At 67.6% G+C, this 56,535-nt stretch carries 54 protein-coding genes and 1 tRNA gene (1 of these 55 only partly in view); 30 read left to right on the top strand and 25 right to left on the bottom strand.

Features of this window, described 5'->3' with window-relative positions; all coding sequences use genetic code 11:
• The 4 genes in view from QZ258_RS02840 to QZ258_RS02825 are tightly spaced (at most 9 nt apart) and all read left to right on the top strand, a layout consistent with a single transcriptional unit that may run on beyond the window.
• Nucleotides 1–832, top strand: the 3' portion of a protein-coding gene (locus tag QZ258_RS02840; RefSeq protein WP_294178847.1) for an MFS transporter. It extends 380 nt beyond the left edge of the window; 832 of the gene's 1,212 nt are visible here — the last part of the coding sequence; the start codon falls outside the window, past its left edge; it ends in the stop codon at nt 830–832.
• Between the two features lie 9 nt (nt 833–841).
• Complete coding sequence (gene nucS, locus QZ258_RS02835) at nt 842–1,537, top strand: endonuclease NucS (RefSeq protein WP_294178845.1); 696 nt, start codon at nt 842–844, stop codon at nt 1,535–1,537.
• A gap of 4 nt (nt 1,538–1,541) precedes the next feature.
• The gene (locus tag QZ258_RS02830) at nt 1,542–2,891 is read left to right on the top strand and encodes an MATE family efflux transporter (RefSeq protein ID WP_294178843.1); all 1,350 of its coding nucleotides are present in this window, start codon (nt 1,542–1,544) and stop codon (nt 2,889–2,891) included.
• A 9-nt stretch (nt 2,892–2,900) separates the two neighbouring features.
• The gene (locus tag QZ258_RS02825) at nt 2,901–3,590 is read left to right on the top strand and encodes an HAD hydrolase-like protein (protein WP_294178841.1); all 690 of its coding nucleotides are present in this window, start codon (nt 2,901–2,903) and stop codon (nt 3,588–3,590) included.
• A gap of 24 nt (nt 3,591–3,614) precedes the next feature.
• Here the strand turns inward: QZ258_RS02825 and QZ258_RS02820 are convergent, their stop codons facing one another.
• The 8 genes from QZ258_RS02820 to QZ258_RS02785 form a co-directional block, all read right to left on the bottom strand.
• On the bottom strand, nt 3,615–4,658 hold the full coding sequence (locus QZ258_RS02820) for an NAD(P)/FAD-dependent oxidoreductase (RefSeq protein ID WP_294178840.1): 1,044 nt from the start codon (nt 4,656–4,658) through the stop codon (nt 3,615–3,617).
• A complete protein-coding gene (locus QZ258_RS02815) occupies nt 4,655–5,194 on the bottom strand; it encodes an isoprenylcysteine carboxyl methyltransferase family protein (protein WP_294178877.1) in 540 nt (179 codons plus the stop codon). Before QZ258_RS02815 ends, QZ258_RS02820 begins: the two co-directional genes overlap by 4 nt.
• The gene (locus QZ258_RS02810) at nt 5,194–6,255 is read right to left on the bottom strand and encodes a type III polyketide synthase (protein ID WP_294178838.1); all 1,062 of its coding nucleotides are present in this window, start codon (nt 6,253–6,255) and stop codon (nt 5,194–5,196) included. Before QZ258_RS02810 ends, QZ258_RS02815 begins: the two co-directional genes overlap by 1 nt.
• A gap of 32 nt (nt 6,256–6,287) precedes the next feature.
• Complete coding sequence (locus QZ258_RS02805) at nt 6,288–7,394, bottom strand: bifunctional 2-methylcitrate synthase/citrate synthase (RefSeq protein ID WP_294178836.1); 1,107 nt, start codon at nt 7,392–7,394, stop codon at nt 6,288–6,290.
• A 1-nt stretch (nt 7,395) separates the two neighbouring features.
• A complete protein-coding gene (gene prpB, locus QZ258_RS02800; RefSeq protein ID WP_294178834.1) occupies nt 7,396–8,304 on the bottom strand; it encodes a methylisocitrate lyase in 909 nt (302 codons plus the stop codon).
• Entirely contained in the window at nt 8,304–9,809 is a 1,506-nt protein-coding gene (locus tag QZ258_RS02795) for an MmgE/PrpD family protein (RefSeq protein ID WP_294178833.1), read from the bottom strand. The genes prpB and QZ258_RS02795 overlap by 1 nt, the downstream gene beginning before the upstream one ends.
• The gene (locus tag QZ258_RS02790; RefSeq protein WP_294178832.1) at nt 9,806–10,462 is read right to left on the bottom strand and encodes a GntR family transcriptional regulator; all 657 of its coding nucleotides are present in this window, start codon (nt 10,460–10,462) and stop codon (nt 9,806–9,808) included. Before QZ258_RS02790 ends, QZ258_RS02795 begins: the two co-directional genes overlap by 4 nt.
• Nucleotides 10,463–10,578: 116 nt before the next feature.
• Nucleotides 10,579–11,028 carry a rhodanese-like domain-containing protein gene (locus tag QZ258_RS02785; protein WP_294178830.1) on the bottom strand — a complete coding sequence of 150 codons (450 nt, stop codon included), beginning with the start codon at nt 11,026–11,028 and terminating at the stop codon, nt 10,579–10,581.
• Nucleotides 11,029–11,155: 127 nt separating this feature from the next.
• Here QZ258_RS02785 and QZ258_RS02780 point away from each other — a divergent pair, with 127 nt between their 5' ends.
• A complete protein-coding gene (locus QZ258_RS02780) occupies nt 11,156–12,724 on the top strand; it encodes a molybdopterin-dependent oxidoreductase (RefSeq protein WP_294178828.1) in 1,569 nt (522 codons plus the stop codon).
• Between the two features lie 28 nt (nt 12,725–12,752).
• On the opposite strand, the gene QZ258_RS02775 is transcribed toward QZ258_RS02780, so the two are convergent.
• Nucleotides 12,753–13,394 (bottom strand): LysE family translocator, encoded by a 642-nt coding sequence (locus QZ258_RS02775; RefSeq protein ID WP_294178827.1) that lies wholly within the window; start codon nt 13,392–13,394, stop codon nt 12,753–12,755.
• 68 nt (nt 13,395–13,462) lie between these two features.
• Between QZ258_RS02775 and QZ258_RS02770 the strand changes: the two genes are divergently transcribed.
• Both QZ258_RS02770 and QZ258_RS02765 read left to right on the top strand, forming a co-directional pair.
• A complete protein-coding gene (locus QZ258_RS02770) occupies nt 13,463–14,398 on the top strand; it encodes an aldo/keto reductase (RefSeq protein ID WP_294178826.1) in 936 nt (311 codons plus the stop codon).
• Nucleotides 14,399–14,432: 34 nt separating this feature from the next.
• Nucleotides 14,433–15,320 (top strand): bile acid:sodium symporter family protein, encoded by an 888-nt coding sequence (locus tag QZ258_RS02765; RefSeq protein ID WP_294178825.1) that lies wholly within the window; start codon nt 14,433–14,435, stop codon nt 15,318–15,320.
• A 21-nt stretch (nt 15,321–15,341) separates the two neighbouring features.
• Here QZ258_RS02765 and QZ258_RS02760 read toward each other — a convergent pair whose 3' ends face one another.
• On the bottom strand, nt 15,342–15,695 hold the full coding sequence (locus QZ258_RS02760) for a helix-turn-helix domain-containing protein (RefSeq protein WP_294178824.1): 354 nt from the start codon (nt 15,693–15,695) through the stop codon (nt 15,342–15,344).
• A gap of 93 nt (nt 15,696–15,788) precedes the next feature.
• On the opposite strand from QZ258_RS02760, the gene QZ258_RS02755 reads away from it, so the two are divergent.
• Nucleotides 15,789–16,409: an NADPH-dependent F420 reductase gene (locus tag QZ258_RS02755; protein WP_294178823.1), complete on the top strand. Its 621-nt coding sequence runs from the start codon at nt 15,789–15,791 to the stop codon at nt 16,407–16,409.
• Between the two features lie 27 nt (nt 16,410–16,436).
• On the opposite strand, the gene QZ258_RS02750 is transcribed toward QZ258_RS02755, so the two are convergent.
• Both QZ258_RS02750 and QZ258_RS02745 read right to left on the bottom strand, forming a co-directional pair.
• Nucleotides 16,437–17,135 carry an RraA family protein gene (locus QZ258_RS02750; protein WP_294178822.1) on the bottom strand — a complete coding sequence of 233 codons (699 nt, stop codon included), beginning with the start codon at nt 17,133–17,135 and terminating at the stop codon, nt 16,437–16,439.
• An 84-nt stretch (nt 17,136–17,219) separates the two neighbouring features.
• A tRNA-Leu gene (locus QZ258_RS02745) sits at nt 17,220–17,305 on the bottom strand.
• A 261-nt stretch (nt 17,306–17,566) separates the two neighbouring features.
• On the opposite strand from QZ258_RS02745, the gene QZ258_RS02740 reads away from it, so the two are divergent.
• Genes QZ258_RS02740 through pknB form a run of 7 tightly spaced genes read left to right on the top strand, consistent with a single transcriptional unit; the run spans nt 17,567 to nt 26,382 of the window.
• Nucleotides 17,567–18,265 carry a DUF3662 and FHA domain-containing protein gene (locus tag QZ258_RS02740; protein ID WP_294178821.1) on the top strand — a complete coding sequence of 233 codons (699 nt, stop codon included), beginning with the start codon at nt 17,567–17,569 and terminating at the stop codon, nt 18,263–18,265.
• A gap of 31 nt (nt 18,266–18,296) precedes the next feature.
• Nucleotides 18,297–18,827 carry an FHA domain-containing protein gene (locus tag QZ258_RS02735; RefSeq protein WP_294178820.1) on the top strand — a complete coding sequence of 177 codons (531 nt, stop codon included), beginning with the start codon at nt 18,297–18,299 and terminating at the stop codon, nt 18,825–18,827.
• Between the two features lie 3 nt (nt 18,828–18,830).
• The gene (locus QZ258_RS02730; protein WP_294178819.1) at nt 18,831–20,072 is read left to right on the top strand and encodes a PP2C family serine/threonine-protein phosphatase; all 1,242 of its coding nucleotides are present in this window, start codon (nt 18,831–18,833) and stop codon (nt 20,070–20,072) included.
• A 1-nt stretch (nt 20,073) separates the two neighbouring features.
• The gene (locus QZ258_RS02725; protein WP_294178818.1) at nt 20,074–21,462 is read left to right on the top strand and encodes an FtsW/RodA/SpoVE family cell cycle protein; all 1,389 of its coding nucleotides are present in this window, start codon (nt 20,074–20,076) and stop codon (nt 21,460–21,462) included.
• Entirely contained in the window at nt 21,459–22,916 is a 1,458-nt protein-coding gene (locus QZ258_RS02720) for a penicillin-binding protein 2 (protein WP_294178817.1), read from the top strand. Before QZ258_RS02725 ends, QZ258_RS02720 begins: the two co-directional genes overlap by 4 nt.
• Nucleotides 22,913–24,586: a protein kinase gene (locus QZ258_RS02715; protein ID WP_294178816.1), complete on the top strand. Its 1,674-nt coding sequence runs from the start codon at nt 22,913–22,915 to the stop codon at nt 24,584–24,586. The genes QZ258_RS02720 and QZ258_RS02715 overlap by 4 nt, the downstream gene beginning before the upstream one ends.
• A 56-nt stretch (nt 24,587–24,642) precedes the next feature.
• Nucleotides 24,643–26,382 (top strand): Stk1 family PASTA domain-containing Ser/Thr kinase, encoded by a 1,740-nt coding sequence (gene pknB, locus QZ258_RS02710; RefSeq protein WP_294178815.1) that lies wholly within the window; start codon nt 24,643–24,645, stop codon nt 26,380–26,382.
• 30 nt (nt 26,383–26,412) lie between these two features.
• Here pknB and QZ258_RS02705 read toward each other — a convergent pair whose 3' ends face one another.
• From QZ258_RS02705 to QZ258_RS02695, 3 genes are read right to left on the bottom strand one after another with little or no spacing between them, the layout of a single operon-like run.
• Nucleotides 26,413–27,051, bottom strand: a complete 639-nt coding sequence (locus tag QZ258_RS02705) for an aminodeoxychorismate/anthranilate synthase component II (protein WP_294178814.1) — start codon at nt 27,049–27,051, stop codon at nt 26,413–26,415.
• The gene (locus QZ258_RS02700) at nt 27,048–27,245 is read right to left on the bottom strand and encodes a hypothetical protein (protein WP_294178813.1); all 198 of its coding nucleotides are present in this window, start codon (nt 27,243–27,245) and stop codon (nt 27,048–27,050) included. The genes QZ258_RS02705 and QZ258_RS02700 overlap by 4 nt, the downstream gene beginning before the upstream one ends.
• Nucleotides 27,246–27,264: 19 nt before the next feature.
• On the bottom strand, nt 27,265–28,029 hold the full coding sequence (locus QZ258_RS02695; RefSeq protein WP_294178812.1) for a class E sortase: 765 nt from the start codon (nt 28,027–28,029) through the stop codon (nt 27,265–27,267).
• A gap of 84 nt (nt 28,030–28,113) precedes the next feature.
• Between QZ258_RS02695 and QZ258_RS02690 the strand changes: the two genes are divergently transcribed.
• Nucleotides 28,114–28,356 carry a cell division protein CrgA gene (locus tag QZ258_RS02690; protein ID WP_294178811.1) on the top strand — a complete coding sequence of 81 codons (243 nt, stop codon included), beginning with the start codon at nt 28,114–28,116 and terminating at the stop codon, nt 28,354–28,356.
• A 64-nt stretch (nt 28,357–28,420) separates the two neighbouring features.
• Here QZ258_RS02690 and QZ258_RS02685 read toward each other — a convergent pair whose 3' ends face one another.
• Nucleotides 28,421–29,125 carry a rhomboid family intramembrane serine protease gene (locus QZ258_RS02685; protein ID WP_294178810.1) on the bottom strand — a complete coding sequence of 235 codons (705 nt, stop codon included), beginning with the start codon at nt 29,123–29,125 and terminating at the stop codon, nt 28,421–28,423.
• Nucleotides 29,126–29,325: 200 nt separating this feature from the next.
• Nucleotides 29,326–29,865, bottom strand: a complete 540-nt coding sequence (locus QZ258_RS02680; RefSeq protein ID WP_294178809.1) for a peptidylprolyl isomerase — start codon at nt 29,863–29,865, stop codon at nt 29,326–29,328.
• A 136-nt stretch (nt 29,866–30,001) separates the two neighbouring features.
• Here QZ258_RS02680 and QZ258_RS02675 point away from each other — a divergent pair, with 136 nt between their 5' ends.
• From QZ258_RS02675 to QZ258_RS02650, 6 genes are all read left to right on the top strand, one after another.
• On the top strand, nt 30,002–30,574 hold the full coding sequence (locus QZ258_RS02675; protein WP_294178808.1) for a hypothetical protein: 573 nt from the start codon (nt 30,002–30,004) through the stop codon (nt 30,572–30,574).
• A 152-nt stretch (nt 30,575–30,726) separates the two neighbouring features.
• Nucleotides 30,727–33,267 (top strand): LuxR C-terminal-related transcriptional regulator, encoded by a 2,541-nt coding sequence (locus QZ258_RS02670; protein ID WP_294178807.1) that lies wholly within the window; start codon nt 30,727–30,729, stop codon nt 33,265–33,267.
• Between the two features lie 337 nt (nt 33,268–33,604).
• On the top strand, nt 33,605–33,790 hold the full coding sequence (locus QZ258_RS02665; protein ID WP_294178805.1) for an excisionase family DNA-binding protein: 186 nt from the start codon (nt 33,605–33,607) through the stop codon (nt 33,788–33,790).
• A 137-nt stretch (nt 33,791–33,927) separates the two neighbouring features.
• A complete protein-coding gene (locus tag QZ258_RS02660; RefSeq protein ID WP_294178803.1) occupies nt 33,928–34,743 on the top strand; it encodes a TIGR04255 family protein in 816 nt (271 codons plus the stop codon).
• On the top strand, nt 34,740–35,378 hold the full coding sequence (locus QZ258_RS02655; protein WP_294178802.1) for a helix-turn-helix domain-containing protein: 639 nt from the start codon (nt 34,740–34,742) through the stop codon (nt 35,376–35,378). The genes QZ258_RS02660 and QZ258_RS02655 overlap by 4 nt, the downstream gene beginning before the upstream one ends.
• Nucleotides 35,379–35,387: 9 nt before the next feature.
• A complete protein-coding gene (locus tag QZ258_RS02650) occupies nt 35,388–36,068 on the top strand; it encodes a hypothetical protein (RefSeq protein WP_294178801.1) in 681 nt (226 codons plus the stop codon).
• Nucleotides 36,069–36,400: 332 nt separating this feature from the next.
• On the opposite strand, the gene QZ258_RS02645 is transcribed toward QZ258_RS02650, so the two are convergent.
• Entirely contained in the window at nt 36,401–38,245 is a 1,845-nt protein-coding gene (locus QZ258_RS02645) for a DUF4209 domain-containing protein (RefSeq protein WP_294178800.1), read from the bottom strand.
• Nucleotides 38,246–38,618: 373 nt separating this feature from the next.
• Between QZ258_RS02645 and QZ258_RS02640 the strand changes: the two genes are divergently transcribed.
• The gene (locus QZ258_RS02640; RefSeq protein ID WP_294178799.1) at nt 38,619–38,795 is read left to right on the top strand and encodes a hypothetical protein; all 177 of its coding nucleotides are present in this window, start codon (nt 38,619–38,621) and stop codon (nt 38,793–38,795) included.
• A 513-nt stretch (nt 38,796–39,308) separates the two neighbouring features.
• Here the strand turns inward: QZ258_RS02640 and QZ258_RS02635 are convergent.
• From QZ258_RS02635 to QZ258_RS02620, 4 genes are all read right to left on the bottom strand, one after another.
• Nucleotides 39,309–40,493, bottom strand: a complete 1,185-nt coding sequence (locus tag QZ258_RS02635) for a helix-turn-helix domain-containing protein (RefSeq protein WP_294178798.1) — start codon at nt 40,491–40,493, stop codon at nt 39,309–39,311.
• 44 nt (nt 40,494–40,537) lie between these two features.
• Nucleotides 40,538–43,186 carry a TrlF family AAA-like ATPase gene (locus tag QZ258_RS02630; RefSeq protein ID WP_294178797.1) on the bottom strand — a complete coding sequence of 883 codons (2,649 nt, stop codon included), beginning with the start codon at nt 43,184–43,186 and terminating at the stop codon, nt 40,538–40,540.
• Between the two features lie 174 nt (nt 43,187–43,360).
• On the bottom strand, nt 43,361–46,912 hold the full coding sequence (gene mobF, locus QZ258_RS02625) for a MobF family relaxase (RefSeq protein ID WP_294178876.1): 3,552 nt from the start codon (nt 46,910–46,912) through the stop codon (nt 43,361–43,363).
• Nucleotides 46,913–47,109: 197 nt separating this feature from the next.
• Nucleotides 47,110–47,490, bottom strand: coding sequence for a MerR family DNA-binding transcriptional regulator (locus QZ258_RS02620; RefSeq protein WP_294178796.1), 381 nt, complete (start codon nt 47,488–47,490; stop codon nt 47,110–47,112).
• Between the two features lie 52 nt (nt 47,491–47,542).
• On the opposite strand from QZ258_RS02620, the gene QZ258_RS02615 reads away from it, so the two are divergent.
• Nucleotides 47,543–49,093 (top strand): MFS transporter, encoded by a 1,551-nt coding sequence (locus QZ258_RS02615; RefSeq protein WP_294178795.1) that lies wholly within the window; start codon nt 47,543–47,545, stop codon nt 49,091–49,093.
• Between the two features lie 28 nt (nt 49,094–49,121).
• Here the strand turns inward: QZ258_RS02615 and QZ258_RS02610 are convergent, their stop codons facing one another.
• The gene (locus QZ258_RS02610) at nt 49,122–49,682 is read right to left on the bottom strand and encodes a TetR/AcrR family transcriptional regulator (protein WP_294178794.1); all 561 of its coding nucleotides are present in this window, start codon (nt 49,680–49,682) and stop codon (nt 49,122–49,124) included.
• Between the two features lie 88 nt (nt 49,683–49,770).
• Here QZ258_RS02610 and QZ258_RS02605 point away from each other — a divergent pair, with 88 nt between their 5' ends.
• The 5 genes from QZ258_RS02605 to QZ258_RS02585 all read left to right on the top strand — a co-directional run bounded on the left by QZ258_RS02605 (nt 49,771) and on the right by QZ258_RS02585 (nt 53,591).
• Nucleotides 49,771–50,232, top strand: coding sequence for a nuclear transport factor 2 family protein (locus QZ258_RS02605; protein ID WP_069599233.1), 462 nt, complete (start codon nt 49,771–49,773; stop codon nt 50,230–50,232).
• A 277-nt stretch (nt 50,233–50,509) separates the two neighbouring features.
• Nucleotides 50,510–50,719, top strand: coding sequence for a hypothetical protein (locus QZ258_RS02600; protein WP_294178759.1), 210 nt, complete (start codon nt 50,510–50,512; stop codon nt 50,717–50,719).
• Nucleotides 50,720–50,743: 24 nt separating this feature from the next.
• Complete coding sequence (locus QZ258_RS02595; RefSeq protein ID WP_294178758.1) at nt 50,744–51,637, top strand: tyrosine-type recombinase/integrase; 894 nt, start codon at nt 50,744–50,746, stop codon at nt 51,635–51,637.
• Between the two features lie 128 nt (nt 51,638–51,765).
• Nucleotides 51,766–52,119, top strand: coding sequence for a helix-turn-helix transcriptional regulator (locus tag QZ258_RS02590; protein WP_294178757.1), 354 nt, complete (start codon nt 51,766–51,768; stop codon nt 52,117–52,119).
• Nucleotides 52,120–52,121: 2 nt separating this feature from the next.
• The gene (locus QZ258_RS02585; RefSeq protein ID WP_294178755.1) at nt 52,122–53,591 is read left to right on the top strand and encodes a Fis family transcriptional regulator; all 1,470 of its coding nucleotides are present in this window, start codon (nt 52,122–52,124) and stop codon (nt 53,589–53,591) included.
• A 52-nt stretch (nt 53,592–53,643) separates the two neighbouring features.
• Here QZ258_RS02585 and QZ258_RS02580 read toward each other — a convergent pair whose 3' ends face one another.
• Nucleotides 53,644–54,384 carry a class I SAM-dependent methyltransferase gene (locus QZ258_RS02580; protein WP_294178753.1) on the bottom strand — a complete coding sequence of 247 codons (741 nt, stop codon included), beginning with the start codon at nt 54,382–54,384 and terminating at the stop codon, nt 53,644–53,646.
• Between the two features lie 105 nt (nt 54,385–54,489).
• Nucleotides 54,490–55,341, bottom strand: coding sequence for an aminoglycoside phosphotransferase family protein (locus QZ258_RS02575; RefSeq protein WP_294178751.1), 852 nt, complete (start codon nt 55,339–55,341; stop codon nt 54,490–54,492).
• A 95-nt stretch (nt 55,342–55,436) separates the two neighbouring features.
• Between QZ258_RS02575 and QZ258_RS02570 the strand changes: the two genes are divergently transcribed.
• Nucleotides 55,437–56,438, top strand: coding sequence for an IS481 family transposase (locus QZ258_RS02570; RefSeq protein ID WP_294178875.1), 1,002 nt, complete (start codon nt 55,437–55,439; stop codon nt 56,436–56,438).
• Nucleotides 56,439–56,535 lie beyond the last annotated feature (97 nt).

Here is a 56,535-nt window from a genome sequence, read left to right as displayed (position 1 = left end):
CGCGGGCGCGGAGCGGGCGCTTCGCCGCAACATCATGCCCTGGTATCACGCGAGTTGGAGCCTGGGCACCGTCGCGGGGGCCGGCATCGGCTCGGCGGCGGCGTTCGCCGGGGTGCCCGTGCTCGTGCACTTCGGGCTGATGGGCGTTCTTCTGGCGGTCGCCGCGGTCATCGTGCCGCGCTGGCTGCCCGCGCACATCACCGAGGAGGAGGGCCAGGAGCCCCGCCCCGACTTCCGCGAGCGGATGGCGATCTGGACCGACCCGCGCACCCTGCTGATCGGCCTGATCGTGCTCGGCATGGCCTTCACCGAGGGCAGCGCGAACGACTGGCTCGCGCTCGCGTTGATCGATGCGCACGAGCTGGAGAACGGAACGGGCGCGCTGCTGTTCGGCGTCTTCGCCGCCGCGATGACGATCGGACGCATCGTCGGGGTTCCGATCCTCGACCGCTTCGGCCGGGTGCCGGTGCTGCGCGCCTCGGCATTGACCGCGGCGGTCGGGCTCGCGATCGTCATCCTGGTGCCGATCCCCGCGCTCTACGTCGTCGGCATCGTGCTCTGGGGGCTCGGGGCCTCGCTCGGCTTCCCGGTGGGCATGTCGGCGGCCGCCGACGACGCCCGCACCGCCGCCGCCCGCGTGAGCGCGGTGGCGACGGTCGGCTACTTCGCCTTCCTCGTCGGTCCCCCGCTGATCGGATTCGTGGGTGAACAGATCGGTCTGCTCAACGCGCTGTTCATCGTGCTCGCGCTCATCGTGCTCTCCGCCGTCATGTCGCCCGCCGCGCGCGAGCAGACGCCGACGCCGGACGCCGAGCCGGTCGACGCCTCGTAGGATCAACGCGTGCGTCTTGTCATTGCCCGCTGCTCCGTCGACTACGCGGGGCGACTGAGCGCGCACCTGCCGCTCGCGACGCGACTGCTGCTGGTGAAGGCCGACGGCAGCGTCCTCGTGCACTCGGATTCACTCAGCTACAAGCCTCTCAACTGGATGAGCCCGCCCTGCACCTTCACCGTCGATGAGGTCGACGAGGAGCGCGCCTCGGCCGGCGTCGTCGAGCTCTGGCGCGTCACCCACGCGAAGACCGCCGACCTGCTCGTGATCTCGATCCACGAGATCCTGCACGACACCTCGCACGAGCTCGGCATCGACCCGGGGCTGCAGAAGGACGGCGTCGAGGCCGAGCTGCAGCGCCTGCTCGCCGAGCAGATCGACCTGCTGGGGGAGGGGCACGAACTGGTGCGCCGCGAGTACATGACCGCGATCGGTCCGGTCGACATCCTGGCGCGGGATGCGAGCGGCGCCTCGGTCGCCGTCGAGATCAAGCGCCGCGGCGACATCGACGGGGTCGAGCAGCTCACCCGCTACCTCGAGCTGATGAACCGCGACCCCTTGCTCGCACCCGTCGCGGGCGTGTTCGCGGCGCAGGAGATCAAGCCGCAGGCCCGCACGCTCGCGGAGGACCGGGGCATCCGCTGCCTGGTGCTCGACTACGACGCCATGCGCGGACTCGAGACCGGCCACTCCCGGCTGTTCTGACGCCGTGACCACCGCTCGAGCCGAACGCCGCGCGCTCGATCGCGAGATCCTGCGCCTCGCCGTTCCGGCGCTCGGCGCGCTCGTCGCCGAGCCGCTGTTCCTGCTCACCGACACCGCGCTGGTCGGGCACCTCGGCGCCGTGTCGCTGGCGGGGCTCGGCATCGCCGGCACGATCCTGCAGACCGCGATCGGGCTGCTGATCTTCCTCGCCTACGCGACCACCCCCACGGTGGCGCGGCGCCTCGGGGCGGGCGACCGGGCGGGGGCGATCCGCGCGGGCATCGACGGCATGTGGCTCGCCCTGGCGCTGGGTGCGCTTCTCGCCGTGGTCGGCGCCCTCACCGCGCGCCCGCTCGCCGCCGCCTTCGGTGCGGCCCCGGCGGTGACCGACGCCGCGGTCGAGTACCTGGCGATCGCCGTCTGGGGGATGCCCGGGATGCTGCTCGTGATCGCCGCGACCGGGCTGCTGCGCGGCCTGAAGGACACCCGCACCCCGCTCGTCGTCGCGATCGCCGGCTTCACCGCCAACGCGGCGCTCAACGCCGTCTTCATCTACGGCCTGGGCTGGGGGATCGCGGGATCGGCCGCCGGCACCGTCGTCGCCCAGTACGGCATGGCCGCCGTCTATGTCGTGATGTCGGTGCGTGCCGCACGCCCGCACGGCGTCGCCCTCCGCCCGGGGCTCGCGGGGGTGAGCGCCTCGGCCGCGGCGGGCGGCTGGCTGCTGCTGCGCACCGCGTCGCTGCGCCTCGGCATGGTCGCCTTCACGGTCGTCGGCGCGGCGATCGGCACCGAGGAGCTCGCGGCGCTGCAGGTCTCGATGGCCGTGCTCTCGCTCGTCGCGTTCGTGCTCGACGCGGAGGCGATCGCCGCGCAGGCGATGGTCGGGCACGCGCTCGGCGCGGGCGACCACGGCCGGGTCCGCACGGTCGTGCGCCGACTGATCCAGCACACCGTGCTCGCCGGGCTCGGCAGCGGCCTGATCCTCGCGGCGCTCGCCCCCGTCGCCGGGCGGGTGTTCACCTCCGACCCGGCGGTGCTGGCGATGCTCCCCGGGCTGCTGCTCGTGCTGGCGGTGACCGCCCCGTTGGCCGGCTACGTGTTCGTGCTCGACGGCATCCTGATCGGCGCGGGCGATGCCCGCTATCTGGCGCTCACCGGCCTTGCCAACGTGGTCGTCTACCTGCCCGCTCTGCTGCTGGCCCTGCTTCCGCCCGAGGGCGGACTCGCCGCCGTGCTGCTCGCGCAGGGCGCCTGGTCGCTCGTGTATCTGGCGGCGCGCGCGCTCACTCTGGGGCTTCGGGCGCGGGGGGACCGCTGGATGACGACCGGCGCCGCACGCGCCGCGTCCTAGGCTGGTCGGGTGTCCGCCGCATCCGTCGCTCCGCCGTTCAGCTCGATCCTGTTCGATCTGGACGGCACGATCGTGGACTCCGCGCCGGGCATCACCTCGAGCCTCGCGCACACCTACGAGGCACTGGGGATGCCGGTTCCCACCCCCGCTGAGCTGCTGCGCTGGGTCGGCCCGCCGATCCTCGACTCCTTCCGCGACCTCGCGGGGCTGAACGAGGCGGAATCCGCTCGCGCGCTCGAGGTGTACCGCAAGCACTACGTCTCGACCGGCGTCTTCGACGCGGTCGTCTACCCAGGAGTGCGCGAGATCCTGGCCGCGATCCACGACGCCGGGATCCCGCTCTCGCTCGCCACCTCCAAGCCCGAGCTGCCGGCCCGGCTGATCCTCGACCACTTCGAGCTCTCGCAGTACTTCACCGAGTTCACCGGCGCGAGCGAGGACGAGTCACGCAGCGCCAAGAAGGACGTGGTGCTGGAGGCGCTGCGGCGCTTGCGCGTGGCGGGCGCCGATCTCAGCAACCCGATCATGGTGGGCGACCGCCACCACGACGTGGAGGGCGCCCACGAGCGCGGCATCCCCACCTTCTTCGTGACCTGGGGCTACGGCTCGCCCGCCGAGCAGGCGGGCGCGGTGGGTGTCGCCGAGACTCCGCGCGAGCTGGCGGCGCTTCTCGGCCTCGAAGCCTCCGCCGCCGCGTAGCTCGCGCAGCGGAGAACGGCGGCGTCAGCGGGCCAGTCGCTCGACCGCCGCGCCGAACAGTCGCGGCGCCGCGCGCGCGATCGGAACCACGCGGGAGCGCGCGGGGGAGTTCGCGAGCGCGACCGTCGCCCGGGTCAGCCAGCGGAAGTCCCGGGTGATCTGCCGCCAGCGCCGCTCGTAGTCGTGCGCGTCCCCGCGGCGCACCGCCTGCACAGCGGCCTCGGCCTGCGCGAAGCCGATGCGCAGCCCTTCCCCGGTCAGGGCATCGACATAGCCGGAGGCATCCCCGACCAGCAGCACCCGCCCGCGCGTGCGCGCGGAAGTCGTCTGACGGAACGGGCCCGCGCCGATCACCGGCGTCGCACGCGGTGCGCGGGCGATGCGGGCGGCGAGCTCGGGGCAGGCGGCGAGCGCCTCGCCGAACCGCACGCCGCGGCGGGTGAGCGCCGCGATCCCGACCACTCCATCGGCGGTGGGGGTGACATAGAGCTCGGCGTCGCTCGTCCAGTGCACCTCGATCAGGTCGCTCCACGGCTCGATCGCGAAGTGCTGGCGCTGTCCGAAGCGTCGACCGCGCTCCCGCGCCGGACGGTGCAGTCCCAGAAGGCGCGCGACGGGCGAGTGCAGGCCGTCGCAGGCGAGCATCCACTCGCCGCGCACCCGCGGCCCGGTCGTCAGCGCTGTGACGTGCTCGCCCTCCTGCTCGACGTCGAGCACGCGCGCGGCGACGCGGCGCACCCCGACCTGCTCCGCGCGCTCCAGCAGCGCGGCGTGCAGGGTCGTGCGCCGCACCCCGAGCGCGGTCCCGCCGGCGAAGCGGTGATCCGCCGACGACCGGCCGTCGCGGTAGGCGACCCCGCGCAGCTCGAAGCCCGCCGGAGCGACCCCCAGCCGGTGCAGCGCCGGCACGGCGCCCGGCATCAGGCCCTCCCCGCACGCCTTGTCGATGACGCCCTCGCGGGGCTCGACCACGATCACGTCGAGTCCGGCCTCGCGCGCCTCGATCGCGCTCGCGAGGCCGATCGGCCCGCCGCCGACCACCACGACTTCGGTCTCGTAGACCGTCACCGGGTCGGGCGCGCCGCGGCCAGGGCGCGATTCTCGGTGGGAATGCGGAAGCCGAGCAGCAGGATCGCGTTCAGCACCGTGAACACGATGGCGGTGATCCACGAGGTGTGCACCAGCGGCAGGGCGATCCCTTCGAGGGCGACGATCACGTAGTTCGGGTGGCGCACCCACGACCAGCGGTACGGTCCGCGTCGCGAGAGCGCGAGCCCGGGCACGACGATCACGCGCGTGTTCCATTGGAACCCGAGCGAGGCGATCACCCAATAGCGTCCCGCCTGGCAGAGCAGCGCGATCACCAGCATCGGCCAGCCGAGCTCCGGGATGAACGGACGCTCGCCGAGCCAGGCCTCGAGGAATGCCGCGACCAGCAGCCCGGTGTGCAGCGCGACCATCGCCGGGAAATGGCGCTTGCCGCTCTCGATCCCGCCGCGGGCGAAGGCCCAGGCGGCGTTTCGGCGCGAGATCACCAGCTCGATCAGGCGCTCCACACCCGTGAGCAGCAGGAGAGCTGCGAACATCACCAGGGTGAGCGTCATCACGCCACCCACTTCAGCAGCACCGACTCGCTGGTGACTCCCGGCCCGACGGCGAGCACCACGCCCAAGGCACCGTCCGTCTGGACGAACTGATCGGCGAGCACGTGCAGAACGGAGGCGGAGGAGAGGTTGCCGACCGACTCGAGAGAGCGCCAACTCGGTGCGAGCTGCCCGCTGCCGAGATTCAGGCCCACCTCGAAGGCCTCCAGCACGCGCGGGCCACCCGGATGCGCGATCCATGCCGCGATGTCCGCGGTGCCGAGCGCGTGCCGCTCCAGCAGCGCGAGCACCTCGCGCGGCACACCGCCGCCGACCGTCTCCGAGACCGAGGCGCTCAGCACGATGCGAAAGCCCGTTCCGCCGACGTCCCAGCCGATGACGCTCTGGCTGTCGGGGTGCAGCGCGGCGCGGGTGTCGAGGATCTCCGGGCCCGGCAGGCCGAGCTCCTCCGCGCGGTTCGCCCCGGCCACCACGACCGCTGCCGCGCCGTCGCCGAACAGGCCGCTGGCGACGAAGTTCGCCACCGAGAGGTCGTCGCGCTGCAGGGTGAGCGAGCAGAGCTCGACCGAGACGAGCACGGCGATCTCGTCGGGGTGGCCGACCAGGTAGTCGTGCACCCGGGCAAGCCCCGCGGCGCCGGCGACGCAGCCGAGGCCGAAGGAGGGCATCCGCTTGATGTCGGGGCGAAGGCCGACGAGCGGAACCAGGCGGGCGTCGATCGACGGGGCCGCGATCCCGGTCACCGAGGTGAACAGCAGGTAGTCGACCTCGCGCGGATCGAGACCGGCCGCGTCGAGCGCCGTGGTCAGCGCGCGCGCTGCGAGCGCGGTGCCCTCGCTGATCCAGATGTCGTTCGCCTCGGTGAACCCGCCGAGTTCGCGGTAGTGCTCCAGGGGCAGCACCGTGTGTCGGCGACCGATGCCGCTCGCGGCATGGAAGCGCTCCAGCACGGCGCGCTGCGGGCTCACCGGAGCGATCAGGTCGGCGAGCTCCGCCGTGATCTCACTCTGCGTGTAGGCATGCTCGGGCAGCGCCGGTGCCACCGCCACGATTCGCGACATGTGCGGAACGTACCACCCGAAGCCGCGCGGCGTCAGGGGACCTGACGCTGCTCCGGGCCGACGTACTCCGAGAGCGGGCGGATGAGCGCGTTCGACTCGAGCTGCTCCCGGATGTGCGCCGTCCAGCCGGTGACCCGGCTGGCGACGAACAGCGGCGTGAAGAGCTCGGTGTCGAAGCCGATGAGGTGGTACGCCGGCCCGCTCGGGTAGTCGAGGTTGGGCTTGATGCCCTTGCGGTCATCCATCGCCTGCTCGAGCGTCGTGTACAGCTCGGCGAGGTCGGGGCGGTCGTACTCCTGAATCAGGCTGTCGAGCGCCTGCTTCATCGTCGGCACGCGCGAGTCGCCGCTCTTGTAGACGCGGTGGCCGAAGCCCATGATCTTGCGCTTCTCGGCGAGCGCGGTGTCGAGCCAGGCCTCCGCCTTCGCGGCCTCGCCGATCTCGTCGAAGACGTACATGACGGCTTCGTTCGCGCCGCCGTGCAGTGGGCCCTTGAGCGCGCCGACCGCTCCGACGACGGCCGAGTAGAGGTCGGCGAGCGTCGAGGTGATCACGCGCGCGGTGAAGGTGGAAGCGTTGAAGGAGTGCTCGGCGTACAGGATCATCGACACGTCGAAGGCGTTGACGACCACCAGGTCGGGCACTTCGCCGAAGGTCATGTGCAGGAAGTTCGCCGAATAGCCGAGGTCGCCGCGGGGCTCGACGAGGTCGAGGCCGCGCCGACGACGCTGCGTGTAGGCGACGATCGCCGGCAGCTGGGCCCAGAGTCGGACCGCCTTGTCGAGGTTGGCCTCCGGGCTCGCGTCGGCCGCGGTCGCATCGGCGGCACCGATCGCGCTGATGGCGGTGCGCATGACATCCATCGGATGCGCATCCTTCGGCAGCAGGTCGATCGTGTGCTTGGCCAGCGGGGTGAGCGCGCGGTGCGCTCGCTCCAGCTCCTGGAAGTTCTGCAGCTCGTCCTCGCTCGGCAGCTCGCCGTGCCAGAGCAGGTAGGCGACCTCCTCGAAGGTGCGGCTGGCGCAGAGATCCTGCACCGGATAGCCGCGGTAGAGCAGCGAGTTGGTCTCGGGGTTGACCTTCGAGATCGCGGTGGTGTCAACGACGACACCCGCGAGCCCCTTCTTGATCTCTGTCATGTCAGCTCCTGTTGTTGTTCAGGTCGAAGGTGAAGATGTTGTCGTCGAACGAACCGTAGGCCGCATAGTCGACGAGTTCGTAGAGGCGTGCCCGGGTCTGCATCTCGGGCACCTTCGAGGTCAGCGATCCCTCGGCGAGGATCGTGTCGAGGCCACGTTCCGCCGCGCCCATCGCCAGACGCAGGAGCGACACCGGGAAGATCACGATGTTCACCCCGACGTCGGCCAGCTGCGCCGTGGTGAACAGCTCGCTCTTGCCGAACTCGGTCATGTTCGCCAGCACCGGCACGTCGACGGCCGCGCGGATCGCGGCGAACTCTTCGAGACTCGCCATTGCCTCGGGGAAGATCGCGTCGGCGCCCGCATCGACGAGCGCCTTAGCGCGATCGATCGCGGCGGCCATGCCCTCCACCCCGCGGATATCGGTGCGCGCCATGATCAGGAAGTCGGGGTCGCGCCGGGCCGACACCGCGGCACGGATCCGCTTCAGCGCCGTCTGCTCGTCGACGACCTCCTTGCCGTCGAGGTGACCGCAGCGCTTCGGGTTGACCTGATCCTCCAGGTGGATGCCGGCCACGCCCGCGTCCTCCATCACCTGCACGGTGCGCGCGACGTTCATCGGCTCGCCGAAGCCGGTGTCGGCGTCGACCAGCGCCGGCAGGTCGGTGACCCGCGCGATCTGCGCCGCGCGACCGGCGACCTCGGTGAGGGTCGTCAACCCGATGTCGGGAAGCCCCAGGTCGGCGCTCATCACGGCACCCGAGATGTAGACGCCCTCGAAGCCCTTGTCCTGGATGAGCTGGGCGCTCAGCGGGTTGAAGGCGCCGGGCATCCGCACCAGTTCGCCGCTCGCCAGGCGGGCGCGGAAGGCGGCGCGCTTGGCGCTCGCGGTGAGGTTCGCGTGCAGCATCAGAAGAGTCCCTTCGGCGAGACGGGCAGTCCCTCGGCGACGACGTTGAGCTGGTCGAGCTCGCCCGCGCCGAGGGTCGGCAGCGCCTCGGCCGCGGCCAGGAAGCGCTCGATCTCGGTGTCGGCGAGCACGCCCGCGGCGAGGGTGCGGAACTTGGCCACGTATTCGGCGCGCGCGAACGGCCGGGCGCCGAGCGGATGCGCATCCGCCACCGCGATCTCGTCGACGATGCGCTCCCCGCTCACCAGCTCGATCTCGACCCGCCCGCCGAAGGCCTGCTCCTTCGGGTCGGTGGAGAGGTAGCGGCGTGTCCACTCCGGGTCTTCGACGGTGGTGACCTTCTGCCACAGCTCCACCGTGTCGGCGCGCTGTGCGCGCTCCGGCGCGTAGGAGCCGACGTGATCCCAGGCGCCGTCCTGCAGGGCGACGGTGAAGATGTAGGGAATCGAGTGGTCGAGCGTCTCGCGCGAGGCGGTCGGGTCGTACTTCTGCGGGTCGTTCGCGCCGGATCCGATCACGTAGTGCGTGTGGTGGCTGGAGGCGAGCACGACGCGGGCGATGTTGGCGGGGTCGCGCAACTCGGGCCGCTCGGTGCCGAGACGGCGGGCCAGGTCGATCCAGGCCTGCGCCTGGTACTCGGCCGAGTGCTCCTTCGTGTAGGAGTCGAGGATGGCACGCTTGGCCTCCCCGGCCTCCGGCAGCGGGATCGTGTAGCGCGCCTCGGGGCCGCCGAGGAGCCACGCGATCACGCCGTCTTCGCCCTCCCAGATCGGCGAGGGCGAGGTCTGCCCGCGCATCGCCCGATCGATCGCTTCGACGGCCATCTTTCCGGCGAAGGCGGGGGCGTGCGCCTTCCAGGTGGAGATCTCGCCCTTGCGCGACTGGCGCGTGGCGGTGGTGGTGTGCAGCGCCTGGCCGATGGCCTGGTAGATCGTCTCGGGGGCGAGGCCCAGCAGGGTGCCGATGCCGGCGGCGGCGCTCGGGCCGAGGTGCGCGACGTGGTCGATCTTGTGCCGGTGCAGGCTCATCCCGGTGGCGAGGTCGATCTGGATCTCGTAGCCGGTGGCAAGACCGCGCACGAGATCGGCACCGTCGCTGCCGACGTGCTGCGCGACGGCGAGCACGGGCGGGATGTTGTCACCGGGGTGCGAGTACTCCTCGGCGAGGTAGGTGTCGTGGTAGTCGAGTTCGCGCACGGCGACCCCGTTCGCCCAGGCGGCCCACTCGGGGCTGTGCTTGCTGGTCACCCCGAAGACCGAGGCGCCGGCACCCCCGGGGGTGGGCTGGTGCGCGAGGGCCTGTCCGCGCGCGCTGGTCACCGGCGCACGTCCGAGCGACGCGACCGCGACAGAGGCGTTGTCGATGACACGGTTGATCACCATGTCGGTGACCTCGGCGCTCACCTCGACCGGGTCGACCGCGACTTCGGCGATCTTCCACGCCAACTGCTCCTCCCGGGGCAGCGGCTCCGAGCTCTTGTAGGTGCGAACGAGGTGATTCTTCACGCGGGGGTCTCCTGTCGGTCTCGCACGGCCAGCGTCGCGAGGATGGTGGTGAGGGCATGGCGCAGGTGCGCCGACACGGCGGAGGCGGCGAGCGCCTCGTCGCCGTCACGAATGGCTTCGCAGATGAGGCGGTGCTCGCTCGCCGAGCGACGCAGGCGCTCCGCGTTGTCGGCAGCCATGCGGCGGGCGCGCGCGAGGTGCGCGCGCACGGCGTCGAGGCTGGCGGCGAAGGCCGGGTTCTCGATCGCGACGGCGAGCGCCTGGTCGAATTCGGCGATCAGCGCGTAGTACGAGTCGATGTCGCCCGCGTCGAGCAGGCCCGTGGCGCGGTCGAAGCGCTCGGCGAGGTCGGCGAAGACGGCGTCGTTGCGGCGGCGCGCGGCGAGTTTCGCGGCGTGCGTCTCGAGGGCCTCGCGCAGTTCGAAGTAGCCGCGCACGCTGTGCTCCGAGACGTCGGAGACGATCGCGGTGCGGCCGCGTGTCGTGTCGACGAAGCCTTCGACGGCGAGACGGGCGAGGGCCGCGCGCAGCGGGGTGCGCGAGACGCCCAGGCGCTCGGCGAGCTCGATCTCGCTGAGCGGAGTGCCGGGGCGCAGGCGCCAGGCGAGGATGTCTCCTCGCAGCGCCTCGTAGGCCCGATCGCTCGCACGCACGGGCCCACTGTACGCCGCTTCCCCGGTTCTGTATACAGAATCGGGGTTTTCAGGCGCTCATAGTTGCGAAAGACGGCTTTCGGGATACATTTGCGCGCCGATCGCCCCCCGAGGGCTCAGCAGTCGCAGGAGATCGCGCCCGCACCCGCCATCGCGCGCGGACCGGTCAGCTCGTCGACCGGCCGCGTGATGTCGCCGGAGTCGTCCACGGCCGGCAGCCCCTCGCGCGCCCAGTACTCGAAGCCGCCGATCATCTCGCGCACCTCGAAGCCCAGCCGGCTCAGCTCGAGCGCCGCCTTGGTCGACCCGTTGCAGCCCGGGCTCCAGCAGTAGACGACCACCGGCACCTCGCGGGGGAGCACGTCGACCGCGCGGGCGGCGACGTCCTGCCGCGGCAGGTGAATCGCGCCGACCGCGCGACCCTGTCGCCACGCGACCTCGTTGCGCACGTCGACGAAGCTCAGCGCCTCGCCCGCGTCCAGCGCCGCCTGCACATCCGAGGGGTCGGTCTCGAAACGGAGCTTGGCGGCGAAGTGGTCGACGGCGGTCTGCTGTGCGGGAGTCATGGTGCGAGCGTACGAACCTCCGCGCCACAGCTCCATCGATGCGCGGCCAGCCAGACGGGATATCCCGCCACCGCGCACCCAGCACACGACCCGGACAATTCGAAGCAGCCCGACCTAGGCTGACACCATGCGAAGCAGCGGCACGTCTTCTCCCGCACGGCAGTTCGCACTGCCCGCGGTGGCGGGTCTCGCCGCCGGGGTTGCCGCGGCGGGCGCGGGTGAGCTGGCCGCCGCACTGCTCGTGCCGACCGGCAGTCCCTTCACCGTCATCGGCGCCGCCGCGATCGATCTGGCGCCGTCGTGGGCCAAAGACGCGGCGATCGCGCTGTTCGGCACCGCCGACAAGATCGCCCTGATCGTCGGCATCGGACTGGTCGTCGCCGCACTGGCGGCACTCGCCGGCGTGATCGAGAGTCGCCGCTCGCCGCTCGGCCGCGTGCTGTTCGGCGTCGGCGCCGCCCTCGGGGTGGCCGCCGCGATGACCCGCTCGGATGCGGGCCTGCTTTCGCCCCTGCCCTCCGCCGTCGCCGGTGTCGTCGGGGCGATCGCGCTGACGATGCTGCTGCGGAAGCGCCCCGAGCGCCCCGGCGAGCACGCGGTGTCCGCGGCCGCGGACACCGCGGGACTCAGCCGTCGTGGCTTCCTCGGCTGGTCGGCGGGAACCGCCGTCGTGGGCGCGCTCGCCACGCTGGGCGCCAACGCCCTGCAGGCCGCCACCCGCACCGCCACCACCGTCCGTGAGGCGTTCACCCTGCCGAGCGCGGCCACGACCGCCGCGGCCGTTCCGGCGAGCGCGGAGCTCGGCATCGACGGCCTGGCGCCGGTGATCACCCCGAATGAGCTCTTCTATCGGATCGACACCGCGCTGCGCGTGCCGCAGGTCGACCCGGCCGACTGGAGCCTGCGCATCCACGGCCTCGTCGACGAGCCGTTCGAGCTGAGCTGGGACGAGCTGTTGGCGCTGCCGCTCGAGGAGTCGTACACGACGCTCATGTGCGTCTCGAACGAGGTCGGCGGCGGGCTGATCGGCAACGCCAAGTGGCTCGGCTATCCGATCCGCGAGCTGCTGGCGCGCGCCAAGCCGCAGGCCGGTGCCGACATGGTGCTGTCGAAGAGCATCGACGGCTGGACGGCCAGCTCGCCGCTCGGCGTGCTGCAGGACGCGGAGCGCAACTCGGTGCTCGCGATCGGCATGAACGACGAGCCGCTGCCGGTCGAGCACGGCTTTCCCGCGCGGCTGGTCGTGCCCGGGCTCTACGGCTACGTGTCGGCGACCAAATGGGTGACCGAGCTCGAAGTCACGCGATTCGCCGATCAGACGGCGTACTGGACGGATCGCGGCTGGAGCGCCGAAGGTCCGGTGAAGATCTCGAGCCGCATCGACGTGCCGTACAGCGGACGCACCGTGGATGCCGGAGCCGTCACGATCGCGGGCGTCGCCTGGGATCAGCACACCGGCATCGCCGCGGTCGACGTGCAGATCGACGGGGGCGCGTGGCAGCCCGCGGAGCTCGCGACCGCCATCTCGGTCGACACCTGGGTGCAGTGGCGCCTGGACTGGACAGCGACGAGCGGCGACCACCGCATCCGAGTGCGCGCGACGAGCGTCGACGGCGAGGTGCAGACCGAGGACATCCAGGGCGTCATTCCCGACGGGGCGACCGGCCTGCACGAGATCGTGGTCCGGGTGGCCTGACTCCGCCGCGGATAACCGCGTTGGGCGGTTACGCCTTCGCGCCCGCGAACGCGAGGGTTCCCCCGAGTCCGATCATCATGACGCCGCCCACCGCGCCCAGGTTCGCGATGCGCGCCGGCGACTTGGCGAACCAGTCGCGCGCCGACCCGGCTGCGATCGCCCACGCGGAGTCGGAGATGACCGCGAGAACGAAGAAGATCAGCCCGAAGACGAGCATCTGAACCCACGCCGGCCCGACGCTCGCCACCACGAACTGGGGCAGCACGGCGACGAAGAACGCGATCGTCTTCGGATTGGTGATGCCGACGACGAAGCCCTCCCCGAGCAGCCGGCGGCGCGAGCGGGAGACCGCCGCCCCCTCCAGGAGTGCGGCGCCGTTGCGGTGCCGGTGGCGGATCGCCTGCACTCCGAGGTAGATCAGGTAGGTGGCGCCGGCGATCTTGATGATCGTGAACAACAGCACCGATTGCACGATGATCGCTCCGAGGCCCACCGCGACCGCGACGATGAGCGGGATCAGCCCGACCGCGTTGCCGAGCACGCTCAGCACACCGCCCCGACGCCCGAGCGCGAGCGCCCGACCGACGCTGAACAGCACGCTCGGTCCGGGAATCACGATCAGAACAAGAGCGGCGAGAGAGAAGGCGACCAGGTGCGGCCAATCGGGCATAGCGCTGAGATTACCCGCGCGCGAGAAGTGTTTCGACACCGTTCGACGCGGCGCGATACCGTCGAATGGTGAGCGAGAACACGGCGTCGCGGATCGGCCTCGGGCTGGCCGCCATCGGACGTCCCGCCTACATCACGAGCGGGCGCGACCGCGACCTCGGCGACCCGGCCGAGCGCACCATCGACGGCATGCGGCGACGCGCCCACGAGCTGTTGGAGGCCGCCTGGGAGTCGGGCATCCGCTACGTCGACGCGGCCCGCTCCTACGGCGACGCCGAGGGATTCCTCGGCTCCTGGGTCGCCCGTCATCCGGGTCGGCGCGACCGGCTGACGATCGGGTCGAAGTGGGGCTACGAGTACGTCGGCAACTGGCGGATGGATGCGCCGCAGCACGAGCGCAAAGAGCACTCGCTGGCGATGTTCGAGCGGCAGTGGCCGCACTCGGTCGCGGCGCTCGGCACTCATCCCGACCTCTACCTCATCCACTCGGTCACCCCCGAGAGCCCCGCCCTCTCGGATGGTCCGCTGCTGGACGCGCTGCGTCGCCTCGCCGACGACGGCGTGCGCGTCGGGATCTCGACCAGCGGACCCGAGCAGAGCGCCGTGATCGAACGTGCCCTCGACGTGACCGACTCCCCGTTCTCGGTGGTGCAGGCGACCTGGAACCTGCTCGAGCCCTCGGCCGGCCCCGCGCTCGCGCACGCCGACGCCACCGGCTGGCTCGTCGTCGTGAAAGAGGCCCTCGCCAATGGCCGCCTCGTCGAACCCGACGCGGCCGCCGCCCGGCTCGCCGACGGCGAGGGGCAGAGCGCGGACGCCTTCGCGATCGGCGCCGTGCTCGCCCAGCCCTGGGCCGACATCGTGCTGAGCGGCGCCGTCACGGTCGAGCAGCTGCACTCGAACCTCGCCGCCCGGGAACCCGGCGTCGCCGCCGCCGACCTCGCCGCTCTCACGATCGACCCCGCCCAGTACTGGGCGGAGCGCTCGGCGCGCGGCTGGGCCTAGCGCTCGGAGCATTGCTCAGGCCAGACTGACGGCCATGGGATCAACGTTGACCGCCATCGGCCTTCCGGTCGCGCTCGGCATCATCATGTTCGGGCTCGGCCTCTCGCTCACCCCCGGTGATTTCGCCCGGGTCGCCAAGCATCCGAAGGCGGTGATCATCGCTCTCGGCTGCCAGCTGGTGCTGCTGCCGGCCCTCTGCTTCGGCCTGGTGCTGCTGTTCCAGCTGCCGCCGATCCTCGCCGTCGGCATGCTGCTGCTGGCCGCCAGCCCCGGCGGTTCGACCGCGAACCTCTACAGCCACCTGTTCCGCGGCGACGTCGCCCTGAACATCTCGCTGACGGCCATCAATTCGATCATCGCGATCTTCACCCTGCCGCTCATCACCAACCTGGCGATCACGTTCTTCCTGCCCGGCGATGACGGCCTCGGCATCCAGTTCGCCAAGGCGGTCGAGGTGTTCGCGATCGTGCTCGGCCCGGTCGTGCTCGGCATGCTGGTGCGCTGGTGGAAGCCCCGATTCGCGGATGCGATGGACACGCCGGTGCGGATCGCCTCCATGCTGATCCTGGCGATCGTGATCGCGGGAGCCGTCATCGCGAACCTCGACCTGCTGATCTCGAACATCGCCGGGCTGGCCGGCATCGTTGTGCTGTTCTGCGTGCTGAGCCTCACCCTGGGATTCTTCGTGCCGCGCCTGTTCCGGGTGGAGCGACGCCAGGCGGTGGCCAGCTCGTTCGAGATCGGCATCCACAACGCGACGCTGGCGATCGTGATCGCGCAGACCGTGATCGGCAGCGTCGAGATGTCGCTGCCCGCCGCCGTCTACGGCGTGCTGATGTTCTTCATCGCGCTCGCGTTCGGGTTCATCATTCGCGAGCGGAAGGGGGCTCGGGAGCCCGCGACGGCGACCGCCGCGATGTGAGGTCGGGGCGCCGCGGGCACCTCATGACGTGAGCGGGGGTGACCCCTCGTCGTCGCTCTCAGCCCACCGCGCGGACCAGTGGATCAGCGGCTCGAAGGCGGCGGGGAGCTCGACCGCAAGGGCGGTGAGTCCGTACGCGCCGTCGTCGCGACGCGTGACGACACCGGCGTCCGTTAGTTCACGCAGACGGATCGCGAGCGTTGAGGAAGACATGCCATCGCACGACCGCTGCAGCTCGCGGTAGCTGAGGTCGCCCGACTGAAGCTCCCACACGATGCGCATGGCCCATCGCCGAGTCATCAGGTCGAGCAGCGCGAACAGCGGGCGCCCGCTACGGGAGCCGCGAACGGCGCGACCGGGCATCGGAGTAGACATTCCGCCAGAATATCGCCTTGCGCTTCGAAAGTCGAAGCATTAGCGTGGCTTTTGCTTCGACAATCGAAGCGCGAGGTCGTCAGGAGGAACGCAGTGCGCATTGGAATCGTCGGCGCCGGCAACGTGGGTCGGCTCTACAGTCAGGCATGGGTCCAGCGAGGACATGATGTGATCCTCAGCTACTCCCGCAATCCGGACTCACTCGCGGCGGCAGCTGCGTCGTTGGGACCGCGAGCCTCGACCAGCGAGGTGGAAGAGCTCGTCGAGTGCAGCGACGTCATCCTCTTCGCGCCGCCATTCGAATGCATCGCGGATGCGGCCGCTCGACTCGGGGCGGCGGGCGAGAAGATCGTGATCGATACAACGAATCCGTTCAACCCGGAGCGCACGGGCCTCATCGAACTGGGCTCCGCGACCGCGCACGATCACGTCGCCGAGGCTCTCCCCGAAGCGGTGCTCGTCAAGGCTTTCCACAACCTCTCCGTGCAGCAGGCGAGCGCCGCGATGTCGGCGCATCCTGCTGCCGTCTTCGTCGCATCGGAGAGCGCCGAAGCAACGAACGCGGCGGCGCGCCTGGTGATCGACGCGGGCCTGCTGCCGGTCGCCACGGGCGGTCGCGCGACGGTCTCGTGGAGCGAGGCGCCCGGCCCGCTGTTCATGAACGTGTACGACGTCACCGACGCGATTCCGGCGTTGAATCGCGCAGCCGAGTGATGGCGGGGGCACGACGACGCCTCTCGCCTACACCTCGATCGCGCCGCCGCGCTCGGTGAGGTAGCGGCGCAGGGTGAGGTCGGGATCCGCCGCCTGGCGGGAGCGGTAGCCGGCGAAGTCGAGCTGCGCGCGCAGGCTATCGCCAGCGCGCATCCGCTCGGCCTGCGCGGCCTCGGTGCGCACGATCTCGGCGGCGGTCGCGGTGAGCGCGTCGAGATGCGCGGCGGCGAACACGAGCACGCCGTCGTCGTCGGCGGCGATCCAGTCGTCAGCCGAGACCGCCACCCCGTCGAGCATCGCGCTGCGCATGGCGCGGCCCGCGGGGGGAACGCGGCGGGGTCCGAACGGATGTGCGCCGCGGCTCCACACCGGCAGCCCGATCTCCCGCAGCTGCGCCTCGTCGCGGTGGCGTCCCCAGATCACCGCCGCCGCGAGCCCAGCTGTCGCCGCCTCCAGCACGATCAGATCGCCGACGCACGCCTCATCGTCGCGGCCCCCGTTGTCGACGACGAGCACCGCCCCCTCCGACGCATCGTCGATCGCCTCGAGGATCACGTCGACGCTCCCCAGGTGCGTGACGGGCGCCGCGCGACCGGAGACGATTCGGCCCCGCGCCAGCGACGCAAGGCTGACCGGCGCAAGCTGCACCGGAAGACCAAGGCGCAACGACGCATCGGCGAGTGCTGCGGTCGGCGGGGTTGCTGGGGGGTTTGCGAGCGGAGGCATGCGGCCAGGCTAGGAACCGGCGACCCGGTTGTCGCCAGCCAGTCGGGCGGCACTGGACCGCGTGCCGCTTCCGTCGATATCTCTTGGTGCGCGAGGCGGGACTTGAACCCGCACGCCCTTGCGAGCACTGGCACCTGAAGCCAGCGTGTCTGCCATTTCACCACTCGCGCGCATGTGACCACCGAGGCGATCAACTGACAGAGATTATCACAGCGTGCCGGGGCGCTCGCGCGCCCCCACCCCCGCGAGCGGTGCGAAACGTGCGGTCCCGGATGCGCAGACCGCGCTTTTGGCACCGCTCGCGGGGCGGGAGCGGGGTGGGAAGGGGCGCGGGAATCGAAGTCCGAGAGCCAACCCGGCTCGGCCCGTTACGATCAACATATTCGGGCTTGGGGCGCCACGGCCCGAGCCTGCACGCCGGAAGGGGACCCGTGGGGATTCTCGACAGCTTTGAGCAGGGCTTGGAACGCGTCGTCAACGGCGCCTTCGCCAAGACCTTCAAAAGCGGTCTGCAGCCGCTGGAGGTGACGGCCGCACTCCGCCGCGAGCTCGACACCAAGGCAGCCGTCGTCTCGCGCGACCGGATCCTCGCCCCCAACCAGTTCACCGTGCGCCTCGCCCCCGCCGACTTCGAGCGGATGAGCGGGCTCGGCGAGCCGCTGATCGATGAGTTCACGCAGCTGGTGCAGCAGCACGCCGCCGCCCAGCATTACTCCTTCGCGGGCGGCATCACGATCACACTCACCGAAGACACGACCCTGAGCCAGGGCATCGTGCGGATCGATTCGGTCAACGTGAAGGGCGAGGTCGACTGGGTGCCCACCCTGGACATCGCGGGAGAGCAGCACCGGCTCCCGACCGGGCGCACCGTGATCGGACGCGGAAGCGACGCCGACATCACGATCGATGACCCCGGAACCAGCCGGAAGCACATCGAGATCCTGTGGGACGGCAAGCGCGGCCAGGTCAAGGACCTCGGCTCGACCAACGGCTCGAAGCTCAACGGGGTGCGCCTCGGCACCGCGCCACTCCAGCCCGACAGTGTCATCGAACTGGGCAGAACCCGTATCGTGTTCCGAGTGCTCGCCCATGCGGCCGGCACCGACCCGCGGAACCCGAGAACGCCATGAGTGTTCACGAGCTGAAGGAGCCTGGCCGCCCGTGAGCGAACTGACTCTGCTTCTGCTGCAACTGGGGTTCCTGCTCCTGTTGTGGTTCTTCGTCTTCGTCGTCGTGTACTCGCTGCGCTCCGATCTCTTCGGCCAGCGCGCCCGCAAGCTGCCGGATGCGGCACCCGTCGCCGGCGCCCAGGACACCGCGGTGGCGCCCTCCGCCCCCAGCGACAAGCCGAGCGCCCCGCGCGTGGAGGCGCACCGCGCGCCCCCCGGTCCGAGCGAGACCACCCCGCGTCGACTGGTCATCACCTCCGGACCGCGCGAGGGCATGGAGATCGACCTGCCCGCCGAGCAGCTCACCATCGGGCGCTCCAGCGAGTCCGGGCTGGTCATCCGCGATGACTACACCTCCACGCACCACGCGCGCCTCATGCTGTGGAACGACTCCTGGGTCATCCAGGATCTCGACTCGACCAACGGCACGGTTGTCGACGGCGCGCGCGTGACGCTGCCCACCCCGGTTCCGCCGAACGTCCCGGTGACGATCGGCACGACGAGCTTCGAACTGCGGCGGTAGCCGATGACGACACCCACGAGCGCGGCGGTCTCCCACGTCGGTCGGATCCGGGCCAACAACCAGGACTCCGGCTACTCCGGCACCCACCTCTTCGTGGTCGCCGACGGGATGGGCGGCCACGCGGGCGGCGACGTCGCCTCGGCGATCACGACCAAGCGCCTCGTCGACGCGGATGTCGCCTACGCGACGGCGGAGGACGCCGAACAGGCCCTGCATGACGCGCTGATCGCGGCGAACGGCCTGCTCGCCGAGACCGTGTTCGAGCACCACGAGCTGACCGGCATGGGCACCACCGTCAGCGGCATCGTCCGCGTCGGCAACCGCGTCGCGCTCGCCCACATCGGCGACTCGCGTGTGTACCGCTACCGTGACGGCGAGCTCGAGCAGCTCACCGCCGACCACACCTTCGTGCAGCGCCTCGTCGACTCGGGACGCATCACGCCCGAGGAGGCCGCGGTGCATCCGCGTCGCTCGGTGCTGATGCGCGTGCTCGGCGATGTCGACGCCGCACCCGAGATCGACACCAAGATCCTCGACACCCGCGTCGGCGACCGCTGGATGCTCTGCTCGGATGGTCTCTCGAGCTACGTCTCCGACGAGAAGATCGCGTCGATTCTCGGCTCGTTCCGCACCCCGCAGTCGGCCGCCGACCGCCTGGTGCGCGAGAGCCTCGACCACGGCGCCCCCGACAACGTGACGGTCGTGCTGCTCGACATCGACGACGAGGAGGAGGTGCACCCCGCGCCGCCCGTTCTCGTCGGCTCGGCGGCGGCGCCGCTGAGCTTCGACGCCGAGCCCGTCCGCCGACCCATCCGCCTCCCCACGCTGCTGCTGCATCCGCTGAAGGCCTCGCAGTCGGAGGATGCGCACTTCGAACCCGAACGCGAGGGCTTCCTCGAGGAGCTGATCGAGGAGGATCGCCGGCGCGCGATCCGGAGGCGCATCTCGGCGCTGCTGCTGCTCGTGCTGGCCATCGCCGCCATCGTGGCCGCCGCCTTCCTGTCGTACCGCTGGACCCAGTCGCACTATTACGTCGGCGAGGAAGACGGCCGGGTGGCCGTGTTCCAGGGGGTGCAGGCGACGATCGGGCCGCTCGAGCTGTCGAGCGTGTACCAGACGACCGCGATCGAGTTGCTCGACCTGCCCGAATACCAGCAGGAGGCGGTGACCAAGACGATCAGCGCGGACAACCTGCGCGATGCGCTTGACATCGTCGCGCGGCTGCAAGCGGCGGCGGGCGGCTGACATGACGTCACCCGACACCGCGACCCGCCCCCCGCTGACGACGACGATCCGCCTTCGCCTCCGCCAGCCCGCGCGCCGGCGCAACATCGAGCTGGGCATGCTGCTGCTCGCGATCGCGATCAACGGCGTCGCGCTCGGGCTGGTGCAGATCGGCGCTCTCGGCCGGATCGGCGGCACCATGCTCGCCCTCGGCGCCGGCCTCGGCATCCTCGTGCTCGCCGTGCACGTCGCGCTGCGGGTCGTCGCCCCCGACGCCGACCCGTTCGTGCTGCCGATCGCGACCGTGCTCAACGGGATCGGCATCGCCGGCATCACCCGCATTGACATCGCCAAGGAGCTTGTCGGCTGGGATGCGTCCGGCGTCCGCCAGATCGCCTGGTCGGCGATCGCGATCATCATCGCGTTCGCCGTGCTGCTGCTCATCCGCAACCATCGGGTGCTCCTGCGGTACCGCTACGTCATCGGTCTCGCGGCGCTCATCCTGCTGCTTCTTCCGCTGGTTCCGGGACTCGGGCGCCCGGTCAACGGGGCCTACGTCTGGATCAGCGTCGGCGGGCTCTCCTTCCAGCCCGGTGAGATCGGCAAGATCCTGCTGGCGGTCTTCTTCGCCGGCTACCTCGTCACCGCGCGCGACTCGCTCTCGCTCGTGGGGCGCACGATCCTCGGCATCCGGTTCCCTCGCGCGCGCGACCTCGGCCCGATCCTGGTGGTCTGGATGTTCGCGATGGTCGTCCTCATCGGCCAGCGCGACCTCGGAACCTCGCTGCTCTACTTCGGCCTGTTCCTGGTGATGCTCTACGTCGCCACCGGGCGCCCGAGCTGGATCATCCTCGGCATGCTGCTCTTCGTCGGCGGTGCGTTCGCGGCGAGCCGGCTCTTCACCTACGTCGGCAACCGCTTCACCGCCTGGCTCGACGCGTTCAACCCCGAGTACGCCGACGACCAGAGCTATCAGCTCGTGCAGGGCATCTTCGGCCTGGCCAACGGCGGTCTTCTCGGCACCGGACTCGGCCGCGGGCGCCCCGACATCGTGCCGCTCGCCGAGAGCGACTTCATCATGGCGACCCTCGGCGAAGAGCTGGGACTGATCGGCCTGTTCGCGATTCTCTGCCTGTACCTGCTGTTCGTCTCGCGCGGATTCCGCATCGGCTTCACCGGGCAGGATGACTTCGGCCGGCTCCTCGGCGTCGGCGTCTCGTTCGTGGTCGCGCTCCAGGTCTTCATCGTCATCGGCGGCGTGACGCGGGTGATTCCGCTCACCGGACTCACCACGCCGTTCCTCGCCGCCGGCGGTTCCTCGCTCGTCGCGAACTGGATCATCGTGGCGCTGCTGCTGCGGCTCTCCGACTCGGTGCGAAGCCAACCGCGCTGGGTGGTGGTTCCCTCATGAACAAAGAACTTCGCCGGGTGAGCGTGCTCGTGCTGCTGATGTTCCTCGCGCTGTTCACGTCCAGCTCGATCATCCAGGTCTTCCAGCAGGACGAGCTCGCCGCCAACCCGTTCAACGCCCGCACGCTGTACGACAGCTTCTCGGCCGAGCGCGGCTCGATCCTCGTCGACGGCATCGCCATCGCGAACTCCGTTCCGGTGGACGACGAGTACTCCTACCAGCGCGAGTACTCGAACGGGCCGCTGTACGCCGCGGTCACGGGCTACTTCACGCTCGATCAGGGCACGACCGGCATCGAGGGCGAGCTCAACGACTTCCTGAGCGGCACGGCGAGCGAGCAGTTCCTCGACCGGGTGAACGCCATCCTCACCGGCCAGAACCCGCAGGGCGCCGCCGTGCAGGTCACCATCGATCCGGCGGTGCAGCAGGCGGCATGGGATGCGCTGGGCGATCTGAAGGGGTCGGTCGTCGCGATCGACCCGACGACCGGCGCGATCCTGGCGATGGTCTCCACACCGAGCTTCGACCCGAACGACCTGGCCAGCCACAACTCGAGTGTCGTCATCGACAACTACACCGAGCTGCTCAACGACACCGACGATCCGCTCATCAACCGCGCGATCTCGGGCGACCTCTATCACCCCGGCTCGACGTTCAAGCTGATCGTCGCCGCAGCCGCGCTGGAGTCGGGGGAGTACACCCCCGACAGCGAGCTGCCGAACCCGCGCACCATCACCCTGCCCGAGAGCAGCTCGGTCGTCTCGAACTCGGGCGGCGGCGCCTGCGGCGGCGGCGACACGGTCACGATCGCCGACGCACTGCGGTTGTCGTGCAACGTGCCGTTCGCCGAGCTCGGCCAGGAGCTCGGCTACGAGGCGATCGCCGCCCAGGCGGCCCGCTTCGGCTTCGGCGATGAGAGCATCAGCGTTCCGATGAGCGTCACGCCGAGCATCTTCCCGCAGACGGAGAGCGAGGCGCAGCTCATGCTCTCCTCGTTCGGCCAGGCGAACGTGCGGGTGACTCCGCTCGAGATGGCGATGGTCTCCGGCGCGATCGCCACCGGCGGAACACAGATGCTGCCGACGCTCGTCGACAAGATCGTGGCGCCCGACCTGTCGATCGTGCAGGCGCTGGAACCGCAGGTGTACGGCACGCCGCTCAGCAGCGAGACCGCCGCGCTGATGCGCGACATGATGATCAACAACGTCGCGAGCGGCGCCGCCAGTAATGCGACAATTACGGGGGTTGACGTCGCGGGCAAGACCGGCACAGCACAGAATGGCGAGGGCGAGCCGTACACGCTCTGGTTCACGGGTTTTGCCCCGGCTGACAACCCACAGGTTGCGGTTGCGGTGGTGGTGGAAGATGGCGGTGGACTCGGGCAGTCCGGGTTCGGCAACACCGTTGCGGCGCCGATTGCGAAGAAGGTCATTGAGGCGGTGCTGAACAGATGAGACCCACAAGCGGGCTCACCTTCGGGGGGCGCTATCAGCTGTCGTCCCGCATCGCCATCGGCGGCATGGGCGAGGTCTGGCAGGCCACCGACCTCGTGATCGGGCGCACCGTCGCGATCAAGATCTTGAAGGACGAGTACCTCGGCGATCCCGGGTTCCTGGAGCGCTTCCGGGCGGAGGCGCGCCACGCGGCCCTGGTGAACCACGAGGGCATCGCGAACGTCTTCGACTACGGCGAGGAGGACGGCTCCGCCTTCCTCGTCATGGAGCTCGTGCCCGGCGAGGCGCTGAGCGCCGTGCTCGAGCGCGAGCGCGTGCTGCCGAGCGACAAGGTGCTCGACTTCGTGGCACAGACCGCCTCGGCGCTGCAGGCTGCGCATCAGGCCGGCCTCGTGCACCGCGACATCAAGCCGGGAAACCTCCTCATCACGCCGGATGGCCGCGTCAAGATCACCGACTTCGGCATCGCCCGGATCGCCGACCAGGTGCCGCTCACGGCCACCGGTCAGGTCATGGGGACGGTGCAGTACCTCTCGCCGGAGCAGGCGAGCGGCCACTCGGCCTCGCCCTCGACCGATATCTACTCGCTCGGAATCGTCGCCTACGAGGCCCTCGCCGGCCGTCGCCCGTTCACCGGCGAATCGCAGGTCGCGATCGCGATGGCACAGATCAATGACGCCCCGCCGGAGCTGCCGGTCACCGTGTCCGAGATGGTGCGCAACCTCGTCTACTCCTGCATCGCGAAGCGCCCCGAAGATCGGCCGGCCTCGGCCGCGCATCTCGCGCGCGCCGCGCAGGCGCTGCGACGCAACGACATCGCGGGCGCCATCGCCGCGGTGCCGATCCTCGCCGAAGGAACCGATCTCACGGCCGCGACCGCCGTCATGGGCACCGCCGCAACCCGCATCCTGCCCGGCGGGGTCGGCGGCGCCAGCGCCGGCGTGTCGACCGCGACCGCGCCGCTCGACACCACGCCCCGACGCAATCCCTGGACCTGGCCGCTCGTCGCCCTCGTCGGGGTGCTCACCGTCGCGCTCGTGGCGATCATCATCGTGCTCGCGATCAGTCCGAGCGGCACCGACCCGGAGGCGACGCCCAGCTCCCCGGCGCCCACCTCGGCCGAGGCGACGCCGGATCCGACCCCGGAGCCCAGCGAGACCCCGGTCGTGATTCGCGCCGCTGACTACGAGGGCCAGCCGTTCAACCAGGTGCAGGCCGCGCTGGAGGAGCTCGGCCTCAAGGTGGTTCGCCAGGATGGCTCGGTCGCGAGTTCGCCCGCGCAGAACGACACCGTTCAGTCGATCAGCCCGACCGGCAATCTGGCCGTGGGCGAAGAGGTCACCGTCCGCGTGTACCAGTCCTACCCCGGGGCACCCACCCCGAGCACACCGACCTCCTCGACGGTCGGACCGTACACGGCGGGGCAGACGATCGTCATCAACTTCCCGCAGTACTCGGGATGCCCCGCCGGCTACACGCGCGCGGGCTACAACTTCACCCTCACGAACGCGACCTTCGCGAGCGGCGGCAACCCGGTCGCCGCCGACGCGACGTCGATCAGCATCGTTCTCGGAAGCCCCGGCACCGCGTCGGTGAGCTACACCGCCTCGTGCAGCCCCGGCGGCCTGACCACCGATCCCTCCGACTCGCTCGACATCACCGTCAACTAGCGGTTCAGCGCGAGCCACTACACTTGCTCCGACTCAACGACCGATAGGACTACGCCGTGACCGAGGGGCCGATCGCCGGAACCCATCTTCTGGCTGACCGCTACCAAATCGGAGAGCTTCTCGGCCGGGGCGGCATGGCCGAGGTGCACGCGGGCTACGACGCCCGCCTCGGTCGCAACGTCGCCGTCAAGCTTCTGCGCCCCGCGCTCGCCTCCGACCCGGCCTTCCGCACCCGCTTCCGCCAGGAGGCCCAGGCCGCCGCGCGGATGTCACACCCGACGATCGTGCGCGTCTACGACGCCGGGGAGCAGACCGTCCCTGATCCCGCGGGCGGCGAGCTCCAGCTGCCGTTCATCGTGATGGAGCGGGTCGAGGGCAAGCTGCTGAAGGACGTGCTCGAGGCCGGCCCCGTGGAGCCGGCCGAAGCTGTGCGCATCGCCGAAGGAATCCTGACCGCGCTCGAGTACTCGCATCGCGCGGGCGTCGTGCACCGCGACATCAAGCCCGGCAACGTGATGATCACCCAGAACGGTCAGGTGAAGGTCATGGACTTCGGGATCGCACGCGCGATCTCGGACTCGTCGGCCACCATCGCGCAGACCAGCGCGATCCTCGGCACCGCCCAGTACTTCTCGCCCGAGCAGGCGCGCGGCGAGGCGGTCGACGCTCGCACCGACCTCTACTCGACCGGGGTCGTGCTCTACGAGATGCTCACCGGCCAGGCGCCGTTCCGCGCCGAGGGCGCGGTCGCGGTCGCCTACCAGCACGTCAGCGAAGCGCCCGTTCCGCCGAACACGCTCAACTCGGCCATCTCCCCGGCGCTCAGCGCCGTGGTGCTGCGCGCGCTCGCGAAGGACCGATTCGAGCGCCACCAGTCGGCCGCCGACTTCCGCTCCGATCTCGAGATCGCCCTCGCCGGCAAGGTGCCCGACGCGGCGCCCGCCACCGACGACTTCGGTGCCGCGCTGTTCGGGGTCAACCCGAACTCCTCGGCAGCCTCGGTCGCCACGATGCGGCGCCTCACCGAGGACTCCGGCGGCGACCGCGCTCCGCGCACGCAGTCGCGCCCTCCGGTCGCCTGGATCTGGGGATCCATCGCCCTCTTCGCCATCATCGTGGGTGCTGCGCTCTACTGGGTCTTCACCCTCACCGGGCCGACGCTCTCCGGCCCCGGAACCGCCATCGAGGTGCCGGATGTCGTCGGCGAGCAGTTCACCGACGTGAGCCAGTCGATCATCGACAGCGGCCTGCAGATCGATCAGGTCAACCGCACCGATGTGACCGCGCCCGCAGGCCAGATCCTCGAGACGACGCCCGAAGCGGGCACCCGCGTCGGGCCCGGCTACGAGATCACGATCGTCGTCTCCGCCGGTCCGCCCGCCGTCACCCTGCCGAGCCTCACCTACTCCACCGAGGCCGATGCGATCGCCAAGATCGAGGAGCTCGGGCTCACCTACGGTTCGACGCGATCGACCTATTCGGCGAACGTCGCCAAGGGCGTCGTCATCGGCGTCGAACTGCCCGGGAGCACCGAGGTCGTGACCCGCGCGGTCGAGGTCTCGCCGGACGGCGATGCCGTTCCCGATGTGAACCTGGTGATCTCGAACGGACTGGTCAACATCCCCGACTACGTCGGCGAACCGGTCACCACCGCCCGCGACGGTCTGGGCGTGCTGCAGCTGACGGTCAAGCTCCAGCAGGACACGTCGTGCTCCGGCGGCCAGGTCGTGTCGCAGTCGATCAAGGGCGATCAGCCGCAGAAGTCGACCGTCACCGTCGTCTACTGCCAGCCGTAGCGCTGCCTCGGTCGAGAAGCTCCGGCGCGGTCAGCCGAGCTTGACCAGCGGGGTCAGGTCGCGCGCGCGCTCGGCGGCGACGGCGAGCCCCGCGGTCGCCAGCCAGTTGCCGAGCATCCGGTAGCCGCCCTCGGTCAGCACCGATTCGGGGTGGAACTGCACCCCGAGGACGGGAGCCTCGCGGTGCCGCAGCCCCATGATCACGCCGCCGGTCGTGCGCGCCGTCACCTCGAGCTCCGCCGGGACGGTGCCGTCGACGACGGCGAGCGAGTGGTAGCGCGTCGCGCGGAACTCGCTCGGAACGCCGGCGAAGAATTCGCTGTCGTCGTGCGTCACCTGCGAGGTCTTGCCGTGCATCAGCTCGTCGGCGTGCGTGACCGTGGCGCCGAGCGCCTCGGCGATCGCCTGGTGGCCGAGGCAGACGCCGAGCAGCGGCAGCTTGCTGTCGATCGCGGCGTGCACGATCGGAATCGAGATGCCCGCGTGGGCCGGGGTCCCCGGTCCGGGCGACAGCAGCACCGCGTCGTACTCGGCGATCCGGGCCGGCACCTCCGCCTCGGCGATGTCGTCGTTGCGGATCACGTCCGTCTCGGCACCCAGCTGCTGCAGGTAGCCGACGAGGGTGTACACGAAGCTGTCGTAGTTGTCGACGACAAGAACCCGGGTCATCGACCTCCGCCAATCTGGTTCAGGGCCTGAGGCGCCCCATCTTCCACGGTCACATCCTGCGGTGCGACGAGGCCATCGATGATCGGGAAGACCCAGATCACCAGCGCCGTCATGACGGCGGTCAGCAGCACGAGAAGGATGAGCACGCGCACCCACCACGGGCCCGGCAGCACATACCAGAGCGTCGCGTACATCAGTTGTCTCCTCGGTCGGTCACGACGACGCCTGCACCGTCTCGGCGATCTCGGCCGGGGGCCCATCCGCACGCGGATAGAACTGGTCGAAGACGCCGTAGGCGATGATGCGCTCCGCCGTGGAGAAGAACGGGTTGCACGTGGTCATCGTGATGAGTCGTTCCTCGGGGCTGACGCCCTCCATCTGCGGAACCGGGTCGATGACACCGACGCCGCGCGGCGTCACGTACTCCAGGTTGCGAAACACGTAGCCGTACCAGCCGTCCTGGGTCTCGACGTAGACCGTGTCGCCGACCTGCAGCTTGTGGATGTTCTCGAGGTTGCCGCCGTAGGCCTTGCGGTGCGCGGCGATCGCGAAGTTGCCGACCTCGCCGGGCATCTGCGTGCCGGGGTAGTGGCCGAGGTTGTTCTTGTTCAGCACGCTCCAGGTGCCGACGCCTTCGGCGATCGGTCGATAGTAGTCGTCCCCGAACCGCGGCACGATGAGCAGCGCGAAGCGCTCGGTCTCGGCGACCGGCTTCATGACCGGCGGATCGTCGGTGTCGCCGCGCACGGCCTCGCCGATGGTCTTGTCCCACTCCTGGGTGATCTCCAGCGACTCGGCCTCGAGCTGCTGGCCGACGATGATGTCGTTGAGCCAGAGCTGCCAGCCGACGAAGGCGAGCACCAGGAATCCGGCCGTGACGAGCAGTTCCCCGAGAACCCCGACGACCGTGACCCGCGGGCGGCGCCGACGCGGCTTCGCGCGGTGCCCCGCCTCTCGCAGCTCTCGACGCGACGTCATGCGGCGATTCTACTGGGGTAGGTCACAGCTGACTGCCCTGCGTTCGAGATCGACGGCGCAGAGCGGTCCGCTAGAATCCCCAACATGGCCCGAGACACCACCCGCACCTCCGCCGACTCCCCTGAGCCGAAGGCGGGCAACGACGCGCCGAACCCGGTGTGGTTCAAGCCGGTCATGTTCGGATTCATGCTGCTCGGACTCGTGTGGATCATCGTGTTCTACCTGAGCCAGACGTCGTGGCCGGTGCCGCAGCTCGGAAACTGGAACATCCTGGTCGGCTTCGGCATCATGTTCATCGGCTTCCTGATGACCACCCGCTGGCGATAAATCGTCGAATTACACCCGTGTCATTCCTCCACACTGTGGAGAGGCCTGGGGATAACTCGCGACCCTAGGAGTAGGCGCCGGGAGCGGCGAGCACGCTCGCGATGCAGATGACCACGAGCACCGCCCCGATCGTGACGAGCCCCAGGATGCGTTGCCGCTTCTGAGTCGGACGGCGCAACCGCGAGAACAGGGTTCCCACCGCGAAGCCGACCGCGAGACCGCCCAAGTGGGCCTCCCAGGCGATGTTGGGCACCAGGAATCCGATCACCACGTTGAGGCCGAGCACGACCAGCAGCTGCGTGATCTGCACCCCGAGCGCCTTGCGCAGCGCGAGCAGCGCGCCCATCAGCCCGAAGATCGCGCCCGAGGCACCCAGCGAGGCGGCCGGCTGCAGGAAGCCGTTCGTCAGCACGATCGATGCGCCGCCGGTCACCACCGCCAACTGGTAGATCAGCACGCCCGCGACGTTGCCGCCGAACGCCGCCAGGAGATACATCGCGAGGAACCGGCTACGACCGAGGAAGCTCTCCAGCACCGGGCCGAAGATCGCGAGCGCGTACATGTTGAACGCGATGTGCAGGAACGAACTCGGCGAGTGCACGAACGCGCTGGTCAGCAGGCGCCACGGCTCGCTCACGATCACGCTCGGGTTCATCAACAGGGCCGAGGTGACGGCGCCGCCGGTGACCAGCTGCAGCACGTACAGCAGCACGCAGAGCGCGCCGATCGACATCGACACGACGGGAGTGGTGCCCCCGGGCCGGAACATGCGCGCGAGGCGAGACCGCGAGGCCGTCGGCCGCGTTGCCGCGCGCCCCTCCCGGACGCATTCCGGGCACTGGACGCCGACCGCGGCCTGCGTCTGGCACTCCGGGCAGATGGTGCGCCCGCAGCGCTGGCACAGCACCCAGCTCTGTCGGTCGGGGTGCCGATAGCAGACCCCCGCCGCGGTCGCCGCCTCGCCGGTCACTACAGGGATTCGACGGTGACGCTCGTGATCACGACGTCCGTCAACGGCTTGTCGCGCGCATCCGTCTCGACGGCCTCGATCGCGTCGACGACCTTCTTCGACTCGTCATCGGCGACCTCGCCGAAGATCGTGTGCTTGCCCTGAAGCCAGGTCGTGGGCACCGTCGTGATGAAGAACTGCGAACCGTTGGTGCCGCGTCCGCCGCGCGTGTCGGCGTTCGCCATGGCGAGGATGTAGGGCTGCGTGAAGTCGAGTTCGGGGTTGATCTCGTCGTCGAACTCGTAACCCGGGCCGCCGACGCCCATGCCGAGCGGGTCGCCGCCCTGAAGCATGAACTGCGTGATGATGCGGTGGAAGATCACTCCGTCGTAGAGCGGGGTGGTCGAGGTGACACCCGTCTGCGGGTGCGTCCACTCCTTGGTTCCCGTCGCGAGGCCGACGAAATTGTCGACCGTCTTGGGGGCGTGGTTTCCGAACAGGTTGAGGCGGATGTCGCCGAGGCTCGTGTGCATGGTGGCGATGGCAGTGGGTTGAGGCATCCCACAATTCTGTCATGCGCGTCATGGGGCCCGCTCTCAGCGGATGCCCAGCCGGGCGGGCCCTTGGACCCTTGGACCGGGTTGGGCGACCTGGCAGGATGGAAGGACACGCCGCAGACCGCAGACGGAGGACGCCATGGGACTGTCACGCAAACGCCAGCGGGAGCTGAAGAAGCTCAAGCGATCGGCCGACCAGTTGTGGGATGAGCAGCGCGAGACGCTCGAGCACGCCGCCGATGTGCTGCGCGACGCCCGCCGTCAGGCCGCGAACTACGCGCGTGAAGAGGTGGGCCCGCGCGTGCGCGGAGGCTACGAAGACCGCGTCAAGCCGCTGTTCGCGACCGGCGTCGCCAAGGGTCGCGCCGTGTCGCGCGACGCGCGCGGCAAGCTCGCCGACGACGTGATCCCCGCCGTGTCGGGTGCGATCGGCTCGGCGCTCGCGGTGCTCGAAGCCGCGAAGGACCCGCACGTGCGCGACGTGGTGAAGCGTGCCAGCTCGGCCACCGCCACCCTCAGTTCGCGCGCCCGGAAGGCCGTCGCACCGGAACCCGTGAAGTCGTCGCCCGGCCCCGGCACCTACGTGCTGATCGGACTCGGCGTTCTCGCGGTCGCGAGCGTCGCCTACGCCGCGTGGCAGACGCTCCGCGCCGACGATGACCTGTGGGTCGAAGACATCGAGGCCGGCGAAGCCGACGTCGACGAGGTCTAAGCCCCCTCACCACACGGGGAAGGCCTTCGGCCCGGTCGCCAGACCGCGTCGAAGGCCTTCGTCGTGTCGGCCGGAGTCTGTCCCCCGCGGCGACCGCTCCGTACGCTAACTTCGGGGAGCAGGAGCAGATCCGACAGTCGGGGGGTGCGCGGATGACCGGAGAGCACCGCGCCACCTGGCCGTTGGTTCCGCGCGAACGCCTGCTGGCCCAGGTGGCGGACGAGGTCGCACGTCACCCGGGAGTCATCCATCTCCTCCACGGTCCGGCGGGCGTCGGCAAATCGGCGCTAGCGCGGGTCGTGGCACAGCGGCACGCCGGTTCCGCGCCGATCATCGTGCAGGGTCTCGCCGAGCAGTCGTCGGTGCCGCTCGGCGCATTCGCGGCGGTGGCGGACGCGCTGGGTCCCCCGGCACGCGAGCACGCCCTGACCGAACTCGTGCAGGTGCTCGGCTCGCGCCCGACCCCGCCTCTCGTGCTGGTCGACGACGCCCCGCGGCTGGACGAACGGTCGGCTGAGGCCGTCGCGCGACTCATCACCGGCTTCGGCGCCACCGTGATCGCGACCGCGCGCGCCCTCGAAGCTCTTCCTCCGCGACTCGAGGAGTTGGGCACTTCCGGTCTGCTGCAGCGCCACGAACTCGTGGGGCTCGAACTCGACGAGATCGCCGAGCTGCTCCATCGTCGCTTCCGACTTCCGGCGCGCGACGAGGATGTTCGCCGTCTCGCCTGGGAGACCGGCGGAAACGCGTTGCACCTTCGGATGATCGTCGAGTCGGCGATCGACGGCGGGCGGGTGCTGCACCGAGGCACCCAGGTCGAGATCCAACCGGACCGCTCCCCGACGGCCCTCGCTGCGCTCATCGACTCCCGCGTCGAGGAGCTTCCCGCCGCCTCCCGCGCGATGATGTGCCTCGTGGCGATCACGCAGCCGGTCGCCGCGACCGACATCATCGAGACTTTCGATGCGCCGCGCACCATTTCGGAGCTGGTCCGGCGCGGGCTGCTCGTCGAGGAGTCGGGCCGGGTCAGCATCGCGCACCCGCTGATCGCGGAGGCGGTGGAGCGCGGCCCCGAGGTGACCGGCATCCTCGGCGAGGCCTTGCGGCTGCTCCGACGGGATGCGCGGCCCGCCCGGCGTTTCCGTGCGGCCGAGTGGGAACTGCGCGCCGGGCGACCCACCGATCCGTCCGAACTCACCTGGGCGGCGTCATACGCCACCGCGACGGGCGACGCGCGCAGCGCCGCGCGGCTGGCGGCGGCAGCGGCCCAGCTCCCCGGCCGGCGTCCGGCGGCATTCGCCGCGCAGCTCGCCGCCGGGGCGGCGGCGTCGGTGATCGGCGAGCTGGACGCCGCCGACGCGCACTTCGACGAGGCCGCGGCGCTGGCCGCGAAGCCGCGCGAGCGCATCGCCCTCGCGCGCCGCCGCGGGGAGCACCTCGCCCTTCGTCGCGGCGACCCGGCCGCCGCCGTGGCGCAGGGCGAACAGGTGCGGCGAGCCCTCGACGCCGGTGATGCCGCCCCGCTCGATGCCGACCTCTGGCGCTGGCGCAGCCTCGCCGAGGAGTCGTCGGCCGTCGAGGTGCGCAGCGCGATCGCGACAACGATTGCCGCCTCCGCTCGGGGCGAGTTCGGCGTCGCGCGGGCGGCCGCGCGCACGCTCACCGCTCCGCGCGAGGTGCTCGGTGCCGACGCCCCCACCGCGGCGATGGCCGTCGGCATCGAACGCGTCTGCTCGCTGCGGGCCGCCGGCGAGGCGGCCGCAGCCGCCTCGTACCTGGAGTCGGTGCGCGCCGAGGCCTATGACGAGGTCGGGTTCTTCACCGCGATGCTTGCGTGGCAGCGGGCTCACGATGGTCGACTTGGCGAAGCGCAGGCTCTCGCCGAGCTCGCGCTGGAACAGCTGCGCCGCTGGGACGGCGGCGAGATGACACCGTTCGCCCGCGGACTGCGCGCGTCGATCGCGGCCCAGCGCGGCGACATCGAGGTGGCGCGCCGCATGCTGGGGGAGCTTGACGCGGCGGGGCCGGTCAGCGGTGTCGCACTGCTCACCCGCGCCGAGTGCGAGGCATTCCTCGCCGCGGCCGACGGCGAGCCGAGGCGCGCCGCCGAGGTCATCCTTCGCGCGGTCGACGATGCGATCGACTCGTCGTACGACTTCCTGGCCTCGCTCACTCTGGCGAGCGCGCTGCGTTTCGACGACATCGACCGCACCGCCGAGGTGGCGGACGCACTGTGCCGAAACGCGATCGAGACCATCGAGCCGGCCCTCGCGGTCGCCGCGGCGGCCGCCGCGCTGCGCTCGGGGCGCGTCGAGCAGGTGATCACGGCGGCCACCGCTCTCGCGAGCACCGGTCTCACGGCCGCCGCCGCCGACATCTTGGCGAGGGTCGAGCGCGACGACATCTCCGCATCGGCCCGCCGACGACTGGCCGCGACGGCGCTCGCCCTCCGCGCCGCCATCGATGCGCCCACCGCGGCTCCCGCCGACCGCCCGCTGCTCACTCCGCGCGAGCTCGACGTGGCCCGCGCGGCCGCGCGGCGCCAGCGTTCCCGGGAGATCGCCGAAGAACTCGGGATCTCGGTGCGTACGGTCGACAACCAATTGCAGGCGGCCTACCGAAAGCTCGGCGTCAGTTCCCGGGATGCGCTCCGCGACGTTCTCGAAGAAACCGGCCTGCTTACCGCCCCGTAAGACCCCGACTCCGACGACGACAATCGTGCGACGAACCCCCGCGAAGCGCAGCGACCGCGCTCGGTGCGCGGAGCGGCACACGCCGCAGGAGCGGCGGCGGGTCAGCTGGCGGAGTGGAGCCTAGGGGAATCGAACCCCTGACCTCCTGCTTGCAAAGCAGAAAGCGGCCCGAATCCGACCAGCGGAACCCCCGTTGTTTCTGGAGACGAGCGCCGTCTCCTGAGCGTCGTTGAACGCCGCGTGCCAGAAGTCTTCGGTGCTAGTGGCACGAAATCTGGCACAGCGTTGGTCTCCGTGCGTTGGGTCGGCGGCGCAGTAGACGAAAGGAGGTCCGCCGATGACCCACAACAAGGCTCATCCGCTGTTGACCATTGACGGGGTTGCGAAGCAGCTTGCCGTCCCGGAGAGCTTCGTCCGTCGTCTTGTCCGCGAGCGCCGGATCGAGTTCCTCAAAGTGGGAAGGTACGTGAGGTTCGAGTCCACCGCGGTGCATCTTTTGGTCGAGAGCGCTCGGCGGTCTTAACGCGGGAGTAACGCCCAAACGCATTCCAGACGCGTGGCTTCACAGCCTCTCGATAGGTTCGGGTCGTAGTATCGGTGCATGTTCTGGTGCGAGATTCGGTGCGAATCCAGGTTCAACCCCACTACGCTGATTTGATTATGGACTACGCACACAGGGAAGTGTTCCCGTCCTCACCGCTCGCCCTCGTGGCCGCGGAGGTCCGCTTCAGCGACTCCGCCCGCCTACGTCAACAAGAGATCGTTGACGCCATCTCCATCGCGCTTGAGCCGATGTTGCCCGTCCAGGATCAGTTCCAGCAGGCCGATTTTGAGGTCCGTCCCGGTGCTGCGCCTCAGATCAGGCAGACACCCGGCCGCAACTTCAAGAACACCTCAAGTACAGCCGTGGCGACGCTGACCTCAGATCGACTCTCACTGGAGACGACGGCCTACTCTCACTTCCCCGAGTTCCGCGAGCAGCTTCTGACCTGCTGCCGGGCGCTTGTGGAGGCAGGCGTGACCCCCGCGATCCGGCGTATCGGTCTTCGGTACATCGATGAGATTCGACTTCCCGATGCGGGCATCGCCAACGTCCGCGATTGGGCGAAGTGGATTGACCCAAGCCTGCTCGGCCAGTTGGCCCTGGGTCCCTCGGACGCAGAGGTGCTCCAGGCGGAAGGCACCGTGGTCTATCACTTCGGACAGGATCGCGGACTGAACTTCCGCTTCGCTGCGCTCCCGCAGGGGGCTGTGGTCTCACCTGCCGCGCTTGTTCGCGCGCCGTTCGACCAGAACTTGCCCTTTTTTGTGCTCGACCTGGATGGCTACCAGGACTTCAGTGGACCAGATGCCACGCTGTTGTCCGTTGATGTGGTCGCCAGCACGCTTGACGCTGTGCATGGACCGTCGGGGGCCACGTTCCAAGCTTCCATCACCGACGATGCACGCAACACGTTCCGAAGGAGCGAAAAATGACTTCCACGCTTGAGCGCACCACGGCCACCGCAATTGCGCCTGCTGTGACGTCTGACTACGCAGAGGCGAACGCCACCCGTGCAATCTCCATCAGCGCGTCGTGGCTACGAACCGATGTGGACCTGCTCCGCGACGACGTGCATGCGCTCCACGGGCGCACCCGTACGCTCGACCTCCATGACCGGGCGCACGCGAAGGCAACGAGCGCAGGTGTGCCGGAGCTGCTCGCAGAGCTGACCTCCTCTCGCGGTATGTCTTGGTCCGATGTCGCCGCTGCTGCCGGGGTGAGCGTCTCCGCTATCCGCAAGTGGCGCAACGGTGGTGCCGCGAGTGCCGAGAACCGAAACAGCTTGGGTCGGATTGCCGCCTTGCTGGACGTACTGGAGACAAGCGCCGTCGCCGACCCAGCACAGTGGATGGAAATGAAGCTCCCGCTCCCGAGCGGGTACACCATTCGACCCATCGACCTGTACGTCACTGGGCATGCCGAGGCACTCATCGACATCGCTGAGCAACGCCAGGACGCCGAGAGCGTCCTAGACCAGGCGATGCCGGGCTGGCGGGATCACCGCAGCAACTACGAGGTCGTGGTGGATGCTGCAGGTGAGCGGATCATCCGCCCCCGAGGCAAGTGATGCGGCCGCATGGATGCCATTACCTCAGATGACCTTTACGAAGAACGGAACGGCGTTTCCTACGCGCGTCCGATTCTTCAAGGCGACGTGTTCGAGAACGTTATTGTGCCCGGACTTGGTGACACGCCCCTGACCGTGCAGGTCGTCATGCATCCATGCAGCATGAGACGCGGGGTGCAACTAGTTCAGCGCATCCAGGTCGCACCGGTGGGAAGCTACGAGAAGGTGGGCGACTGGGATCGTCACCTCCGGGTCATGCCCCTTCCTGACCTGCGCGAAGACGGGAAACACTACGCGGCCAAGTTTCTGGATACCACGGCTGTCCCATCCTCCTCACTGAAGCTGGAGAATCGCATCGCATCCCTCTCGCGTCAGGGCATTCTGGTCCTCCAGCAGCGGATCGTCAGAGATCATGCACGGCTCGACCTGCCGCTAAATCAGTTCCTTGAGCAGTCGGCCCCCGTGCTCACCGAGGCTGAGATGCAAGAGTCGTGGGTGGAGGCAGCGCTCGGTGTTGCGACAGCGCTCAATGCGGCCGACGTTGAGGCGGCAGCGACCGACTTCCAGAGCTGGCTTGACGAAGAGGACGGTCGACGGCGGAAGGCGCTGGAGAGCGACATCAACCACGCCGACCTGCGCCGAGAGGTCAGGGCGGCTGCATCCAAGCGGCATGCGCAGACAAGTCGGTAGTTTCTGACCCTCAGTCCGCGAGTTGCATTCACTATGTGATTGATGCAGGATCCAGCTACGGGGTAACCGTAGGGGTCCGCGCCTTTGGGCGCTCCAGCCTCTCCCACCCGGCCTCGAATCCCTCGTCGGACCCTCAGGCCGGAGCGACGACACCAAGCCGGAGAGTCTCCGGGTAGGCCTTCGAGCGGGAGCTGAGATCTGGGCCTGGCCATCCACCTGCACCGAGGGCGTTGCGAATGGGTGAGTCACCACCACTTGCAGTCTTTGCGCCGAGTGGGGCAAGGGTCCTTTTCCAGCATCCCAGCTCAGAGCACCGCCCGGAGGGGGATCATTCACTCTTCAGAATCATCACGAGGTGGGGTCTGTCCAGATTCTGGCTCTTCTTTTGAACTGCTTCTGCCCTCAGCTTTCGTTGAGTCATCCATCACATGGTTGAAGAACGGCACGAACGCGAGTCGTAGTGCGAGCCACCAAGCGAACAGCACGTAGCCACTGCTGCTCTCGGATTCGGAGAGAAGCCCGTGGGCCACTCGGTTGCGCAAGTTCGGGCCAAGCGGCCCGCAGTAGAGCGCTCTGATGTTCCAGGCCAGGTCAGGTGTGAGCGCGTCATCGACACCATCCAGCTCCATCAGCGCACTCAGTCCTGGTTCGATCTCGGTGTCGTCCGAGCGATGGTTCCTGGTCTCGATCCCAGCCCTCTGCAGACACGCACGGACACACGCCTCGACGGTAGGGGCGAGCACGAAGATCGACTCGCTTAGTCTGCCGTAGTAGCCGTTGTGGAGCGCCATCACATAGTGCCGCTCTTGCTCAGGTGGGACGAACGCAGAGGATCGAACCATTAGCGCGAAGTCGCCGGGCGCGAGCTTGTACTTGGTGCTCAGTTCGACGAGCGTTGGCCAGATGTAGCCGTGGGCAAGAATTCCAACCTTCAACTCCCAGTGGCGCAGCATCTCGCTCCAGACATCGCCTGGGACTTCCCCTTGCCCGCGAGCACTCGCGGAGTGCTGCACCGTTCGGCCATCAGTTGCCACGGTCGTTCGGGAGAACAGATGCTGAATGGGGTGTTCGCGCATCGACTCTTCCGCGGTTGCACGCGCCTGTTGGACCGGATCAAGCGGGACCCGAGTGAACCATGAAGCCAGGGCGCGAAGGTTGTCGTCCTCCTTAAGTACTTCGTCGGCTTGCTGCCTCAGCACCGTCAGATCGATGGGATCTGACTCAACAGCATTCATCTCACCGAGCGCAAGTTCCCCCTCCTCGCGAATTTTGCGCGGCAATCGTGCGAGCCTTCGGTTCGTCGTTGCCGACCGCCGGCTCCGCTCGATGCGCTTGTACTGGTTGTATGCGTTTCCAAGGCAGTCTCTGGCCAGGAAGTGCGATGACGACTTCCGTCGCTTTGCTTCCTCCCACCAGAGATCACCGAGCTGCTCGTCGATCTCGGCGACGCCCGCAGAGTCTTGACTGCTCGTCGCCCACCGACGCGCCTGATCGAGGATTTCGCGACGGAAGTGCAGATCCTCGACCGTGGCCGCCAGGTCTCTCAGCCGTCTGCTGATCTCCTCCGCGTGTTCACGTCCGGCACCAGACTCATGAAGTACGCGAGCGGATTGCCATGCGGGCGCTGCTCTCTCCGATCGAATCTGCTCCATCGCAAGGCCGACAAGTTCCGTCACCTGCGAGGCGAATCCGAATCGCAGGGCAATCTCAATTGCACGACGCCAACCGTTTTCTTCTTCTCGATCAAGTTCTCCATGCAACCCCACCGTGATCCAGGCTTGTACGACCTCCTGCGCCAGCTCGTATCGTTCACGACCATCTGTCACCCGCAAGAACAAGACATCGACTATCTGTGCGCGAAGCTGACCCGGCGGGAGTTGCGAACGCACTTGCCGCAGGAAGTCGATGTGGACCTCGGTGAGATCCTCTGGGAGCCAGCTCCGCCGATCCCCGAACTGCATCATCGGTACGTATGGGGATTCCCAGCGGTCGGGCTTCAGCATCATCCCGGCCACGTTCGACAGTGCCGCGAGCGCGACTCGGTGGGGACCGTCCTCGGGATAGCCCTCCGCCAGCTCGCGAAACGCGCCGAATGCTTCTACTGGCTCCCTAAGCATGACCTCAGATGTGTCAACCTCACTAATCGCTGCGACAAGTTCGGCTGCGGTGAACTCCATGCAAGAAAGCTAGTGACGGGCGAAGACATCTGTCGATCTGACGGCCGAGGAGCGCACCGCGTCGTTTCTCGAAATCACGAAGCGAAGCCTCGCTAGTTCCCGAATACGAGCCAGGACATACACCGGGCGGATTTGTGCCGGGCGGACCCGACATCTCGCCGTGCAGTAGGTTCCTGCCGCTTGGCGGCGCTCGCGGCCAGAGCCATGCAACGCAGAGACACCGGTGGCCAGTTCAACGTCCAGGCCCTCGGCAAGCCGAAACCATGTCTCCAGCTTTCCTTGCAACGGGCGCGCGGTGACGCGCTCTGCACTCCGGAGTGCGTGGAAGCGTGATCGCAAGAGGGTCGGGCTTGAACAGTTCACGTTCCACGACATGCGTGCGTCCGGACTGACGCTTGCAGCCCAGTCGGGCGCGACGATTCCCGAGCTAATAGCCCGTGCCGGGCATTCGACCCCGGCGGCGGTGCTGCTGTATCAGCGGACTGCGGTCGAGCGCGGAGCAGTGATCGCCGCCAACATAGACGCGGCGTTGCGCGCAGTCGCCAACTGATCTGACCCCGCGCAGGAAGCCCTCGGCGGAAGTGACCATCGGGGGCCGTTTTGCGTCCGGAACGACCCAATTCGATCGCCTTTTTGGCACGCTGTCTGGCACGGAACCTGACGGCACCAACCGTGAACTGGACGTGAACTCGGAGAAAAGACCTCCTCACCAGGCATTTCGAAGAGTGGACGCGGGTGGACTCAAACCGAACACCTGGCAGAGGTTCGAGCGGCTAAGTTCCGCGTGGAATCAGGCGAAACTCGTTCTCGGCGACGAACCAGACGGTGCCGCTGAGGATGAGTCGGAGGTTGTCGCGAACCCTGGGAGACGATCTAGAACACCCCTCACGGAGAGCCAAGTAGACGCTATCCGAACTGCCCGCACGAACGGGGAGAGCGTAGTCTCCATCTGCCGCAGGTTCGAGGTGCATCGGATGACCGTATGGACGCACACTAAGGACTTGCTGTGACGTCACGGACCGAAGGCGCGGTGAGCAGGAGCACCACTACTTCGGGTGACTGCTTACGAGTCTTCGACGAGCCTGCGGAATAGGTTCGTCACGCTATCGGGATCGTCAATCTCGTGGTCGAGGTCGGCCTTAAGCGCGGCACGAAGCTCTGGCAGGTCGGGTGCGGCGTACGCAGGGCTCTCCATGAACAAGATGACCTCACGGATTGCTGCATCCCACCACTTCTGTGTGCCGCGTTCACCGCGCTGTGCACGGCGGTCCTTGAGTAGGTCTTGCCAGACTCGGAGTTCCCAGGTGTTCCGGTCTGCCTCAAGGGAGACCTCGCCGGAGAGAAGCTCACGGAGCCGAGACTCCAACTGATCCGCGCGCTTGGACTTGTGCTCCCAGGTGTCGACAGTGAAGTTCCACCAGACCTTTCGCCGAAGCCGCATGACTCTGTATGCCAGGTTCTGAGTGGAGTCGTCTTGGATGTCCTCGACGACTCGCTGAAGCTCACGAACGATGCGTTGTACATGCTCGACTTCATAGGACACGGTATCGGCTGAAGACGCAGCGGAGTCTGCGGAAGATGAGGCAGACTCTGCTGCGTCTGCGGCGTCGTGTGTGGTTCTGGTGAGCGCCAGGATTGGTGTAGCGACGTTGTTCTCGATCCCTTCAGCGATCTGGTCGACCTGACTGCCCACGGCGCCGACAGCTGAACGAAGTTCATCACTGACCTGACGGAAGCGCATCGCAAAACTACCCGCTTCGCGGTCCAGGTAGATGCGTAGCAGCTCTTCATCTGTCAGCGCGCGCGTGGAACGGCCCTGCCGCGTTTGGCGACGGCCCTGGTCATCGAAGTGTGGCGGCATGGTCGGGCGCACCTCTACGCGGACGAACGGCGTTGGCTCGGCTACTCCCTCCTCCACAATGAAGACTTCGACCGGGACTGGTCGTGTCTTGCTCGCCACGTCTTGAATACGGGATACGGCCTTATCGAGACCTCTGGGCAATCCGAAAGGTTGCCCGTGCACGAGCCCCGTGGTCTTGTCCTCTACCTCATCTACCCCGACGACAAGGTGGGCGACCTCGCGGTCCGGTTCAGCGGCCACCCAGTTTGCGAGGGCAGCGAGAAGACCGACCGAGACAGCTTCAACGTCGCGCTTGAACTCGTAGCGGCCCGACTCGCCGAGAGCAAGCATCTGCTGCGCAACCGCACTAATCTCTTGATGTCGTGAAGGCTCGGGCTGGTCCGTCATGATGCTGTCTTCGCAGCGGGCAGCGATGAAGTTGGCATGTGCTATCAGAAGTCGTAGAGGCGTTTTCGTGCGTCGAACGCCGCACGTCCGCCTTCGAGCAGGTCTTCCGCGTACTTTCGGACCGTCGGGTCATCGAGCGATCCGACGCCATCGGCAACTGTTCGCCCACGCTGTCCATCGGCCTCGAGCGTCACAACCAACTCGGCGTCTCCAAGAACGGGAACATTAGCATTGTGCGTACTGACAATCAGCTGCCGAGTTCCTTTCAACGATCGCAGCTTCTGGACAACTCCGTCGTAAACGAATCGGTTGTCCAGATCGTCCTCGGGTTGGTCGATGACCAGAGGGCTCATCGACGCTCCGAGCAGGAGCAGCAGGAGGGCAGTCGCTCGTTGGCCCTTCGATAGGTCTTCAAGGCGACGCCAGGTCGCTGGCTGACCTTTGACGGCGACGTTCAGCTGCACCTCCACTGCCAATCCAACGGTCTGCTCTTCGAACTCCCGGAACAGAGGTTCGCCGCACTCGACGATGGCTTTCGCTTGAGCCCCAGTGATACCCAGCGCAGAGATAGCGTCTAAGCCTGATCGCGCAGCCGCCACGAATGCCGCGACACTGAAGTCATCTTTATCGATGGCCGAGAATATTTGACTACGTTGGGTCGAGAAGTGCTTGGAGACTACCGCTTTGATCTGGCTTCGATCCGGCGAGGCGATCGGCTTCACTATGACAGCACCCGCAGTTGCCTCGTTTGAAGCTTTGATGGCCTTCTTGAGATCGGACGCGGTCTTCTTGTCGATATCGGAGAGCTGACGGAGCAACTTGGCTCGCGCCCCCAGGAGCTTCTTCTTTTCCTTGTCGAAGTTAGCCCGCTTTTCCGCTCGCTTCTTCAGCCGAATCAGATTCGACTGCAGAGTCAGGTACTCATCAGGCTTGTGCCCCTGTTCGACCAACTCACGCAGAACGGCCGCGACACCGTCGCTCTCAGTTTTGGTCCCGTCTTTCCAAGCCTGCTCGGTCGCTTCGATCTTCTTCTTCGCATCGTCAACGGCGGAACGCGCCGTTGCGGCAGTCTGCTCCAACACTTTGGCGAGCGCATCGAGCACTGGCTTGAGTTGCTGCAAAGTACCTTTACGTGGAGAGTCATCGACATCAGCGAGCTCAGCGCGAAGCTCTTCACTCAGAGCCTCAAGCCCCCATCCACTAATGAAGTCTTCAACCTGCTGGACTCGCTCAGACGCCTCGGTGAGCACCGCCTCGTCCTTATCAAGCCGGGTCTTCTGGTCAAGCTTCGCCGCAAGGTCGGTCTTCTCGAAGGCTTCCATGCTCTCGGTAAGGCGCGGAATGTCTGCGAGTTCGTTCTCCAACGCTTCGCGATCCCGCTCGTGCTTAGCGATATCGTCCCGATTGTCGGCCAGGTCTTTCAGAAGCTGATCTCGTTCGGCGGGCGACGTTGGCTTTCCTGCCACTCTCGCGACCAGTTCGGCCATGAGGTCTTTGTCCTGGGCCAGCTCGGCGAGTTCGTGTTGACCAAAGATCTCAAGGTTTCCGACAACATCGCGTGGCCGCTGACTTGTTTGCGTACCGCTGGAGTCACGGACTATTGCCGGGTTGTTGATGGTGCGCTCGATCGTGAAACGTGCGGGACTCGGAGTCACCACGTCCACAACAAGCGAGACTACCGTTCCAGCGCCGAGCACGTTTTTGACCATGTCTTTGTGGTCATCACTTGATGCTTGACCGATAGGCGAAATCTCCAACACGTAGCGGAGACTTTCGATAGCAGTGGACTTACCAGTACCTCGACCGCCAATGAGCGCCGTGAGGTCTTCAGCAAGATAGATCCTCTGGCCGTCGAGGTAGCCGCCATCCCATGAAATTTCGCGGAGCAGCACGCGTGACGTCGATGCCGGATCGACTGTGCTAACCCGCGTCTCTGGTGTCTTCACTGCGTGGCGAAGTCCAAGCAAACTCGGACTACTCATCTTGAACCAAGTGCTCGCACCAGCAGAGGCCAGGGTCGCAGGATCGGATACATCATCTGCATGAATGGCAACGAGCGAGTGCGGCCGATCGTAGGGCCTGGTGCCCTTGAGGATCTTGATCTGATCGCCAAGCGGGGCTGCGGAGGGGGTGATGCCGATGGCGAGCAAATCTGGGTGCTTAACCATCTCGGCGAGAGTGTCGCCCTTGGCTCGACTCAGGAGCCCGGCGTTTGCGACGTTGGCATGTGCCGGAATAACTAAAGCGCCTCGCCCGCACATATCCGTCAAAATGTCGCCGTAAGACTTCTTCGTAGTGCCCTTCGCCGCACCAGGCGTCAACCCACAAGCGCCGATCGCCGCAGTGATCTGCTCAATCGCTGTGCCACGTTCGAATATCACCAGCAAGTGGATGCCTTCAGAGGTGTTCGCCTCGAAGCCAGGAAGTGCGACGATGCCTGCAGCCTCCACATCGACGATGAGCTGAGACGCACTACTCGCGTTCCAATGGTCCGTGATCGCGATTAGCTCGATCTGCTGAGCCTTTAGTTCGACGATCAGTGCAGCGTTGTAGGCCGCCTCATCGGCGAAGCTCTTGGAGGGCGAAGGGTTGCCAACATACCCGTATGGGTTCACCTGCAGAGCCGCACGAACCCAGCGCGCACCACGCGACCCGTCGTCGCCAGATGATTGTGTGTCAATCACTTCAGCCACCGCCTCGCTCTGTCCCCACTGGCAATATCCACACCAGATGGGCCTGAGAGCTGGGAGCCACCCTGTCTGGAGGCGTCCGCTTCTATCGACATGGAACTCCTCCTCGCGAGCACGGTCACATGTCATCAGTGTACGAGAGACACACGTCCTCGCGCAGGCAGAACCAACCCCTACCTAGAGTCGGCGTACACGGTCGATGCTTGGGCGCTGGAAGCTGTCGGTGCGTGTGCTGAGCTGCCGGAGCTGAGCGAAGGCGGACCGCGCTGTCCGGTGTTCGGCCGCTTGTTCGGGCGTGCGGACGCTCTGGGCCTCTCCCAATGGCGAGGAGCCGGTCACCTCGTAGCGGTATCGATACAGCGCGATGGTGACCGCGTGCGCCTGCCACTGCGTTCGCGCTCTTGGCTGGGTCGGAGGCTTGCCAAGTCGTGAGGCCCAGCTTGCTCCGACACTCTGTGCCTCATCTACGAGTCGCCCTGCGGCGGCTTCGATGAGTCTCTGCCGTTCGGTGAGTGCGGTCTGCATGTCGTACGCGATCGGCTCGGCGGGCGTCGGGATGAGTCCGGCGACTCGTACCCTGGTTCGTTTACCGGGCCGGAGCTTCTGAGTGGCTTGGTCGAGCATGTCAGCCAGCTGCGCGGCGGGGTCGGCCTGGTCTTCGCCCGGTGTGATCCTCGGTGCGAGCGCGGTGAGCGCGACCGCGGCGAGATGGCCGGCTGCCTCGTGACGCGCGAGTGCGCTCTCCAAGTGCTCATAGTAGGGACTGGTGAACACGTCGTCGGCCACGTTCTCGGGGAACGGTGCGCCATCGAGCAGCGTGGCCCAGCGGTCGGTCTGTGCTTCGCGGGCGAGCACGTCGTACTCGTCCAGCAGCGTGGACAGCGAGGCGTGCCGGTCTACCTCGAGCGTCAAGGTTTCGGTCACGGACAGGTCGGCGTCGGTTCGGGCGAGCACCTTGGCGAGCCGGTCTGTCAGGGTCAGCAGTTCAGGCTGGTCGAGATGCGGCTCGACCTCGTGCGGGTCGGGCACGATCACGTAGGCATGGTTGCGGAGCTTGCCGCGCGTCATCGCCACGTAGAACGACTCCCGTGACGAGGCTTCGGGATCAACCAGCGCGTGCGCGGTATCGACGCTTGCTCCTTGGGCACGGTGAACCGTGGAGGCGTAGCCGAGTTCGAGTTCCTGACGCACGTATCTCGCGGGCAACACGAGTGCCTTGCCGTGAGGTTGATCGCCGCGCCCCAAGCGGCGCACAGCGAGCGAACCGTCGCCGTAGCGGCGGGTGACCTGCCAACGGTCGCCGTTCTTGACCCACGCTCTGCCGGCGGACAGGCGGCGGTCGTTGAGCCGGGTGACGACGAGATCGCCAACGCCTGCGGTGGTGCCGTCGTGCAGACGCAGGCCATCGGCCTCGACCTGTCCGGCTTCAATCAGGTCGGCGCGGGCGCGTTCGTTGAGTTGGGCGACCATCTCGCCGGTGCCCGCGATCATCAGCGTGCGCAGGCCTTCGTCGCGGTCGGTGCGCCATGCCTCGTAGATGCTGTCGAGCATCGTCTCGGCGTCGCCGTCGAGTAGTCTGCCGCGCGCCTGGTAGTCGTCGAGCGCGTCGGTGTTTCCGTGTCGCAGGCTGAGGCTCGCGGTCTTCTCCCAGTCGTTGGCGAAGCGGCGCACATCGGTGAGTTCGGGAACCTGATCGCGGTGGCGGACGAGCATCCCGAACGCCCCACCTGTTTCGACCGCGCTCAGCTGCGCCCAATCGCCGATGAGCACGACCTTGGCTCCGACCTCGGCGGCGTGCTCGGTGATCCGATCGAGCGCGAGAGTTCCGGCCAGGGAGGACTCGTCCACGAGCACGAGCTGCCCGGCTTCGAGGTTCCAACGCCCGTGGTGGTGTTCGTAGAGAAACTTCGCGGTGTTCTCCGCCCGAACACCGAGCGAGTCGCCGAGCACTTCGGCGGCTGCTGCTGACGGTGCGAGGCCAATCACTGAGTCGCGCCCGTGCGCTGCTGTCCATGCCCGATGCAGGGCACGCAGCGCGGTGGTTTTGCCGGAACCGGCGGGGCCGACGAGCAGATCGAGGGTCAGCCCGGAGCGGGCGATGCGGGTGATAGCGATGGTCTGGTCGGGGTCGAGCCGGACGCCCCTGATCTTGCGGGAAGTGTGACGTGCGACGAGCCGCGCCGTCAGTGCTGGCCCGCCAGTGCGCTGGCTGTGCGCGAGGAGGCGCTGCTCGGCGTCGAGGATGTCTTGGCTGGAGTATGCGATCTGATCGACCAGCTGGAACCTGTTGCCCTCACCCTCGATGTAGTGGGCGGGTACGGCGCGGTCGTAGTCCGGGGTGAGCCGGAGCGATTCGGCCTCGGCGTGCGCGACGATCTGATCGAGCACGCGGATACGGTCGTCGGTGGTTGCGAACCGGACACCCATGATCTGCCGCATCGTCTCGGCGTGCAGGTTCCATCGCCCCCAGGTTGCACGCCTGTTCGCTACCTCCATCAGCACCACGGATGCGAGATCCTCGATCTGCTCCAGCCCGAGATCATCCGCGCGGAGTCGGGCTTTGGTCGCACCCCGGTCGAGCAGGTGTTGTGCCCACGTAGTTGCGTCCTCACCGAGTACGACCTCGGCTCGCGCACGCCAGTCGGCGGTGAGTTCGGACAGTGAGTGCAGTTCTTTCTCGGGCCTGGTCTCCAAGGTCGCCTGCTGGCGGAGCTTCGCAATCGTCGCCGCCGAGGGTTGCCGCCCGTGCTCAGCGACGTACTGCTCGATCAGCCGGTTCTTGACCTGTTCGATGCCCTCCCTACCGTCAACGCCTCCGGTGGTGCGACGGGAGAACTCCGCGATCAGTTCTGCCGGTACGCCCTCGATCTCCCACCCGGTGTTGCGGTCTTTGCCCCGGTCGACCGGCACCCACGTCACGCCGAGAAGCCGCGCGGTGTGGTCGGTGACGAAGGCGTTGTACGACTCGGAGAGAGCGACAGCGGCCTTGTGTAGTCGGCGGGAGTCGAGCGTGCGCCACCGTCCGTCCTCGCCCTGCACCTTGTTCGACACCACGACGTGCGTATGTAGTTGCGGGTCGGCGGCTCGGGAGTCGTAGTGGTCGAACGCCGTGGCGATCACGCCCATGATCGGCATCTGCGCGATACCGCCCGCGCCTACGCGGGTTGCGGTGACGCGATCTTCCAGCATCGCGATCGTGTCGCGCATCGCGGCGTGATGCGCCTGCGCGATCAGCGTTTGCGTTCCCGCGTCGGCCAAGCCCCAGATCGCACTGACCGACTTCGGCGGGGAGAACGTCAAGTCGAACCCTGCAACGGCGGTGCGCGGCTTCTTCGCAACCTCCTCCTCGCGAATGCGATCCACAGCCTCGGTCCGTGCCTCGCCTCGCAAGTCGGCGTCAAGTCGTGCAATACGGGCCGCAATCCGCTCGCGCGGGGGTTGCAGCGAGGGGAACCTCTTGCCAAGCTTCTCGCCGGTGACCGGGTGGATGCCATCACCGAGCAGTCGGGCCAGGTGTTCCTCGGTCACCGTGTCGCCCTCGGCCAACGCTGAGCTGCGCCCGTCGTCGAGGCTCATCAGGCCGGTGCCGACCCACGTTCCGGGCGGGCAGCCGGACTCGGTGTAGTACCGGGTCAGCGGGCTGCTCATCTCCCGATCACCATCACCAACGACAACGGATTTCAACAGGTACTCGTAGCCCTTGCCGGACGACATGACCCGGATGGTCATCACCACGACGGCCCCTCCCCAAGACCGTCACAGGAGGGACGATCTCGGGGGTCAGGTGCGCGCGCAGCGCGCGGCCCGCACTCTTAGTGCCAGACGTGTGGGGGAAATATCAGGTGCTCGAAAAAGCCTCAGCAAACTGAGGCAGGAACGACGGCGCTGTCGTAGAGGGTCGCGAGTTCGAATGTAGGAGTCGGGAGTCAGCGACTGGGAAGGTCGCAGCGCTTGGTTTCAGATTTCAGGTCTGCGAGCACGGCGTGGAGTTCGGCGATCCGGCGTTCAGCATCGGCGATGAGGTGGTCGGTCAGTCGTTGCCAGTCCTCGGGGGTCGGCTCGTCCGGAACGTCTTCCAGCACCTTGGCGATCTCCTGCACGGACAACCCGACGCGCTGGGCGACCCGGGCTACGCGAACCACGCAGGGAACCCAGTGCTGGTAACGGCGCTGGTTGCCGGAGGTGCGCTGTGACTCGATGAGCCCTTGCCGCTCGTAGAAGCGGATCGCCGAGGTCGCGGTGCCGCTGAGTTCAGCCGTCTCGCCGACCGTCAGCAACTCGGGCGCGTCAGTCTCGATGATAGTCATGCTTCCAGCATGGCTTGACTTCAACCAATGTTCAAGTTCTAGCGTCGTGGGTATGAAGATGAGTACACGCCAGCGTCTGGCCCTGACCACGTTGCTGCTGCCGGTTGTGGTGGTGTCGATGGATCTCACGGTGCTCTACCTCGCGGTGCCCTCGCTGAGTGAGCAGTTGCGTCCGTCTGGTTCGCAACTTTTGTGGATCATGGACGTGTATGGGTTCGTCCTGGCTGCGCTGCTGATTCCGGCGGGCAGGCTCGGGGATCGCATCGGACGCCGCCGCCTGCTCGTGATCGGGGCGGTGCTGTTCGGTCTCGCGTCGTTGGCTGCGGCGTTTTCGACCTCCGCGGGGTGGCTGATCTTCGCTCGCGCGATGATGGGGTTCGGTGGTGCCACGCTGATGCCCTCGACGCTCGCGCTCATCCGCACGACGTTCACCGACGAACAGCAACGCGCCAGAGCCATCGGCCTGTGGACGGCAGCGTTCGCGGCGGGCGGTGCGCTGGGGCCGGTGGTCGCTGGCGGGCTGCTTGAGTTCTTCCCCTGGGGGTCGGTGTTCATCATCAATGCCCCTGTCGTGGTGCTCCTGCTGCTCGGGTTGCGACTGTGGGTAGCGGAGTCTCGTGCAAAGACGCCCGCGCCGTTGCCCCTCGTCGGTGCTCTGATCGGTCTCACGCTGGTGGTCTCGGCGATGGCGTTGCTCAAGCAAGCAGCCTCCGGCGTCTGGGGTGTGCCCGAGTGGCTTCTTCTCGCTCTCACGCTGGCAGCCGGTTCCGGGTTCGTGTGGCATCAGCGCCGTGCACGGCATCCCCTAATCGACCGCGACCTGATCCGCGTGCCTGGCGTCAGGCTCGGACTGCTGATCGTCGCGGTCGGGATGTTTGCGCTCACCGGGCCGAATATGTCGCTGGCTCAGTACATGCAACTCGTGCTCGGCCTCTCTCCGCTGCTGGCGTCGCTGGCGATGATTCCGATGGCCGTGTTCGGGATCGGCGGCGCGATTCTGGCCAGTGTCCTCATTACCCGGCTATCGAAACCGCGCGTCATCGTCCTCGGTCTGGGGGCCGCGAGCATCGGCTTGTTCGGTATCGCGTTGGCCACGCCCACGCAGTCACTCGTCTTGGTGCTGCTGGGCGGTGTCGCACTGAGCGTTGGGGTGACCGCGTTTCTCTCTCTGGCCACTGATCTCACCGTCGCTGCTGCGCCGCCCGATCACGCGGGGTCGGCTTCGGCGCTGTCGGAGACAAGTTCCGAACTCGGGGCAGCGCTGAGCATCGCCGTTCTTGGCACCGCCGCCTCAGTGGTCTACCGCAACACACTCTCGCTTCCTCCGGAGTTGAGTGCCAGCGATGCCGAGCAAGCCGGGCAGTCACTCCAGAACGCCGTCGCAACTGCCGACACCCTCCCCGAAACGGTCGGGAACACGCTATTGGAAGCGGCGCAATCGGCTTTCAACGCTGGACAATCCGCCATCACCGCCGGTGCCGCCGTCCTGCTCCTGGCGCTGGCCTGCGTCGTGATGATTACCAGCAAGGGTAAGTCGCCCAGCGACGGACAACCTCCCACACCAGCGCCAACGGCTGCTGGCGAACGGCCTTCCGATGCCTAGTTGTTGCGGGACGAAAGGTTGTTGACGCTCAGTTGATGAGGGCTTTGGCGGCGGCCTGAGCGGGGCGGGCGGCCCTCGTGTCTCCGGTGAACGCGGCGGTGACGATCGCGCCTTCAGCCAGGAGGCTCACAGGTTCTGCTGGCACGTTCGCGGCAGCCTCGACCCACGTAGCGATCTGTTCGTGGAAGGCCTGCTTGTGTGCACGGACCTCGACGAGGATCGCAGGTGAGGTGGAGCCCAGTTCGCCGTAGGCGTTGATCCAGGCGCAGCCGCGAAAGTCGGGCTCGGCGAACCATCGCTCAAGCCAGTCGAAGATTGACAACACCCGTTCGCGAGGATCCTCGTGCTGCTCCACGTATTCGGTCAGGCTGGCTCGCCAGCGGCGATCTCGTCGCTGCAGAACCGCAACGACCAGGTCTTCCTTCGTTGAGAACATCCCGTAGATCCGCTTCAAGGGCATCCCTGCGGCGGTGCGGATGGCATCCATGCTGACCGCCTGGATGCCGCGTTCATAGAAGAGCGCTTCGGCGGCGTCCAGGAGTGCGGCGCGGCTGCGGGTCTTCTGTTCTTCGCTGATCGGCGCTGGCATGGGGAGTCCTTCTTGACGTTGAGAACGGGCGTTCTCTACGATAGCTGAACACACGTTGAGAACGTCCGTTCTCAACGAGGAAGGAATCATGAACGAATCACGCCCACCGTTCCCTCCGTTCACAGAGCAAACGGCACTGCAGAAGGTGCAGGCAGCCGAGGACGCCTGGAACACGCGCGACCCGCAGCGGGTCGCCATGGCCTACACGCCCGACTCAGCGTGGCGTAACCGCGACGTGTTCGTCACCGGTCGCGAGGAGATCATCCAGTTCTTGACCAGCAAGTGGGAGCGCGAGTTCGACTACGCCCTGCGCAAGAGCCTGTGGGGATTCCGCGAGAATCGCATCGCCGTCCGTTTCCAGTACGAGTGGCACGACGCGACGGGACAGTCGTGGCGCAGCTACGGCAACGAACTGTGGCAGTTCAGCACCGAAGGCCTGATGGAGCGACGCGAGGCCAGCATCAACGACGCGCGGATCAATGAGGCAGACCGGCGAATCTTCGGCCCACGACCAGAGAGCGAGCGTGGCGTCGAAATTCCCCTCCAGTAGCCAGTCCACCAGCCTTGCCCCTTGAGGAGGCGAGCCTGGTCGTACGCGGCCGGGCCCCCTCCTCGTTTTACAGAAAGCACGTTATTGCCACACAACTATCGGGAGTTGCATTAGATGCGAGAACTCCCGTCTCTGGTCGATCGCGCAGTTCCCGCAGGTCAGCCCGGTAGATCGCGTTCGACACGACACCCCGACATCGGCGGGTCGATGGCGCATCGCAGCAGGTGAGCGTAGGTTACTTGCATCTAATGCAAGTTTCCGCTGTTGTGAGGTGGCGATGGATCAGTCGGTTCCGGGCTTCGTTCCGGGGTTCCTCCGCGACGACGCCGTTGGACTGTTCCGTGCCGACGAGCGCGTCTTCGAGGCCATGCTGGACCGGTGGAGTGCACAGATGCTGGCCCGTGGCCTCCAGGTCGACACGATCAAGACCAGATGCGGCGTCGTTAGGCGATTTCAGGCGTACTCGGGCAAGTTCCCGTGGACCTGACAGCCCGTCGACATCGACGACTACATGGGCGACCGCCGGTCCGGAGACAAACCGATCAGCCTGACCACGCTGCGGGCAGACAGCAACGCGGTGGCGATGTTCTGCTCGTTCCTGACCAACCCCGCGTACGGATGGGCCGAGTTCTGCGACCGCACGTTCGGCGACGTCCCGGCGCAGATCTGTTTCGACTGGAACAGCCCCAAACACACCACGGACGATGCGGTTCCGCCAGCTCGTCGCTCGTTCACGCGCAGCGAGTTGGAGAAGCTCTTCAGCTTTCTCGATGACGAGGTCGACGCAGCTCGCGCGGCAGGCAGCAAGCGTTGGCTCACGCTCTTCCGGGACTCCATCGCCTTCAAACTCTGCTACGCCTACGGTCTGCGCAGGCGTGAGCTGGCGATGCTCGACCTGCACGACTTCGGCCCCAACCCGCACGTGCCTGACTACGGCAGGTTCGGCGCGCTGACGGTTCGCTGGGCGAAGGGAACTGCTGGCTCGGGCCCGCGACGCCGGACGGTGCTCACCGTTCCGAAGTTCGACTGGTCGGTCGGCATGATGCAGATGTGGACGTCCCCCGGCGGCCGGGACCGCTTCGCGACTGCTGATCGGTCCTCCGCACTGTGGCCCAGTGAACGCGGTGACCGAGTGACGGTCGGCGGCTTGGGCGACGCATTCACCGCGGCCCGAGACGCAGCCGGCCTTCCTGCGGAGCTCGGCCTTCACTGCCTGCGGCACTCGTACGTCACGCACCTGATCGAAGCCGGGTACGACCCGGCGTTCGTTCAGACCCAGGTCGGGCATTCGTACGCCTCGACCACCAGTCTGTACACGTCGGTGTCGGCCGACTTCAAGCAGAAGACCGTCCAGAAGATGATCGCCCGCCGGATCGGCAAGCGAGAGGAGAACCTCGATGAGTGAGCACACTCCCCTGGACCCCGCGACCAGCGAGATCGCATACAAGCAAGTCGGCCATGTGTGGCCCTCAACGACGCAAAGGTACGTCGGTCTGCCCCGAGAGTCCGACGGTGATCGAGCGGAGGACACCGATGGCTGAGCAGCGTCGCATCGGCTTCCGCTGGAACCTGCGCACCGTCATGGCACAGCGCAACCTCTGGAAGACCACTGAACTGATGCCTCTCCTGAAGTCGCGCGGCATCAACCTGTCCGAGAGCCAGGTCTATCGGCTTGTGACCGGCACGCCTGAGCGGATCCCGGCGCGCACCTTCGCGGCGCTGTGCGACATCTTGGACTGTGAGCCCAATGATCTGTTCGAGATCGTCGTGGAGCTGCGCGCGGCGGCGACCGCCAACGCGCCCAAGCGCAGCGAGGACCTTGGCGTGAAGCCCGGAGATCCGATCGCCTACCGGGTTCGACTCGTCGCCGACGACGAAGACGAGTAGCCGTGGCTCGACCCCGCAAGGCCGAAGATCCGGCCCGTTGGCCCGAGCCCTGCGGCCGCTGCGGGCAGCACCACCAGACGGTCGCCCGGTGGCCTGACGGAGGCGTCTGCACCTACTGCTACCAGCAGGCCAAACGCACTCGCGGCCGCTGTGCATGCGGCCACGACGGCGTCCTCCCAGGCGTCGTCGACGAGCAACCCGCCTGCCGGCGATGCTCCGGGGTCGTACTCAACATCGACTGCCGTCAATGCGGCGCGGAGGACGAGCTCTACGACGGCGGGCGCTGTTGGGGTTGCGTCCTCGGCGTCACCGTCGACCGGCTCCTCACCAACCCGACAACCGGGGTCATGGCCGAAGAACTCGTCCCCATGGCGGCCGCACTCAAGGCGATGAAACGCTCCAACAGCGGCCTGACCTGGATCCGGCAGAAGCACGTCACCGAGTTCCTCCAGGACCTCGCGATCGCGCCGCTCATCACCCACGAGGCCCTCGACGCGCTGCCGAAGTCCCACACACGCGACTTCGTCCGAGGGCTGCTCGTCGAGCACGGCACGCTCCCCCGACGCGACATCTACCGCGCCCGCTACGAGGAGTGGGCAAAGGAGGCGCTCGAACGCGTCAGAGACCCAGAGAACCGCGACGTGATTCGGCGCTACATCCGGTGGCACCACCTGCGCCGGATGAACCAGATGGAGACCGTGTCGCAGGGCACGTTCCTACGCAGCAAGCAAACGGTCACGGTCGCGATCGAACTCGTCAATTGGCTCACCGACCGCGCCATCGAACTCGGCGAACTCGAGCAGGAACACCTCGACGCGTGGATCAACGACGGCACCACAACCCGACTCCTCAGCGACCGCTTCCTCGGGTGGGCCATCAAGGCACGACTCGTCCATACTGAGCTGAAGGTCCGGCGCCACCGCCGCGGCACCAGCGCGAGAATGAGCGCGCTTGATCAAGACCGGGCCGTAGAACGCGTCGTGCACACCCAAGAGCTCACGCGGCGTGATCGCGCGGCCGCCATCCTCGTCCTCGTCTTCGGCCAGCAGATCGAAGACGTCGTCGCGTTGACCTGGGACGCCGTGAAGGTCAGCGACGAGATCGTCACCGTCCGCGTGGGCAAGATCGACATTGCGCTCCCCGACCCACTCGACCAGCCTTGGCGAGAACTCGCTGCTAACCCGGGCAACGACTTGACGGCGTCACACCCCAACAGCAACTGGGTGTTTCGTGGCTACTCCCCTGGCCGCCACGTCGACCCCGGCCACCTGCGTGGCCGCCTCAAGGACGTATTCAGCACTCGGGCGGCGCGACTCGGCACGCTCCATGAGCTCACGAAGCTCGCACCCGTAGCGATCATCGCCGACGCCCTCGGCTACTCCCCCGCCACCATCGAGCGCCATGCCATCGACTCGGCGACGGCGTACGCCTCCTACATTGCAGCTGTTCGCGACGACGCGGGCCCACGCTAGCCGCGACGACCATCGCGACGGCGGCTGCTGCCCTTGTCGGCCGTCTTGACGGCTAGACCTTGCGCCAGACCGAAACGTGGCTGCCGCTGGTCGCGAGGAACGGGCTCCCCTTCCAGTCAGCCGACCGGGACTCGAGTTCGAGGCCTGCCAGCTGAGCCATCAGGTCGCATTCGGCCGGCCAGATGTAGCGGAAGTGGCCTGACCCGTAGCGAATGCTGCCGTCGTCGTCGCGGTAGTAGTGGTGCGAGGCGCATTCCTGGGTCACGAGGTCGTAGGTGTCGAAGACGAGGTGACCTTCGTCGACGCTCATTGGGACCGCCTGTTCGCCAGGCAGGAGACGCTGGATCGGGGGAACCCAGAGGTCGATAACGAACCGCCCGCCGGGCCGAAGGTGGTCTGCCGCGTTCCTGAAGCACTGCACCTGCTCGGCCTGCGTCCGGAGGTTCGAGATGCTGTTCCACACAAGAAAGACGAGCGAGAACGTCCCCGAGCCCGGGACCACCGTGGTAGCCATGTCGCCGACCACGACCGGCAGCTCGTCGTCGCCAATCTTCCGTCGGAGTTGGGCCACCATCGGCTCCGACAACTCGATGCCCGTCACGGGGACGCCGCGGGCCGCCAGCGGGATACCAACTCGTCCAGTGCCGATGGCGAACTCCAGTGCCGGGCCGTCTTCGGCAAGCCGCTCGAGGACGTCGACCGTTGGATCCAGAACGTCCGGTGAGAAGTGCTCAGCGGCATCCTCGTCGTACTTGGCGGCGGTCTCTACGTCCCACACTTCGCTGCTCGTCACATCGGGCAGCGTTCCACGTCGCCGCGCAACGCGGCCAACCATTTACCGAGGGATTGGGGCTGCAGGCCCTGACTCTGTGACGAAAGCCCGCGTTCGACTCTTCGCTCAGTCGGCGTTCGAGTACAACGACCGAAGGAGTTGGTGCCCGAAGCGCTCGAACTCCTCATCGCCAACGCCGTACGCCCAAACAGCCGTACCTACGGCTTCGCCGAGGAGGTCTCTGCGCCATTGCTCGGGCTCTCGAGGATCGCGACCGTAGCCGTCGAGGAATGCTGCTTCAAGATTATGATCGCGGGCGAAGTCCTGTCGTGCGAGGCGGACGAAATCTTCAGTCGGCGGACGTAGATCGGCTCGCCCGAAGTCGATCACCCGCACGACTCCATCGTCGATAAGCCAGTTTCGAGGCTGCCAGTCGCCGTGAGTCGGCACGACCATGGACCCTCCCCCGGGCCAAGTCGCGACCTCATCGCAGGCCAACTTCGCGATGATGGGATCGATCCGGTGTGGTCGACCGAGGTGGCGCTCGACTCGCTCGCGGAACTTGTCATGCCACTCAGGATCATGTTCTGACACCTGGCCGTGATACCTGGCGAGTAGCTCGCCAGCCTGCCTGTAGGCGTCCGGGTCGTCCTGGGCAGATGTTCCTTCCACGAGCCGGCCGGGCAGGTACATGGTGACCAGCAGCTTTGCCGAGGAGTCGCCGTACATCAAGCTCGGCGCGTGTCCGGTCGCAACCCACGGCCCCAGCCACTCCCGATGGGCTCGAAGCTCGCGTTCGATGTGGTGGTCGGCCGGCCCACCAGCTTTCAAGACGAGGCACCCCTGCTTGCTCCTCAACTCCAAGACTGTGGTGTCCACCAAACCCCAACTGTGATCGGCGAGAACCTCCGCATCGGGCACCCAGTGCACCAGCAGGTCGCGTTGCTCGGGCGTCAGCCTGCTCAGTCCGTCGTCCACGGGGTTGAGCCTAATGACCGTCTCTGGAACCCCTCTGAACCGGACGCTCCAACGCGAACAGCGCGGCGCTACTCCCGCCTCATGAACTCCCGTGCCTGCCAGTTTCCAATTCGCCGCTATCCATCGAGGGGCGTCGACGTCTCGTCGAGCGCTGTCGGAGCCGTCCAATCGCCCACGTCGCCGCCGAGATGGGCATCTCCCGGGCTTGTGCCAGCAAGTGGGTCAACCGATATCGCCGCTACGGCGAGCTCGGGCTGTGCGACCGCCCTTCCACGCCCAGGCGTCAGCCCCACGCCACACCAGGCAACGTGGTGGTGCGGATCGAGCAGATGCGACGCGACCACAAGTGGTCGGCCGGCCGGATCACGTTTGAACTCCACGTAGAGGGTGTACCGATCTGCCGCAGAACAGTGAGCCGCCACCTCGCAGCGCTCGGACTCAACCGTCGGCGGTTCATTGACCCTAACGGGGACCTGAACCGCGAGCCTCGCAAGATCAATGCTCGATGGCCGGGACACATGGTCCACGTCGATGTGAAGAAGGTCGGCCGGATCCCCGACGGCGGCGGCTGGCGCATCCACGGCCGCGGTACCACCCAGGCCAAGAAAGCCGAGCAGGCAAAGAGGAAGACCAAACGCGGCGGCTACGTATACCTCCACTCAGCAGTCGACGGATACAGCCGCCTGGCGTACACCGAGGCGTTGTCCGACGAGAAAGCTGTCACCGCCATCGCGTTCCTTCACAGGGCCAGGGCGTGGTTTGCAGCCCATGGCATTACCCGCATTAACCGCGTCGTCACCGACAACGGTGCGTGCTACCGCGCCGACGCCTTCGCGAGGGCAATGCTCGGCTCACGACACCAGCGGATCACTCCGTACACGCCCAGGCACAACGGGAAAGTGGAGCGCTACAACCGGATCCTGGCTGAGGAGTTCCTCTACGCCCGCGAGTGGACCTCAGAAGACGAGCGTGCGGCAGCGCTCAACGTGTGGAACATCCACTACAACTACCACCGACCCCACGGCGCATCGCACGGAAGGCCGCCTGCATCACGGCTGCCGGTCGGTGTCACCAACGTGGTGGCCTCATACACCTAGTCGTTCATCGCACTCGCGGTTCAACGACCGCCCTTGACTTCAACATATGTTCAACCCTCAGTGTGGAGAATATGACATCACCGAGACCGCAGCCCAG

Source organism: uncultured Schumannella sp., from assembly GCF_905479755.1.
Taxonomy (GTDB): Bacteria; Actinomycetota; Actinomycetes; order Actinomycetales; family Microbacteriaceae; genus DCRR01.
Note: the sequence above shows the minus strand (reverse complement) of the source record. Positions and strands in the feature narration are given on the sequence as shown.

Coding starts and splice junctions, on each gene's coding strand:
- QZ258_RS02705 (WP_294178814.1), bottom strand. CDS start 27,051: ATGACCCGGGTTCTTGTCGTCGACAACTACGACAGCTTCGTGTACACC.
- QZ258_RS02610 (WP_294178794.1), bottom strand. CDS start 49,682: ATGCCAGCGCCGATCAGCGAAGAACAGAAGACCCGCAGCCGCGCCGCA.
- QZ258_RS02680 (WP_294178809.1), bottom strand. CDS start 29,865: ATGCCTCAACCCACTGCCATCGCCACCATGCACACGAGCCTCGGCGAC.
- QZ258_RS02640 (WP_294178799.1), top strand. CDS start 38,619: ATGCGTGCGTCCGGACTGACGCTTGCAGCCCAGTCGGGCGCGACGATT.
- QZ258_RS02590 (WP_294178757.1), top strand. CDS start 51,766: ATGGCTGAGCAGCGTCGCATCGGCTTCCGCTGGAACCTGCGCACCGTC.
- QZ258_RS02730 (WP_294178819.1), top strand. CDS start 18,831: ATGACGACACCCACGAGCGCGGCGGTCTCCCACGTCGGTCGGATCCGG.
- QZ258_RS02750 (WP_294178822.1), bottom strand. CDS start 17,135: ATGCCTCCGCTCGCAAACCCCCCAGCAACCCCGCCGACCGCAGCACTC.
- prpB (WP_294178834.1), bottom strand. CDS start 8,304: ATGCTGCACGCGAACCTCACCGCGAGCGCCAAGCGCGCCGCCTTCCGC.
- QZ258_RS02720 (WP_294178817.1), top strand. CDS start 21,459: ATGAACAAAGAACTTCGCCGGGTGAGCGTGCTCGTGCTGCTGATGTTC.
- QZ258_RS02715 (WP_294178816.1), top strand. CDS start 22,913: ATGAGACCCACAAGCGGGCTCACCTTCGGGGGGCGCTATCAGCTGTCG.
- QZ258_RS02685 (WP_294178810.1), bottom strand. CDS start 29,125: ATGTTCCGGCCCGGGGGCACCACTCCCGTCGTGTCGATGTCGATCGGC.
- QZ258_RS02665 (WP_294178805.1), top strand. CDS start 33,605: ATGACCCACAACAAGGCTCATCCGCTGTTGACCATTGACGGGGTTGCG.
- QZ258_RS02765 (WP_294178825.1), top strand. CDS start 14,433: ATGGGATCAACGTTGACCGCCATCGGCCTTCCGGTCGCGCTCGGCATC.
- QZ258_RS02605 (WP_069599233.1), top strand. CDS start 49,771: ATGAACGAATCACGCCCACCGTTCCCTCCGTTCACAGAGCAAACGGCA.
- QZ258_RS02695 (WP_294178812.1), bottom strand. CDS start 28,029: ATGACGTCGCGTCGAGAGCTGCGAGAGGCGGGGCACCGCGCGAAGCCG.
- QZ258_RS02725 (WP_294178818.1), top strand. CDS start 20,074: ATGACGTCACCCGACACCGCGACCCGCCCCCCGCTGACGACGACGATC.
- QZ258_RS02645 (WP_294178800.1), bottom strand. CDS start 38,245: ATGGAGTTCACCGCAGCCGAACTTGTCGCAGCGATTAGTGAGGTTGAC.
- QZ258_RS02670 (WP_294178807.1), top strand. CDS start 30,727: ATGACCGGAGAGCACCGCGCCACCTGGCCGTTGGTTCCGCGCGAACGC.
- QZ258_RS02675 (WP_294178808.1), top strand. CDS start 30,002: ATGGGACTGTCACGCAAACGCCAGCGGGAGCTGAAGAAGCTCAAGCGA.
- QZ258_RS02595 (WP_294178758.1), top strand. CDS start 50,744: ATGGGCGACCGCCGGTCCGGAGACAAACCGATCAGCCTGACCACGCTG.
- QZ258_RS02635 (WP_294178798.1), bottom strand. CDS start 40,493: ATGACGGACCAGCCCGAGCCTTCACGACATCAAGAGATTAGTGCGGTT.
- QZ258_RS02620 (WP_294178796.1), bottom strand. CDS start 47,490: ATGACTATCATCGAGACTGACGCGCCCGAGTTGCTGACGGTCGGCGAG.
- QZ258_RS02660 (WP_294178803.1), top strand. CDS start 33,928: ATGGACTACGCACACAGGGAAGTGTTCCCGTCCTCACCGCTCGCCCTC.
- QZ258_RS02810 (WP_294178838.1), bottom strand. CDS start 6,255: ATGTCGCGAATCGTGGCGGTGGCACCGGCGCTGCCCGAGCATGCCTAC.
- mobF (WP_294178876.1), bottom strand. CDS start 46,912: ATGACCATCCGGGTCATGTCGTCCGGCAAGGGCTACGAGTACCTGTTG.
- QZ258_RS02780 (WP_294178828.1), top strand. CDS start 11,156: ATGCGAAGCAGCGGCACGTCTTCTCCCGCACGGCAGTTCGCACTGCCC.
- QZ258_RS02700 (WP_294178813.1), bottom strand. CDS start 27,245: ATGTACGCGACGCTCTGGTATGTGCTGCCGGGCCCGTGGTGGGTGCGC.
- QZ258_RS02805 (WP_294178836.1), bottom strand. CDS start 7,394: ATGACAGAGATCAAGAAGGGGCTCGCGGGTGTCGTCGTTGACACCACC.
- QZ258_RS02690 (WP_294178811.1), top strand. CDS start 28,114: ATGGCCCGAGACACCACCCGCACCTCCGCCGACTCCCCTGAGCCGAAG.
- QZ258_RS02655 (WP_294178802.1), top strand. CDS start 34,740: ATGACTTCCACGCTTGAGCGCACCACGGCCACCGCAATTGCGCCTGCT.
- QZ258_RS02760 (WP_294178824.1), bottom strand. CDS start 15,695: ATGTCTACTCCGATGCCCGGTCGCGCCGTTCGCGGCTCCCGTAGCGGG.
- QZ258_RS02815 (WP_294178877.1), bottom strand. CDS start 5,194: ATGACGCTCACCCTGGTGATGTTCGCAGCTCTCCTGCTGCTCACGGGT.
- QZ258_RS02615 (WP_294178795.1), top strand. CDS start 47,543: ATGAAGATGAGTACACGCCAGCGTCTGGCCCTGACCACGTTGCTGCTG.
- QZ258_RS02600 (WP_294178759.1), top strand. CDS start 50,510: ATGGATCAGTCGGTTCCGGGCTTCGTTCCGGGGTTCCTCCGCGACGAC.
- QZ258_RS02775 (WP_294178827.1), bottom strand. CDS start 13,394: ATGCCCGATTGGCCGCACCTGGTCGCCTTCTCTCTCGCCGCTCTTGTT.
- QZ258_RS02650 (WP_294178801.1), top strand. CDS start 35,388: ATGGATGCCATTACCTCAGATGACCTTTACGAAGAACGGAACGGCGTT.
- QZ258_RS02785 (WP_294178830.1), bottom strand. CDS start 11,028: ATGACTCCCGCACAGCAGACCGCCGTCGACCACTTCGCCGCCAAGCTC.